A 57,671-nucleotide genomic window follows, 5' to 3' on the forward strand; every position below is an offset into this window, starting at 1 on the left:
CAGGGTCTGCCTCAGTGGCGACAGCTTTTAAATATTCAATCATTGCCAGGAGATACGTATATCCCTTGGCAGTGGCCAAACGCTGATGCCCATGACTTATTTGGTAAGAGAACTGTGAGAGTCGGCTCCCTTTGGGGTGAAGCTTATTTGATATGACTGTGTTGGGGTGCAGGTATCGAATTTGTATTCGAATTTCATTGATGATGTTATCGGTGCCGTTCTTCAGTAAAAATGCTGCTCATGCCATAATATGAAAAGTGTAAGTCATCAAGCAGTTTTCCTTTGTGTGTTGGGATGTTCGGCGCATGTCATGGGCCCTAGATAAGCTGATTGATAACACCAGAATGGATAACAGTCTGGTTGGTGTAAGTGGCAAACATGCCGTCCTTGTTGGCACAGGAGATAGTAGAAAGTGATTCCTGAAGTGAGAGAAGATCAGCGCGCGGAGCTGCATAAAACAATCTGGCGTATCGCTAACGACCTGCGAGGTAGCGTTGACGGGTGGGACTTCAAGTCTTACGTGTTGGGAATGCTTTTCTATCGTTTTATTTCCGAAAATCTGACCGAGTACCTGAACAAGCTTGAGCGCGAAGCTGGCACCCCAGACTTTGATTATGTTGTTCTCCCGGATGAGCAAGCTGAGTTCGGTCGAGAAACTACCGTCGCGGAGAAGGGCTTCTTCATTCGCCCCTCAGAGCTGTTTGTTAACGTGCGCCGCAATGCCAAGAAGAATGAGAATCTCAACGAAACTCTCGAGGCTGTCTTCAAGAGTATCGAGGGTTCGGCTGTCGGAACGGATAGCGAGGATGACCTCAAGGGACTCTTCGATGATTTGGATGTCAACAGTAATCGACTCGGCAATACGGTCATGAAGCGCAACCAGGCTCTGGTTAAGCTGCTCGACGCCATTGGTGACCTTCCTCTGGGGGACTTTGCCGACAATACAATCGACATTTTCGGCGATGCCTATGAGTACTTGATGGGTATGTACGCGTCCTCAGCGGGCAAATCAGGTGGTGAGTATTACACGCCACAGGAGGTCTCTGAGCTGCTTGCTCGCATTACAGTGGTGGGCAAGAAACAAGTAAACAAGGTCTATGACCCTGCGGTTGGCTCGGGTTCGCTGCTGTTGAAGTTTGAGAAAGTGTTGGGCAAGGGCGGAGTCCGGCAGGGATACTTCGGGCAGGAGATCAACCTGACGACGTACAACCTGGCGCGCATCAACATGTTCCTACACAACATCAACTACGAGAAGTTTGATATTGCGCTCGGCGATACGCTGACTGACCCAGCACACTGGGACGATGAACCGTTCGAGGCGATCGTCTCTAACCCTCCGTATTCAATTAAGTGGGAGGGGGATGCGAATCCAGTGCTCATCAATGATCCTCGCTACTCTCCTGCGGGAGTGTTGGCGCCGAAGTCGAAGGCCGACCTGGCCTTCATGATGCATATCCTGTCGTGGTTGGCGGTTAACGGTACTGCAGCGATCGTCTCTTTTCCTGGTGTGCTGTACCGAGGAGGGGCTGAGAAAAAGATCCGCAAGTATCTCATCGACAATAACTATATTGATGCCATCATTCAGCTACCGCCGGACCTGTTCTTCGGAACCACCATCGGAACCTGCATCATGGTGCTGAAAAAGTCGAAGAAGGACAACTCTGTCCTGTTTATAGATGCCTCGGCAGAGTTCAAGCGGGCCGGGAACAAGAACAAGCTTACGGGCGATAACCAGGACAAAATCCTGGAAACCTACACCCAGCGAAGCGGTGTCGAACATTTCGCCGAGCTGGTGGCTAACGAAGATATCGCAGCGAACGACTACAACGTCGCTGTGTCGTCTTACGTGGAGAAGGAGGATATCCGCGAGGTAGTTGACATCGTGGAGCTCAATGCGGAGATCGAGAAGATCGTGGAACGTCAGGCCCGGTTGCGGATGTCCATCGATGCGATTGTGGCGGAGCTGGAGGAGGTGAAATGAGTCGGATTGACGAGTTGATCAAGGATCTGTGTCCAGACGGTGTCGAGTACCTTGCAGTCTCGGAGCTATTTGACCTTCGGAACGGATATACGCCTTCAAAGTCTAATTCGACTTTTTGGGAGGATGGTTCCGTCCCGTGGTTTCGGATGGAGGATATCCGCGAGAACGGACGAATCCTAGACAATTCTCTTCAGAAGATATCTGATTCCGCAGTAAAAGGTGGAAAACTATTTCCTGCAAACTCTATATTGGTCGCGACCTCCGCGACTATTGGTGAGCATGCCTTGATAACTGTGCCGCATCTCTCCAATCAGAGATTTACCTCATTGTCACTAAAACCAGCGTTTTCTAGCCGGTTGACTATGAAGTTTGCTTACTACTATGGATTTGTTCTTGGTGAGTGGTGTCGAAAAAATACCACAACGTCTAGTTTTGCTTCAGTCGATATGGTCGGGTTCAAAAGATTCAAGTTCCCCGTTCCTCCTCTCGAAGTTCAGCGTGTCATCGTCGATATTCTCGATCAGTTTGTTAAGCTGGAAGCAGAGCTGGAAGCAGAGCTGGAAGCACGAAAACAGCAGTATGAGTACTATCGGGGGCAGATACTTAGCTTCGTTGATTCGGCGGAGTGGCAGACGATAGGTGAATGTCTGGACCTTAAGGCCGGAAGATCGATCAAAGCTGCAGAGATTTCTCCCATCGCTAGTGCAGAGAGAGGGGTTCGATGCTTTGGTGGAAATGGCGTTCGTGGGTTCGTTGCGATTGGCAGTCATCATGGATCGTATCCACTAATTGGTCGGCAGGGTGCGTTGTGCGGGAACGTTAACTGGGTCGAGGGTGAGTTCTACGCGACGGAACATGCAGTCGTCGCAGTGCCGAAGGCCGGAATAGACTCTCGATGGGTTTATCACATGCTGACGGAAATGAATCTTAATCAATATGCGACAAAATCTGCTCAGCCTGGACTCTCTGTGTCTCGATTGAACCAGGTGCGTATTCCTGTTCCCAGCCTTATGGAACAGCAAGAGGCAGCTTCACTGCTTGATGCCTTCGATGCCCTTGTCAACGACCTTTCTTCTGGCCTACCGGCCGAAATTGCCGCACGCCGAAAGCAATACGAGTATTACCGTGACAAGCTTCTTACCTTTAAGGAGCTGGCTTCATGAGCGATCTGACACCCCGTAAATACGACCCGATTGCTGTTAGCAACGAGAGCACGGTAGTGGCAGAGTATGAGGCCGATCCGGCAAGTGAGTCTGCCTATCAATCAGAGTCTCAGCTCGAACAAGAACTCATCCGACTGTTGGAGTCGCAGGCCTACGACTATCTCCCGATTACCACCCAATCCCAACTGGAAGACAATCTCCGTAAACAGCTGGAGATTGTCAACCGGATGGAGTTTTCGGATGCGGAGTGGAAGCAGTTTTTCTCCGAGCGTATCGCCGGCGCTAACGATGGCATCGTCGAGAAGACCATCCGCATCCACGAGGATCATATCCAGCTGCTTCGTCGAGACGATGGTTCGACAAAGAACATCACATTGCTAGACAAGACGAATATCCACAACAATCGCCTGCAAGTAATCAACCAGTACGAGATCGGAGCGGGGGAGGGCGGCGCTAAGCATGCTAACCGCTACGATGTCACCATCCTGGTTAACGGTCTACCAATGGTGCACGTTGAGCTCAAGCGCCGCGGCGTGGATATTCGCGAGGCGTTTAATCAGATCAATCGGTACCAGCGAGAGAGCTTCTGGTCAGGTTCTGGTCTATTTGAGTATGTTCAATTGTTCGTGATCAGCAATGGCACGCTGACAAAGTACTACTCCAACACGACTCGCCAACTTCATCTGGCAGAATCAGCCGGCAGATCGCGTGGAAAGAAGACCTCGAATAGCTTCGAGTTCACGTCGTGGTGGGCGGATGCACAGAACAAGCCGATTTATGAACTTACGGCTTTTACCAAGACATTCTTTGCCAAGCATTCTCTGCTAAATATTCTGACCAAATATTGTGTTCTGACTTCGGATCGCACCCTGATGGTGATGCGTCCATACCAGATCGTTGCTACCGAGCGGATCCTGCAGCGCATCGAGGTGGCAGACAACTATAAACTTCTGGGCACCATTGGAGCAGGTGGTTACGTCTGGCATACCACCGGATCTGGAAAGACCTTGACTTCATTCAAGACGGCTCAGCTGGCTTCGAAGTTACCTAGCGTGGACAAGGTGTTGTTCGTCGTAGACCGTAAGGATCTCGACTACCAGACCATGCGCGAGTACGATCGTTTCGAGAAAGGTGCGGCCAACTCCAACACGTCAACTGCCGTGCTCAAGAAACAGCTTGAAGACCCGAACGCTCGGATCATCATTACTACGATCCAGAAACTCTCTACGTTCATCTCCGGCAACAAGGACCATGCTATCTATGATGGCCATGTGGTCATTGTGTTTGATGAGTGCCATCGCTCGCAGTTTGGTGACATGCATCAGGCAATCACGAAGGCGTTTAAAAAGTACAACCTGTTCGGCTTTACAGGCACACCGATCTTCGCTGAGAATGCCGGTACCAGTGGCAAACCGCATCTGCGAACTACTGAGCAGGTCTTTGGTGAGAAGCTGCATACCTACACCATCGTAGATGCGATCACTGACAAGAACGTACTGCCGTTTCGCATCGACTACGTCAATACCGTTCGGATTGGTGAAGTCGATGACAAGCAGGTTTCCGCTATCGATACAGAGAAGGCGCTGCTCTCAGCTAAACGCATTGGCGAGGTTGTCAAGTACACTCTCGAGCACTTTGATCAGAAGACCCGGCGTTCAAGTAGCTACCAGCATTCCATTATTGCCAATGTTGCCCAGGTGGCCGGCGGCAGAAACAAGATTATTGCGGAGAAAAGCCGTAGCCGGGTCCGCGGTTTTAATTCGATCTTTGCTACGGCGTCCATTGGTGCTGCTAAACGCTATTATTCTGAATTCGTCGAGCAACAAAAACATCTGCCCTCTGATCAGCGGCTCAAGATCGGACTGATCTACTCCTATGCTGCTAACGAGGTTGAGAGTGAGGATTATCTCGACGAGGAAGGTTTCGATACTAGTGGCTTGGGTGCCTCGTCTCGTGACTTCCTGGAATCAGCAATTGGTGATTATAACCAGATGTTTGGAACTAGTTATGACACTTCGTCGGATAAGTTCCAGAACTATTACAAGGATCTTTCGCTTAGGTTGAAGAATCGTGAGTTAGACATGGTCATTGTGGTAAACATGTTCCTCACCGGTTTTGACGCAACCACCCTCAATACTTTGTGGGTAGATAAGAACCTAAAATCGCATGGTTTGATCCAGGCGTATTCGCGTACCAACCGGATCCTGAACTCGGTCAAGACTTACGGCAATATCGTCAGCTTCCGGGACCTTGAGGAGCAGACCAACGACGCAATTGCGCTGTTCGGTAATAAAGACGCTAGGGGAGTGGTGCTGCTCAAGCCTTACCGCGAGTACTACGACGAGTACGCCCAGAAGGTCGGAGACCTCTTGGACGAGTTTCCACTCGGAACGCAAATTGTCGGGGAGGTGAAACAGAAAGAGTTCATCGCTTTATACGGTGCTGTACTTCGCCTTCAGAACATCCTGACCTCCTTTGACGATTTCCAAGGTAACGCCATCCTGTCTGATCGCCAGGATCAGGATTACCGCAGCATTTACCTCAACTTTTACGCGGAGTACCGACAGGAGAAAGAGGCAGAGAAAGAAGAAATCAATGATGATGTGGTCTTTGAGATCGAACTGGTCAAGCAGATCGAAATCAATGTCGATTACGTCCTCATGTTGGTGCAGAAGTATCGCGAGCAGCGTGGAGATGGTGATGACAAGGAGATCCGCGCTGAGATCTCTCGCGCGGTCGATGCCAGCCCGAGCCTGCGCAACAAGAAGGATCTGGTCGAGGCTTTCGTTGATTCGGTTTCTACCAGTGGCGCAATTGATGAAGAGTGGCAAGCATTTATTGCCGAGCGGAAGAAAGTAGAGCTCTCCCGGATTATCGAAGAAGAAAACTTGAGTGCGGTGGAAACAAACGTATTCGTCGAGATGGCCTTTCGCGATGGTGGGATCCAGTCCTCAGGTACAGCTATAACGAGGATTTTGCCGCCGGTTTCTCGTTTTGCTCCGACTGGCGGGCACGGTGAAAAGAAGAGCCGAGTTTTGAAGAAGCTCGGTGAGTTCTTTGAACGATTCTTTGGGCTTACTAGTCAGGAGAGAATTGATTAATTATGCAGGATCTTGCTGAACGGTTAGTTGGGTGGGCAGACAAACAGAGTGATTGGCAGCGAGATCTGCTCCGCCGGATTTGTGAAGGTGAAGTTCTCGATTTCGACTCCCTGGAGAATTATGCCAACATCGTGATTAGTGATGAATGCTCCAAAAACGAGGATTGGATTTCTGTTCCAGCGCCGATTTCCAATGTCGTGCTCGAGCCTCTGTTGACCTCCCATCTGACTAAGACTGATTCAGAGAGTGCGCCAGTCGAGTTGCGCAGCATAGAGCATATTGCTAATGCCAACCACTTGGCTCCAGGTGCCCGCCTGGATTTCGAAAGTAATGGACTGAACATTGTTGCGGGTAGCAATGGAAGTGGCAAGTCTGGATATACGCGAATTATCAAGCAGGTGGCAGTTAGTCGGGCGCCAAGTTTAGTTCTTTCGAACGTTTATGAGGAGTCCGGTAATCCGTCAGCCGTGATTAGCTTTAAAATGGGCGAGGCCGGCGAGAAGGCGTTTACATGGATGGCAGCCTCTGACAGCTCGCGCGAAGAGCTTCGCCGAATTAGGGTCTTTGATGCGCTGTCGGCGAGAATGCACCTTCAAGCGGCGGCTGAGGTGGCTTACGTGCCACCAGAGCTTCAAGCACTGTCAAGATATGCAGCAGCGCTTGAGAAAATCTCTAATGCAGTCGAATCGAAGCGAACTGAAACTTCCTCAAAAGAGCCGAATCTTTCAGAGCTAAACCGGGGCGCCGGTGTCCGGATTGTTGCGGCACTGGGCCAAAAGTCTGCCATTAGTTTGCTTGAAGGGCTCAAAGGCCTGACTCCGGAGGAGGAGAAACGAGTCAAGCAACTTCCAGGACTCATCTCAAACCTCACTCAAAACAGCCCGGCCAAGCTTGTGTCACAAGCTACGGATAGAATGCACAGGATTGCATCCCTCCGGGGCAAAATTGAAGCTTTGCAGAAGGGACTGGACGCTAATTCCTCCCGTGAAATGCCGGAGCTGTTGAAGCAGAGAGACGCAGCTCTCAAAGCTGTGGAGGATGCGGCCGGAATGTTGGCCCGTGATCCGAACATCGCTCCTGGAACCGGTAATGCTACCTGGCAGCGGCTCTGGAGTGCTGCGTGCGCGCATTCCCTTGACCCAGAAAATCGGGACGAGAGAATGTCTGATTTACAATCTTGCCCATTGTGCCAGCAGGATCTTGAGGACGACGCTCGAAAACTATTTGAGAAGTTCGAGACTTTTGTAGCAGACGAAGCCAGGAAGGTCTTGGATCGGGCTAATGCGAACTTGAAAAATGAAACAGATCGCTTGACAGCCTTGATGATCCCGAATGCGGAGGATCACATCGAACTTGTTTCTTCTTACGATCCTGACCTATCAAAGAAAATCGAGTCAGTGCTCATGAGTTTCCGAGATGCTAGGCAATCTCTCCTGGACAGGGAGGCGATCGCGGAGGCCAGTTATGAGCTCTCCAAGCCATTAAACTGGGCAGATCTTTCTCGGAGTGCGCGGGAGGCATCTAAGCAACTCGAACAACTTGAAGCGCAAGAAAAGTCCAAGATCGACGAATTTCGAACTGCGGACAGCGCTGCCGAAGCCGTGGGAAAGTTACACGAAGAATTTGATCGACTGAGCATTCAAAAGCGGCTTTTCGATAACGCTGAGACCCTGCGTAACGAGCATGATCGCCAGGTGTTGTTGCAAGCAATCAAAAAGGCGAAGTCTGCCTGCTCGACGAGCAGTGCGACGCGTCAAAACAAGGTGCTTTCGAAAGAATATGTGGATAAAGTTTGCGAACAGTTCAAGCAAGAAACCAAAGTGCTTGGAATTGATCGGGTTCCAGTAGCGCTGAATTTTCGGAAAGCTTCGCGAGGAATCAACTATATCCAGGTGATACTCGAAGACGCTCGGGACGAGCCGGTCGCTGATGTACTGAGCGAAGGAGAGCATAGGATGACCGCCATTGCGGGATTCTTTGCTGATTTGACTGAGTCGGGTGACGGATCAGTACTTGTGTTCGATGACCCAGTCTCCAGCCTGGACCAGGACTATCGGCGATACGTAGCAAGACGGCTAGTGATTGAATCAGCGCACCGACAAGTCATAGTTTTCTCCCATGACGTTATTTTTGTTCGAGAGTTATATGAAGAGCATGAACGTTTCAATAAGGAACGAACTGCTTCCGGCGATTCTGAGATTCCAGCGCTCTGCTATCAACATATTAACCGAACCGTGGATGGTACTGGGGTCCTGACAGAAAAAGGACATTGGAATAGCGTTAAGTTGAAAAGCAAAATCGGATCCGTTCGTGCGAGAATCCAAGATGCTGGACCTATTTATCGTGCCGGGGATAACGAGGCTTACGAGCGAGAGTCTCGGGATATCTCCGGCGCCATTCGTGAGTGCTGGGAGATTTTTGTTGAGCAAGAGCTCTTGGGTGGAGTCGTGACTAGATTCAAGAGAAGCGTTGAAACACAGCGGCTTAGGTACGTGACCGGTATAAGCAATGAGGACATAGCACGTGTCGATCTTGGAATGTCGAAGCACTCCAAGGAGTTTCGAGGGCATGCAGCACCCGAGGGTGATCTGTCCACTCCTCTAACCCCAGACGAACTTAGAAAGGAGATCGACGAGCTCGATAGTTTTCGCAAGGAGATCGAACAGAGGCGGAAGAAAAAGTAAGCTCAATGGGACAATTCACTGTTTCGAACGCACAAGTTCAAGTCGAGTGAGTTGGAATAAATCTTCAACGGAAAGTTGAATGAGCCTTGCCAGCTGGGTATCCCAGCTGGAAGGACACCCACCAGTGCGCACTAGGCCAACCGCCCAATCCCTGGCCGGCTCGCTTTGTTTTGAAATGCGAGCCCTTGGGTGGTATAAAACCCCAGGTCAAACTGATATAATATCGCTGTATGATTCTCTTTGAAGTGGGCCAGGACTCGGCCAAGCAGGTTAAGCCCATGATTACCGTCAACGGGAAGAAGGTTCTGGAGCGAGACATCCAGAAAATCTTCGAGGGCAGTCTGCACGAGATCCTTGGCGTCCGCTTTTTGGCTAGTGAGTACTCCACCAGCTTTGGCGGCCGGATGGATACCCTTGGCATCGATGATGACGGTAATCCGTGCATCATCGAGTACAAGAAGGGTCAGAACGAGAATGTCATTAATCAGGGACTTTCATACCTGCGTTGGTTGCTCGACCACAAAGACTCGTTCCACGTCCTTTGCCAAGAAAAGGGCGTCGAGCAAGAGGTCCAGTGGGATGCTCCACGGGTGATTTGTGTAGCCGAGAGCTACAGCAAGTTTGATACCGATACCGCAGATCTGCTTCCGATCAAGATTGAGCTGATGCGCTATCAGTTGTTCGAGAACAACATGCTCACCTTGGACACGGAAAGTTACCAGAAGGTGAAGCTCCAGGGAGTCCCTAAACTGGGCACCAGCGTCGAGAAGAAGCCTGAGCCGCTGCAGGTCACTTATACGCTGGATGATCACCTTGCGAAGTCAGGGCCGGCCAGCCGAAAGCTCTTCGAAGAACTCAAGGAGCGACTCCTCGGCCTCGATCAAGAGATGGAACTCGAGCCCAAGAAACTCTATGTAGCGTTCAAGATGACTCGCAACGTGGTCGACGTCGTTGTTCAGAAGACCAAGCTCTGGGTGTTTATCAATGTCAAGAGCAGTACTCTTGAAGATCCACGAGGAATAGCGGAAAACTTGGCTGATCCGGTGAAGATTGGACACTGGGGAAACGGTGAATACCGCGTCGAGGTCACTCCGAAGACTGATCTGGACTACCTCATGATGCTCCTCGAACAGAGCTATAGCATCAATCAGTAGTCTGTGCTGATACGTAGTTTCTCACTCCGACGATTGACGGCAGTACGGTTCCATTCCGAGAGTATTCGGCCGTCACTGGGGCCGCGACAAAGTATTCCTTCTGCAATAACTCATAGGAAAGCTCACCATACTTTGTAAATATTCAATTGTTTATTAGAGTATTAAGGCGTTATTACGAATCTAGCTTCATAGATTCATGATTGGCGCGTAATGCTCGACAATATTTGGCCATAACCAAGGAGACCTCACCATGGCAACCGCTCCAGCTGGCAAACGGATCATGCTGCTAGGCGTATACGGAATGGAAGCTGTGGAAGTGGGAGGCGCGCTTCTTAAAAACGCGAATAGGGGCGGCCAGTCGAGCGCCGCAATTATGTTGTGCGGTGAGGAGATGCGCCCAGGGGTCACCGCGGCGTGTGAAAAACTTAAAATTTCGGTTGATTATCTTGGCTTTGCACTGGGCGAAATACAAAATGATGTGGCCCATAAGGCTGAGATCGTTAAGGCGATACGAGCAGCGGCCCCTGAAGTGCTGATTACGCAGGATCCCGAGCACTCCGTTGAGGATTTTGACCCGGATCGTCGTGAAGCAATGAACTTGATTCTGGACTCGATTGCGCTGTCAGCTCGCCAATGGCGGGTCGAACTCGGTGATCCTGTGGCGCTGCCTGAGGTCTACTTTATGAGTCCTGATTCACCCAACACCATCGTGTCTATTTCAGATGTGTGGGAGGAAAAGCAGGGGGCGCTTGACCTTTTAGAATCTCAGCTGGAATTCTCTGCGCAGCACTATGATCGCTACCACGGTTCGGAGACCATGGAAAAAATTGTTCCGGGCTGGGCCACGATGGATAACCTTGAGCGGGGCAAGAAATCCCTGCGCGAGTTCAATAGGGCCCTTTACTTGAACAACGGTTCTTTGGGGCATGGTCACTTTGCGTTTGCTGAGGCATATCGCAAGGTAGGCATGTTCCACGTCGATCACCTATAGCGCATGCAGATCGTCCAGTCCCTGCGCCCACACCGCCATTCGCGAGCCTGAAAAGCCACCGTCGATGCATCGAAATCGAAGCGCATACTTCTACGCACTCGTGTTTATCGCGTTGCTCATCGTGAATTTTGCCCTGCCCCGGTTTATGCCTGGCTCTCCGCTCAAGCACGTCGCGGGTGATGCCGTGGGCGAATTAACCGCAGCAGACCGGATGAACCTTCTATCGGCATACGGGCTGGACAAGCCATTGTGGCAACAGTTTTTCTTCTACATCCGCGATTTTTTCACGCTCAATTGGGGAACGTCTTTTGCCAAAAAAGAGTCTATAACCGCGATCCTGTTACGTGCGGCACCGTGGACGCTGCTCCTAGCCAGCGCAAACTTGCTTCTCTCCACCTTCATCGGTGCGTGGCTGGGACGTCGTTCCGCGCTTAAGCGAGGCGAGGGCAAAGACCGCCGCTATGTTGTCGGGGCAGCTTTGATGAGTTCGATTCCTATTTTCTGGGTATGCATTGTGTTGCTTTCGCTGTTTGCTGCCACGTGGCGCCTGTTCCCGCTAGGAGGGGCAGTAGACCTGTGGCACAAACACTCGGGAATCGCATGGGTCGTGGATGTTGCCCACCACCTAACGCTCCCACTCCTAGCGATGGTGTTTGGCACGATTACTACGTATTTCATTGCAATGCGCCAGGGGACATTACGCGTTATCAACAACAGCTATGTTGAGCTTGCGCGACTACGCAATATCAGCGAGGACCGCGTGCGTCGGTGGTATATCACGCGCAATGCTTTAACCCAGGTATTTACTATCTTCATGATCGACGTGGGCTATCTCTTTTCCGGCTCGCTTGTTGTGGAATCGGTCTTCTCGTACCCCGGCCTCGGCCAGGTTATGACTGAGGCAGTGTTTAACAGGGACTATCCGCTCATACAGTCGAGTTTCCTTGCAATCTCGCTTTTGGTGTTGGCTAGCAGCTACCTATCGGATCGTTTGTATTCCCGAGTCAACATCGGGGCGGAGATATAACCATGAAATTTCTCAGATCTTGGTGGCCCCTCGTTATTATTGCGATTCTTGTAATCGTTGCGATCTTCGCGCCAGCCTTTGCGCCTTATGACCCCTCCGTGCAGCAAGGCCGCCCTTTTAGCGCGCCGAGCGCCAAGCATTGGCTCGGCTTGAACCACCTGGGAGAAGACATCCTGTCGGAGCTCATTATGGGAACCCGGCACTCACTAGCTATCGCGACTGTGGCCAGTCTGATCACGCTCACGATCGCTTTTGTAGGAGGGGCGATTGCGGGGCTTCGCGGAGGCGCTACTGATTGTGCGATCATGCGGGTAGCTGAGTTCTTCATGGCTGTCCCTGCGCTTCCGGCGATACTGCTCCTTGCTGCGATCATGCAAGGAGGTTTTTGGTCGATGGTCTTTGTCCTCACGGTCATGAGCTGGCCTTATCTTCTCCGTCTTGTGCGTGGTGAAGTCGTTGACATTAAGCGGCGCGGATACATCCGAACAATCCGCGCGATGGGGGCATCTGACCTCTATATAGTGCGAGTTCACGTTCTACAAGAACTCGCCCCCATGCTCGTCTATCGCTATGTCTTGAGGTTTAAGTCGACTATTTTGACAGAATCCACGCTCGCTTTTCTGGGAATCGGTGCTCTCACCACCACATCGTGGGGAACAATCCTGCATCATGCCCAAGCCCGGCACGCTTTCACCACTGGTACCTGGGTTTATTGGGCACTACCTGCGGTCATGTGCATCATCGTGGTGAGTTTTTCACTCATGATGTTGGCCTACAAGATTGAAGAACGCTCAGACGCGAGGTTGTCTCATGCCATTGCTTGATGTCAGTAGCCTCTCAGTCACGTATCCGGGAGCGGTAAAACCGGTGGTCAAAGACTTTGACCTCAAGGTAAGAGAAGGCGAGTTCGTGGGCCTGATGGGAAGTTCCGGAAGCGGAAAAACAACGATCATTCGCTCAATCTTTGGCAACCTCCCAGCCGGAACGAGCGTCGAGGGGACAATCCTGTTTTCTGGCACGCCGATGGGCGCGCACCGGTGGTGGCGTGATATTTCGCTTGTACCTCAGTCTTCAATGTCATCGTTGAATCCGTCGTTTCGCATCGGAACCACCATTGAAGAAACCTGCAAAGCAAACAACGTAGATTTTTCGCACCGACGTATCTGCGAGCTTCTCGACGTCGTCGAGCTTGCTCCAAACGTTGCGGCACAGTTTCCTCACGAACTTTCAGGAGGGATGCGGCAACGCGTCTGTATCGCACTCGCCCTGGCCTGCAACCCCCGGATGGTCGTGCTTGATGAGGCAACGACAGGTCTCGACGTACTGGTGGAAGCACATATCGTGGCTCTCCTGGACAGGCTGAGAAAACATCTGGGATTATCAGCGATCCTCGTTTCTCACGATCCGCGGATTATGAGTGCTCTGGCGGATTCTGTCGTCTCCCTCGAGGAGGGCCAATGAGTACCTGCCCGATCCGCGTTGAGCGGATTACCAAGCGCTATGGGAAGACGGTCGGTGTTTCGGACGTATCTCTCGATTTCCCCACGGGTCATGTTGTCTGCATCGTGGGTGAAAGCGGAAGCGGCAAAACAACTCTGATCAACGTGTTGTTGGGCCTGATCAAGCCCACCTCAGGGCGCGTCTTTCCTGCACAGCAGGCGGCGCTTGTTCTGCAGGACCCGTATACGTCTTTAAGCCCTCTGCTCACCATAGAGCAGAGCATGGCGGAACCATTCAAGTTTGCGAAAAAACGCATCGACGCTCACCGTATCGACTCGGTTTTTTCTCGCCTAGGACTGAATTTTTCAGCTTTAGCGCAGCGTCGGCCCCACGAGTTATCAGGAGGACAACTACAACGTATCAACATCGCACGCGCCGTTCTTATACAACCAGATCTCATCGTGATGGACGAGCCGACATCGATGGTGGACCCCATAAACACCCAAAGAATCGGCGAAATAATTGCGGAGATGAAGCACGACGCTGCGGTTGTGGTGGTCACGCATGACCTTGCCTTTGCACAAGGGATAGCAGATTCAACCGTTGTGATGCGTCAGGGGAAGATGATCGAACACATCACGGCCAACAACGATTTAACAACTAGTCAACTACCGTACGTTCGGGAGATGGATTGTGCGGCGAATGATCTTGCCGCCTATGTACGTCACCTCAATATGTCCAGGTAGCGGGCATTTTTGAAAGGAAAATTCATGCGGAGAGTCTTCTCCCTTCTATGTGCGGCAGTGATGGCTTTGAGCTTCGCCGCTTGTACCACTCAAGGGTCGTCACCCTCGACTAACACAGCGTCGGGGCGTAAGGTCGCAAGCGCGGTGATCCCTATTCACCGAGATGAAAACTCACTTAATCCCTACAGCTACGTCACGGGAAGCCCCGGACTTACCGCCCTGCGTCTAGTGTATGACGCGCTCTTTAGCGTCGATAAGGATGCACAAGTTCAACCGCATCTAGCAAAGTCATATGAAGTCAATGGTGACTACACCAAGTACACCATCGAGGTCCGCGATAACGTGCGCTGGCATGACGGGAAGAAACTAACGCCTGAAGACGTAGCATTCACCTTCAACTACGCCAAAGGCAGTGACAGAGCTCGCTGGAAGAACATTGCGAACCGGATTTCCTCTATGGATGTCGACGGAAACCACGTGACCTTCACTCTGGCCGACTCAAATCCTTACTTTGTTGAGGAAGTACTGACGGATATGCCGATCATTGCCAAGCATGTCTTTGAAGATAAAAAGGCCAATGAAGTCACCGAACACGTGGGCACCGGCATCTACTCACTGACCGAATATGTCCCAGGACAGAAGTACGTGCTTACCGCTAATGACGAATTCTTCCTAGGGAAACCTGCAATCGGCACGCTGAATATGCCGATCATCACCGATTCAGCCGCTATCCACCAGGGGCTAAAATCGGGAGAGTATTTGACAGCATTCTCCGCCCTCGCGCCAGAGCTCGCCGAAACTTTTGAGAAAGAGAAAAGCCTCAAAGTAACCAGCGGGCCAGGGTTTGGAAATGACATGATCTACATGAATACAAGCGTGGGACCTTTTAAAGACGTGGAATTCCGCCAGGCCATCAGCCTTGCCATCGACGAGGACGCTCTTATCGAGCGGGTTTATCTGGGGCATGCCGACCATCCCACCGCAGGCTTTTATTCACCACATTCGCCGTGGGCAGATACGTCGCTCAAGTATGAGTTTGATACCGCCAAGGCAGAAAAGATGCTCGACAAACTTGGATATAAGCGTGAGGGCGATTTCCGCACAAACAAAGACGGCAAGCCTTTTAACATCGAGCTTCTTTCTTCAGAATCTGCCTTGCGGCTCGCCGCAGCACAAACCATTGCGCAGCAACTGGCAAAAATCGGTCTCGATGTCCGCGTAAAATCCATGGACTCAGACACCCTTGACGAGCATGTGTGGCCTGGCTTTGACGTCTCCCAGGAGCCTAACTACCAAATGACGATCTTTGGGTGGTCGGGGCCAACGCAATTGAGAGCATCGACGATCGTCCAGATGGGTGCATCAGACCCAACGCTGGGAGACTTTAACCTTGGCAAGTATAAGAATCCCACGTTTGACCAACGTGCTGATGCTTACGTGAAGTCCGGGTCAAAAGAAGAAAAGGAAAGCCTGGTCAAGGAGCTAGAGAAGATATACGCAGAGACCATCATTGCGCGGCCTTATGCGTACGGACAACTGATTACCGTGCATAATCCCACTATTTATGATGGCTTTGTCTTCCAAAAAGGTGAAGGCATTATCAACGTTTCCTCGTTCTTAGAGAAGTAATCGCATCCCTTATAGGCCTAAGAATCAGAGAAAGCCGGTGCTCCTTAACAAAGGGGCACCGGCTTTCTTGCTCAAACCGCGTGATTTTGAGAGGCGGGTAGGAAGTAATTGTCGTTTTTGAGAACGCTAGAATTTGCTTCTTGGGTTTTGCAGCGCTTGTAGCTGCTAGCGTTCTCAAAACGACATACTGGTCATCCCTGACCTACAGGCAAAACACATGGTGTGATCTGATACCCAGCCTCTGCCAATAGGGCCAGTACACCAGTTGAATAAGGTAAGTGTGCTGCTCCGATGATGATAAAAGCCGATTGGCGTTGTAAGTGGGGGATGAGCCTTTGAACCATTGTTTTATTTCGCTGGATCATTGCATGTTGGAAAAATTCTTTAGTATTTAATAGTCGTAAATCTTGCTGCGCGTATCGAGCGTAAACATCTGGCATGTCAGCGTCATAGGAATCAATTGCCGTTTTGAGTTCCTCGATTTGCTTCGAGAGATCGTTGGAGGTCAAAGCCGCTTGTAATTGTTCTTCCACGGTCTCAAGTTCAATTATCGGTTTCTTCGCTTTGCGAGCGCGCTGGATATAACGACTCTCAATTTGCAGATTCGGTGTCCCGTATAGCTTGGACTTCATTTCCTTTTGTGCTGAAACCAGTAGAGCCATAACCTCCGGCGATACTGATTCGATCGGGGCAGAAGCAAGCAAGGAATCTGGTTGTTCCTTACAGATATGCAGAAGTTTTTCCAGATAGGGTTTATTTAGCAGCTGGGAATAATCAAAGTACGCATTTTCCGACGCCAGGAGGTTTTTCGAGTATCCATCTTCTATACGCTCGGTATCTACTTCCACGATGAGTGTGTCGGTTGTATTCATCAGGTCATCTAGCGCTGGAAGCGGCAAGACGATCTTAGACGTATCAATGTGATGCAAAGAACCCCAGAGGAAGGACACAGCAGAGTGCTTGCTTTTAATGGACCAAAATAATGATCCATTAAAAATTGGGTCTGAATGCGCTGGTTGCTTCAGCGATTTTTCGTTGATGTCAATCACCTAACTTGTTTAATGCCGACTTTGGCTATATGCACTGTAAGCGTACTTCAGCCCCTTAGTTTTGATATGGAAAACAAGAGGAGCAAAAGGCGAAGAAAACTGCTGGTATGGAGAGTGTCTAATCTGCCTTAATCGTCATGATCCAGCGCCACATCAAACCCCAGCTCCTTGACCAGCGCCAAGTCGCTGGCAATGGTAGAGCCAGTAGTGGTGAGCATGTCGCCGCTGATGGCCGAGTTGGCGCCGGAGGTAAAGCAGGCTTCGCCGTGGTCGCCAAGTAATTCGCGTCCGCCGGCGAGCCGGATTGCGGCGTCAGGGCAGAGGAACCGGAAGATGGCTACTGCGCGGCGTACTTCTTCTGGTGCCACGGGGACCATCCCTTGGAGCGGGGTTCCTTCGATGGCTACCAGGACGTTGACCGGTATGGATTTTACGCCGAGTTCCCGGGCGGAGATGACCATATCGATGCGGTCTTCAAAGGTCTCGCCTAAGCCTAGAATGCCGCCGGAGCAGAGACTCATCCCGGCGCGCTTGGCGGCTTCTAGCGTCTCTATTTTGTCTTCAAAGGTGTGGGATGTGCAGATGTTGGGGAAGTTGTTGCGTGATGTTTCTAAGTTGCAGTGAACGCGGCTTACCCCTGCGTTATGTAGCAAGGTGAATTGTTCTTCGGTGAGAAGGCCTGCGGAAATGCAGACTTCGATGCCTATTTCTGCGCGGATTCGGCGCACGCCTTCGCAGATGCGCTCTACTTCGTCGCGTCGTAATTTCCGCCCTGATGTGACGATAGAGAAGCGGAGTACGCCTTTTTCTTTGTTCTCTTTGGCCTGTGTAAGCAGCTCGTCGACGGTGATGAGCGGGTATTTGTCTATTTCAATGTTGGGAAAGCGGATGCTCTGGGCGCAGAAGGTGCAATTTTCTGGGCATCGTCCGCTTTTGGCGTTGATGATGGAACACATGTCAAAGCCGTTGCCGCAGAAGTGTTGACGGATGTCATCGGCGGCTTGGGCAAGCTCATCGAGGGGTGCGTCGAGAAGCGCGAGGGCGGTGTCGCGGTCGATGATTTCACCTGCGAGTACGCGTTCTTTTAAGTTTTGAACATCGTTCAATATGGTGGTCATGAATGTGATTTAACCACTGTTGGCTGTGCTCGGTAGGGCAAATTGACTGTGGCATAGAGCGCTTTGGATGCCCTTGCTGCCGTTAGGATGGAAGCATGACACACGCACAATTAGCCCTTTCTCCGCGCCTCCTCAATGCGATAAACATCGCTGCGGTGGCCCACAGGAATCAGTACCGCAAAGGAACTTCTATCCCGTACGTTTCTCATGTTTTTGCGGTGATGAATATCGCCAGCGCCATGACAGACGATGAGGACATCCTTATAGCTTGCTTGCTTCACGACGTCCTCGAAGATGCGCCGGACGAGTTCTCAGCAGAGCAGATCGAGGAGACTTTTGGCCCACGAGTCTTGGAAATCGTGGGGGAAGTGACCAAGGACGAGTCGCTGTCTTCCTGGCAGGAGCGTAGCGACGCCTACCTGCAGCATCTTCGCTCCGCTTCCGAAGCAGCTCTATGCGTATGCGCTGCGGATAAGTCTCATAACCTTGCCTCCATACTGCAAGATTATGATGATCTAGGGGATGCTCTGTGGGAGCGCTTTAATGCAGGGAAAGAACGTCAGCAATGGTGGTATGCAAGTGTGTATGGCGTGCTTGCTGACCGCTTAGGGGAAGATAATCCTGTGCTGCGGCAGATGGGGATTATGGTGGAAAAGCTCGGAGCTTTATAGAGATTCTGATAGTCGTTGGGCCGCGAGGGTAAGGTCGCGCGCCCAGAGTGTTGATGGTGCGGGGCGTAGCCGTTCGGTGGGGCCGGAAATTGATAGTGCCGCGATAAACAGGCCCTCGCTATCAAAGACTGGGGCGGAGATGCTGGCCAGGCCGACTTCGCGTTCGCTGATCGACTCGGCCCAGCCGTTGCTGCGGGCTTCTTCGAGGTCTTCTGCGGTAAATTGCGCTCCCGCGTCTAGCATGGCCTCACGTAGTGTGGGGGAGGAATACGCTAGGAAGACTTTCGCTGCGGAACCCGCGGTCAGGGGGAGTCGTGTTCCTACCGGGACGGTGTTTTGGAGTCCGATAGCGGGTTCTTGCGCAGCGATGCATACGCGGGTTGCTCCGGCGAGTTGGTAGAGCTGTACCGATTCGCCTGTGACGTTCATGAGGTGCGCCATGATGGGGGTGGCGACGTCGATAAGCTTGGTGGAGCTTCCTGCCCCAAGGGAGGTGAGCACGGCGCCGATTGTCCATTTTCCGTCGGAAGTGCGCGTGAGGATATTGTGCGTTTCCAGCGCGGTGGCTAAACGGTGGGCGGTGGCGCGGGGGAGATCGGTGGCCTCGCACAGCTCTGTCAGAGAGAGGGGGTGCTCTGCGACGGTCAGCATTATGGTTACTGCGCGGTCGAGAACCTTAATACCGCTTGTGGCGGCTGGATCTATGTTAATCTTTCCCATGACACGATACTAGCATTCCATTTTATGGGATTCATCCTTAAGTATGGAATTGATTATGTAAAGAGGTGATTCGATCCATGACCAGCCCCGTGGCATCGAAAGAAGAGAAGTTAACCCTTGCAGAAAAAGTGTGGCGTGACCATGTGATCTCACGCGGCGAGGGCGACCAGCCTGATCTTATCTTCATTGACCTGCAACTCCTACACGAGGTCACCTCACCCCAAGCCTTTGACGGCCTACGCATGGCTGGGCGCACAATGCGGCACCCTGAGCTACACCTTGCCACCGAGGACCACAACGTTCCCACGGAAGGCATTGCGGCAGGATCATTGCTAGAAATCAATGACCTGGTTTCTCGCACACAGGTGGAAACACTGCGCAAGAATTGTGCGGAATTCGGTGTTCGTCTTCATGCTATGGGGGACGCGCAACAAGGTATCGTCCACCAGGTGGGACCCCAGCTGGGGGCGACTCAACCCGGAATGACTATCGTCTGCGGCGATTCCCACACCTCCACGCACGGCGCTTTTGGTGCTATGGCCTTTGGCATTGGCACCTCAGAGGTGGAGCACGTGATGGCCACCCAAACGCTTTCCCTCAAACCCTTTAAAACCATGGCGATCAATGTCTCTGGAGAACTGCAGCCCGGGGTTTCTGCCAAGGACCTCATCTTGGCGATCATCGCCAAGATTGGGACGGGCGGGGGACAAGGCCACGTTATTGAATATCGCGGTGAGGCCATCGAGAAGCTGTCTATGGAAGCGCGCATGACAATGTGCAATATGTCCATTGAGGCTGGCGCGCGTGCAGGCATGATTGCACCCGACCAGACCACTTTTGATTACATCAAAGGCCGAGAGCTTGCCCCGCAAGGACAAGACTGGGATCAAGCGGTGGAGTATTGGAAGACGTTGCCTACAGACGAGGGTGCTGTTTTTGACACCGTGGTGGACATCGATGGCTCGGCAATCACCCCCTTTATCACCTGGGGAACAAACCCAGGCCAGGGGCTTCCGCTCAGTGAAAACGTCCCGTCGCCTGAAGACTTTGCTGGCGATAATGAGAAAGCCGCCGCACACAAAGCGCTGGATTATATGGGGCTGACCCCAGGGACACCGTTAAGAGATATTGCGATCGACACAGTATTTCTTGGTTCCTGCACCAATGCACGCATGGAAGACCTGCGCACAGCCGCAGAAATTCTTGCTGGTCGCACCATCGCGGATTCAGTACGGATGCTCGTGGTTCCTTCCTCAACCATGATTAAGCAACAGGCAGAAGCAGAAGGACTAGACAAGATCTTTATCGCTGCCGGTGCTGAGTGGCGCTCAGCAGGGTGTTCCATGTGCCTAGGAATGAACCCGGATCAACTGGCGCCTGGCGAACGCTCTGCCTCTACCTCTAACCGGAACTTTGAGGGCCGTCAAGGTCCTAAGGGGAGAACGCATCTAGTATCACCAGCAGTCGCAGCAGCAACAGCTATTAAAGGGACATTGGCTAGCCCAGCGGACTTGGACGAGGAGTGAACAATTATGGATAAATTCACAACCCATACGGGCATTGGAGTACCACTGACCCGCTCGAATGTGGACACAGACCAGATTATCCCGGCAGTCTACTTAAAACGGGTCACACGCACGGGCTTTGACGACGGCCTCTTTAACAATTGGCGCACCAATGACCCCAACTTTGTGCTCAACCAGCCTTCCTATTCCAGGGGCTCAGTGCTCGTTGCCGGGCCAGACTTTGGTACAGGCTCCTCCCGCGAGCATGCGGTGTGGGCACTGATGGACTATGGATTCCGGGTGGTGCTGTCTTCTCGATTCGCGGATATTTTCCGGGGGAACGCAGGGAAATCTGGGCTCTTAGCCGCGAAAATGGAACAGTCCGATATTGAGCTCCTGTGGAAGCAGCTAGAGCAACAGCCGGGTCTAGAGGTAACGGTGAACCTAGAAACCCGAACTGTGGAATGCGATGGTTCCGTTTACACCTTCGACGTAGACGACTACACGCGGTGGCGTCTGCTCGAAGGCCTCGACGACATTGGGCTTACGCTTAGGCAGGAATCAGAGATCGCTCGTTACGAGCAATCCCGACCATCGTTTAAACCCGTCACCCAGTAGAAGCTGCACTATTTTGCCGGAAGCGGGCTGGCAAGATAATCGGCTCCTGTCAGCTCGCCGTTGGTAAAGGATAGAACCCAGACACTGGCTTTCTTTGCCGGTATTTCTTCCAAGGGGAGTCTGCCGGAGGCTGATAGCCAGGCGATCGTGTCAGGGATGACCATGCCTTGTGCGACGACCACGGACACTCCGCCTTGATCGATAATCCGAGAGAACGCTGCTTGGGAGTCGGTCATGGTGGATAACCAGCCTTCGTCGCCAAGCTTTGCGTCTACGGAAACCTCAAGGCCCAGGGCCTTAGCTAACGGGGCAGCGGTCTGCTGGCATCTGTCAGGCAGGGCAGAATAAATGGATGTGGGGCGAAACGCCTCCAACAAAGGGGCGAGCAGCTGCGCCTGTCTGCGTCCCTTTTTGTCCAAGGGGCGCAGATTATCGTTGCCTGCCCAGTTGCTGCGTCGGAAAGCTCGTGCATGCCGGACATACAGGATGCGGGTAGTCGCTGGAACCTCAAAGCGCTTGCGGGCTTTATCCATGATGTTTTTGTCCACGTCGTAGCTGAGAAGCTCGCGGGCCTGGTGAAAATCGAGCCAGCGGATCTCATCCACCTCATTATTAGGGGTAAAGGTTCCGTCTAGGACCTCGGCAGTCCAGTAGTAGACCACTTTGGTGCGGTCGCCGATGGGATACGTGACCTTGCCTAGTAGCTTTCCCAGTCTCACGCGGAATCCAGTTTCCTCGACAATCTCGCGCGCTGCCGTGACCGGCAAAGATTCACCTGGATCGACTTTTCCCTTAGCCAGCGACCAGTCGTCATAATGCGGTCGGTGAATCACTGCGTATTGGATGGAATCAGGATCGGTATGGTCGCCACGCCACAAGACCGCTCCTGCTGCAAGAGTAGAGCGTCTGTATTCCTGCGCAGGCTCGGCCACGATGCTTTGGAATCTTCCCGTAATAGCAAGTGAAGATTGCTGGTCCTTAGTCGCTTCGGTGTGACTGGTTTTATGCATCGCTGTAGCTTTCTCTAGTCTGTGGCGGTCTGTGGCGAATGATGACGGGGTGGTGGAAGTGTGGATATATCTAGCCTAGCTACTTGACCAACGTCTTTGGGTGGGCGCGCATAACTCGTCGGACAGCGTTAGCGTGGGCTGCTCATGAGCACAAACACTACACCGAGGCTACGCAGATACAGGGAATAACTGTTGCTCATGAGTCCTAACTATTTCTCGGACATATGGCAGGGACGAGGCACAACAGAGAGCCTAAAGCCAACAAAGTTGCTATATCCATGTACATTGACGTGAGTGAAGTAAAACAGAGCGCACGCATCGTGGCGGCAGCTCTGAAGTGTCCAATAGTGCAACCAGAGGAGTATGCGGTGAAAGTTGCGGTAATGGGAGCCGGATCGTGGGGAACAACCCTGGCTAAGGTCTTTGCAGATGCAGGGTGTGATGTTCGCCTATGGGCACGACGTTCTGAAGTCGCAGCTGAGATCAACCAGCAGCACACCAACAACCGATACCTTTCTGGCATAGTTCTTCCGGAAGCCTTGCGTGCCACGGATAACCCTGCGCAGGCGCTTGAGGATTCTGACATTGTGGTGCTGGGCGTGCCTAGCCAAACATTAAGAGACAACTTATCCGAGTGGGCCGCTGCGATTCCACAGACCGCGATCCTTGTGAGCCTGGCTAAAGGCATAGAAAAAGATACTTTCGAGCGGATGAGCCAAGTAATCGCTGAAGTCGCTGGGACTCCCGATACTCAGATTGCCGTTCTCTCCGGGCCAAACCTAGCCCGCGAGATCGCTGAGGAACAGCCAGCTGCAACAGTAATTGCCTGTACCGACGAGGCGAACGCCCAAAAAGTTCAAGCTGCACTCTCCGCCCCGTACTTCCGCCCGTATACCAATACAGACGTTATTGGTTGTGAAATCGGTGGAGCCTGCAAAAACGTTATTGCATTAGCGTGCGGCATGGCCGCTGGTAGAGGACTCGGGGAAAACACAGTGGCCACCGTGATCACTCGCGGCTTGGCAGAGATTACCCGGTTGGGTACCGCAATGGGTGCTGATCCGCGTACCTTCGCCGGACTTGCCGGATTAGGTGACCTGGTGGCTACGTGTTCCTCACCGTTGTCTCGTAACCGTACTTTTGGCGCGCGACTAGGAGAAGGAAAGACGCTAGAAGACGCAAAGGCCGCTACCAACGGGCAAGTGGCAGAAGGCGTTATCTCTTCGATGTCTATCTCCCGTCTGGCAGAAATCCATGAAGTAGATATGCCTATTACTCGTGCTGTCTACGGTGTGTGCCATATGGGCGCAAGTGTTCATGACATGGTTGCGGCGTTGATGGGGCGTACAAAGAAATCCGAGTAGCACACAAGGTAAAGTTTGTGGTTGTGACTCAGAATCCTTCCGAAAATCCCCGTGTCAGGGTTGCCGTAGTTTATGGCGGCCAAAGCTCAGAGCATTCCGTTTCCTGCGTTTCTGCCGGGGCGATTATGTCTCACCTCGACCCAGAAAAATACGAGGTCTTTCCCGTAGGCATCACCCGTGATGGCGTGTGGACCGTGGGGGAGACCGACGCCACCAAGCTGCGGACTGTGGATCGCGTTATGCCAGAGGTGGAGTTTGTCCGTGAAGTAAAGCTTTCCGTGAACCCTCGTTCTGCCGGTGAGTTCCGGTATGAGGACGGAACGCTGTACGCACATGCTGATGTGATTTTCCCGGCTCTGCATGGACGATTCGGCGAGGACGGAACCATTCAAGGAATGTTCGAGCTTTCTGGCATTCCTTATGTGGGCACCGGAGTATTGAGTTCTGCCTGCGGCATGGACAAGGAGTACACCAAGAAACTTCTTGCGGCGGAAGGCCTGCCCGTGGGCAAAGAAGTGATCCTGCGTGGGGACGAAACCCTCACAGATGCCGATAAGCACATGCTGGGTCTCCCTGTGTTTGTTAAGCCCGCACGAGGCGGATCATCCATCGGAATTTCCCGCGTAGCCGAGTGGGATGACTTCGATGCTGCCCTCACCCTAGCCCGAGAGCATGACACCAAAGTGATCGTGGAAGCGGAGATTAAAGGCGTAGAAGTAGAGTGCGGCGTGCTTGAGCGTGCCGACGGCTCCCTGATTGCTTCAGTGCCTGCACAGCTAGAAGACGTTGATGAAGGCGAAGAAGGCTTCTATGGTTTTGATACCAAATACCTAGACAACGTAGTCACAGCCACCATCCCAGCGCCCTTTGATGAGGCAACAACCAAGCTCATCCAATCGCTGTCGCTAGAAGCCTTCCAAGCACTTAACTGCCGAGGCCTTTCTCGCGTGGACTTTTTTATCACCGCCCAGGGGCCAGTCCTCAATGAGGTGAACACGATGCCGGGCTTTACCCCGATCTCCATGTATCCGCAGGTGTTTGAAGCCACCGGGATAGGTTATGCAGAGCTGCTTTCTCACCTGATCGATCAGGCACTGGCTCAATAAAAAACCAAAGCATTAAAAATAAAGGGGTAGGCAACACAAGACCTGTTGCCTACCCCTTTGCTTTGGGACTAATTAGCGCGTGACAGATGACTCCGCTGTGTGTTTTTCTATGGCTTTGGTCAACTCCACGAGCGCTGCATTGCCAGAGTTCTGCGGCACGCTAACTGCCACAATCACGTCACGGCCGAGCGCATACCAGGTTGACGCCGTGGTTCCGTTACCTAAGGTCGTATCCTCAAACCACGCAACGGAATCTATCTGTTGGATACGTGCCCCAGCCTCATATGCCGCTGGGAAGGCAACGCCGCAACGCACCATAACAGGCTCGTAGCCTGATGCACTCCACGCTGCTGAACCAGCTGGAAGTCCTGGCACATCACGACGAGAATACTGCGGAGAGTCCCCAAAACGTTCCGGCACATCTGACATCAACTCGGTACAACGATCCGAATGAGCGTTTGTGCGAGGATCCGCATCTTGCTGCAACGACTGAAGAGGAAGCGGGTTGGGCTGTGCCGTTTCCTTGCGTAAAGAAGCGACTGCTGTGGAGAGCTCTGGGATGGGCGATGTCGCTTCTCCAAGCCCCGCGTCGTCAGCCGTCAGTGCTACCACAGGAAAACGGTCTACCGCATACCACGTGCGAAACGTCGATCCCGGCGTGGTATCCCTGACTTCTAGCCATGATGTTTCGTCGATAAGCGAAAGCTCCGAAAGCTGCGTGTACTGCAACGGAAGGTTGACTCCGCACCGCAAAGTTACTCGGTGGGTGGAATCTGACTGCCATGCTGCCGCACCAGCGGGGGCGGGATCGGCAAGCTCGGCACGCTTGTGCCCGAGAACCTTATGTGGAAGCGCACCAATAAGAGATGCGCACTCGGGGCTTTCCGCCTCAGGGGAATTTGCAGAAGTCATTGCTACCGGACGGTGGGCTACCCGATCGTAAACCAGCTTCGCTCCTCCAAGCACCCCCACGACCAATACAATGGCTAATGCCAACGCGAGTGCGATGGGCCCTCGTTTGAAAGAAGCTTCATTCTGCATAAGGAATAATCATAGTTTCTGCGATGAACAAGATCGGGTCGCACCGCCGATTGCATCGTGTACTGCTGCACACTGTAGAAATAAGGTCATAACATACGCGACGGAGGAGAACACTAGTGAAAGAACATCTGAATCCGACGCTTGCCGAGGTAGGAGAGCGCGCCGCGATCAACGTGATCATCGCGCATGCGCCCAGCTCCCGAAACGGCGACGACGCCGCAGTACTTGGACATGCCTCCGCGAATTCCCGGGCAGTGGTCACCACAGACATGTTGGTCCAAGACCGACACTTCCGCCTCGACTGGTCAACCCCTGCAGAGATAGGCCGCAAAGCAATCACCCAAAACTTTGCCGATATCGAGGCAATGGGAGCGCGCCCCGTGGCAGCCCTCCTAGCGATCTCAGCGCCGGCCTACACCCGACTTAACTTTGTTTCTGAACTCGCCAGGGGCATTTCCTCCCGGGTAAAAGACTATTCCGCAGAACTCGTCGGCGGAGACATCACAGACGGCGAAGCTATCGTGATCGCAGTAACCGCCGTGGGACAACTAGGCGGTTCACTCCCAGAGCTTTCCCTTGACCGCGCACGACCAGGACACACAATCATCGCCTCGGGAGGAATCGGCGAATCTGCCGCCGGATACGCGCTCCTTAAGCGTTTTGGACGCACAGACATCCCAGAAAAATTCCTACCACTGGTAACCGCACACTGCGCGACCATCGTGCCAGAAGGCCGCGGCTTTGTCGCGCGTTCAGCAGGCGTAAGCTCCCTGACCGATAACTCGGATGGACTCATCGTGGACTTAAGAACCATGGCCAAAAAATCCGGCGTATCCATGGACCTAGACCCAGAAGCCATCGCCCCAACACCATTGATGCTGGAAGCCGCAGAGCTTCTCGACGCCGACCCCTGGCAATGGGTCCTTGGAGGGGGCGAAGACCACACACTCATGGGTACCACTGCCGGCGCACCTCCCACAGGATTCCGAGCCATAGGAACCGTAGGAAAACGACTCTTCCACGTAGGCCACGACCATGGACAAGTACTCGTCGGCGGAAAATCACCCGCTTATGACGACGGCTGGGTCAGCTTTTAAGCATCACTGAACAACCGCAGTAAAACACAGCACATACATACGAGGAACACGAATGACCGACACTGCATCGAACAACGGTGCCCCACATAATTCTGCACCCCAACGACAGCGCCAACCCCTACCAGTCCACCCATCGTGGCTAGAGCCGCTGGCCCCTGTAGAAGAACAGATCCACGCGATGGGAGATTTTCTCCGGGAAGAAATAAAAGCAGGTAGGGGATACTTACCCGCAGGTGCAGACGTACTGCGTGCGTTTAGCTACCCCTTTGATGAGATCAAAGTCCTCATCGTCGGGCAAGACCCCTATCCCACCCCAGGTCACGCGATGGGATTGTCCTTTTCCACCCAACCAGGCGTGCGCCCACTACCTAGGAGTCTTAGCAATATCTTCAAAGAACTATCGCAAGACCTAGGCATCCCCGCACCCCACGACGGCGATCTGACCCCTTGGTCGCGTCAAGGAGTCGCACTCTTTAACCGGGTACTTAGCGTCCAACCAGGTAAAGCCGGCTCCCACCGCGGACGCGGCTGGGAAGAAGTCACCGAGGTAGCCATCAGAGCCCTCGCTGCACGCAACACCCCCTTAGTCGCTATCCTATGGGGACGAGACGCACAAGCAACCAAAGCATTCCTGGGGAACACCCCCTGCATTATGTCCCCGCACCCATCACCGCTATCCGCATCGAGAGGATTCTTTGGTTCTCGCCCCTTTAGCAGGACAAACAGCTTGCTTCAAGACCTCGGAGTCTCCGGCATCGATTGGCGATTGTAAACTTTTCTACCATGCCCGACATCACGTTTCTTAGCGGACGCAGCCTCCTACACTGGGCGGAATGCGCAACAGATGAGCTCGTCGCGCGCCGGGCAGAGATCAACAGCCTGAATGTGTTTCCGGTACCAGACGCGGATACCGGCTCAAATATGGCGCATACCATGCACGCTGCAGTAGAAGCCGTCCACCAGCTGATCGCCAGCGCCGGGGGAGAAACCCAGCACGGTGAGCCCCAAGAACTGAGCGCTTCCGACGTCGCCACAGCACTGGCCTCCGGTGCTGTACGCGGGGCACGGGGAAACTCGGGCGTTGTCTTAAGCCAAGTACTACGTGGCATCGCGCAGGCCGCAAACTCGGGTGTTATTGATGCTTCCTGCATACGGAGATCACTTCTCAACGCACTTGATTTTGTGGCCGCAGCGATTACCGACCCCGTTGAAGGCACCGTGATCACTGTGCTGCGTGCTGCCGCGTTTTCTGCTCGATCCTGCGACACCGACAACCTCTATGAGGTTGTCACAGTGGCTGCGGAGGCAGCGCGAGTAGCCCTGCATAACACCCCCTCACAGCTTGCCGTGTTAAGAGAAGCAGGTGTTGTTGATGCCGGAGGCCAAGGACTAGTAATCCTTCTGGACGCCCTTGTCGATGCCGTGCTCACAGACCCCATGAATGCGGCTCACTGCGGTCAAGACTTTCAAGGGGAGGCCGCGGGCCACGATTCTCATCACTCGGCAGAACTTTCGTACAGGCCACACTCCCGCAGCTTTTCTCAACACGGGCATGAAGCTTTCCTGGAAGTAATGTTCTACATCGAGGACGTTGACCTAGATGCACTACGCGGCGAACTCCTCGCATTAGGAGACAGCCTTGTGATCGCGGGCATTGGCGAAAAAGCTGGGACAATTCATATCCACACATTTGACGCCGGACGAGTCATCGAACAGGCATATGCCATGGGAAAGGTCAGCGACCTTAGGATTGAGGTACTACCGTCCCTCGGCGGCACAGACCACCCAACACGAATCGTGCTAGCACTTGCCCCGGAAGGAACACTGGCCCAGCTCTACAATGCAGCTGGTGCACTTGTGGTAGTCCGAAAAGGCAAACAGTTTGCCATCGTCGGCTCGACCGACCTCGGCCAGGAACCCACCCCGCTGACAGACGGCGTGGCAATAGTCAACGAGCTCATTTCTCGTTCGCATGAAAGCGGAGCGACCGAAGTGATCTTGCTTCCCAACGGCATGCTCACCAGAGGAGAGATGGCGTCAGTGGAACGCTCGACGCGGTCGTTTAAGCAATCAATCACCATCTTGCCCACAGGCAGCCTCGTCCGTGGGTTAGCAGCACTATCAATGCACGATTCCAGCCAAGCACTCGCCGTCGATACCTATGCCATGACTGAAGCCATCACTGGCATGCGTACGGCCAAAATCCGCCCCACCTCAAAAGCCGCCCTCACCGCTGCTGGTGCCTGCGCCAAAGACGACTACGTTGCCACAATGGGGTCTGAGACGATTGCAGTAGATGAAGACATCTATGCTTGTGCTCAACAAGCCGTGCGCAGAATGCTGGACGGCGGCGGAGAACGCATCACGATCATAGCGTTAGAATCACTTGGGCTTAACGAGTCCGAGATAGCCGCAATGCTACCTCCCAACTCGGAACTTGATCTCACCATCTACCTAGCTGACCACGTGGACAGCCTCGTGGAAATCGGAGTGGAGTAACCCATGCTGGGCTGGCACGACACGCGACCACTCACGCAACTCTTGCCTGAAAAAGAAGCCAAGGCCTTTGCCAAACACTTTGGATATCGTTGCGCCGAAGACCTCCTCATGCACCTACCCAGAGCCTATGCCGCCCACGGGTCAGGCCTGAGCGCAGGCCATGCACAAGAAGGCGACATCATCACATGCATAGGGGAGATTGTCTCCACCACCGAGCGAAGAGACCGCAACGGAAACCTCATCTACACCATCGCAATCTCCGACGGTACAGTCACCACCAGTGCAACGTTTTTCCGCGCTAACTGGATCTCCAAAGTCCTCACCACAGGCGCACGCGGCATGTTCACCGGAAAACTCAAATTTTTCCGAGACAAACCACAACTACAGCATCCAGACTTTTTCCTTTTTCCCGATCCCGGTGCCAAAACCCGTGGTTCGGGAGGCTTACAAGCACTATCCACTACAGGAGAGCTTGACGACGTCACCCACATCATCAACTCGCTCACATACATACCGGTATATCCAGCCAAAAAAGCCATGCCCACATGGCGGATACTAGGAGCAATACACGAGATATTGGGTAAAACCCCTCCTATCGTGGACCCACTAGGAGACTTCGTACCCGATGACATGCCTACGCTCGACCAAGCACTACGGGGTGTCCACGAGACAGACTGCGAGAGAGCCGAACCCTACCTCAACAGACTGAAATACGACGAAGCACTCAGCATCGCTCTAGTGATGGCGCTGCGACGCGCAGACATGAAACGTCGTCAAGCCTTCCCCATGCCCACCTCCCACACCGGCCTTCGCGCCACGCTACTCAAAGCCCTGCCTTTTACACTCACAGAAGGCCAACAACAGGTAGCACAAGAAATCGCAGAAGACCTAGGGAAGAACACTCCCATGTCGCGCCTGCTACAAGGAGAAGTCGGATCCGGAAAAACCATCGTCTCGCTCATCGCGATGCTCCAGGCCGTCGATGCCCACAAACAATGCGCCCTTCTCGCCCCAACCGAAGTCCTTGCAACCCAACACGCACACAGCATCCGAGCCACGCTGGCCGCCGCAGGCATCCAACTCACCGTCGTACTACTCACCGGATCACTACCCACAGCTGAACGCAAAAAAGCACTCCTAGACATCATGTCCGGCGACGCCGACATCATCATCGGAACCCACGCCCTTATCCAAGACACCGTCAACTTCTACGACCTCGGGCTCTGCGTCGTCGACGAACAACACAGATTCGGGGTGGAACAGCGCGACTACTTAAGAGCAAAAGGAAACACAGAACTCACACCACACCTCCTCGTCATGACGGCCACGCCCATCCCAAGAACAATCGCCATGACCGCATTTGGCGATCTCAGCGTCTCCACACTCCGCCAACTCCCCGGCGGACGCCGACCAATCAAGACCTTTGTAGTCAGCTCCGACAACCCCACATGGGGCGAACGCATGTGGAAACGCATCAGAGAAGAAGTAGAACGAGGCCAACAGATCTACGTGGTATGCCCTCGAGTGAAAAACCACGGCGGGGTAGAAGAAACCACCACAGCCCTACAACACGGAATCTTCAACGACCTGCGAGTAGAAATGCTCCACGGAAGCATGCACCCCGAAGACAAAGAAACCATAATGGCAGCCTTCGCCGCAGGAACGATTGACATCCTCGTAGCCACGACCGTCATAGAAGTCGGCATAGACGTACCCAACGCCACCGTCATGCTTATCCGAGAAGCCGAAAACTTCGGAGTCTCCCAACTCCACCAATTACGCGGACGCGTCGGACGAGGCGGCAAAGAATCAATCTGCTTCCTCCACACCACCGCAGAACCCGATACCCCTGCGCGCGAACGCATCCACAAAGTTGCCGCCACTACAGACGGCTTTACCCTCGCAGAAATAGACCTCGAATACCGGCAAGAAGGAGACATCCTAGGCGCCCAACAATCAGGAGCCTCCCAAAAACGCATCAGCTTTATCAAAGACAAAGCACTGATCCAACGCGCCAACCACGACGCCGCCACCATAGTCCAACACAACCCAGAAGCAGCCCGATCCATGGTGAGCGACATCGACGACCGCTCGCAAGACTATCTGGATAAAACATAAACAGATCAACGCACTACCAGAGCAATCCCACCCCACCTAAGCTCAAAAGGCTCACAAACCGTACGCTATGGTTAAAAGCATGAAAATCTGTGCCCCATTCGCCGGCATAGTCCACTACAAAGTAGGACTTGGCGATACCGTCGATACCGGTCAAGAGCTCGCATCAGTCGAAGCTATCAAGCTTGAGGCCCCCATCATCGCGCCGGGGCCAGGGATTGTAGCAACTTTGGCTAAAGACAACTTTGACGATGTCATGGGCGGGGACGTGCTACTTATCGTGGAGGAAGCATAGATGACTCGAATTATTTCTGGTGAAGCCCGAGGCCGCACAATTAAAGTACCTGAGCAAGGAACGCGGCCTACATCAGATCGTGCTCGCGAAGGACTTTTTTCTTCTCTTCAGGTGCGCTTTGGCTTTGTCGGTGCGAAGGTGCTAGATCTTTTTGCCGGATCCGGGGCGCTTGGCCTTGAGGCGGCGAGCCGCGGCGCGGATGAAGTGGTATTGGTAGAAAACAACCCCAAGGCCGTGCAGATTATTCGCCACAATATGCAGGTTGTTGGGCATCCTAACGTTACGGTTGCGGAAATGAAGGCCTCCACGTATGTGGCGAGCGCCCCCAAAGAATACTTTGACATGGTGCTCGCAGACCCTCCTTATGATCTACCTGATTCGGACGTTGAGGAGATGCTTGTGGCCCTGATTCCTACGCTTGTCGACGGCGCAGCGGTCGTCGTAGAGCGTCATCGCGAGTCGCCGGAGACCGCATGGCCTGCATGCTTTGTCCCCACCACGCAGAAGCTGAAAAAGCGGACTTTTGGAATCGCGCGCATGGACATGGCCGTATATCACCAAGAACTTGTTTCAGACTGAGTTACTACAGCACTGTGCACGCTACGTTTAACAATAAGGATGCTTGATGTCCATACATGCTGTTTGCCCCGGTTCTTTTGATCCTGTAACAAAAGGCCATATTGACATTATCGGCCGTGCCGCCGAAATGTATGACCACGTGACCGTACTGGTTACTGCGAATCCGAATAAACCCTCCGGAATGTTCAACGTTGAAGAGCGCAAAGATCTTATTCGGGCGGCAGTACGAGAGGTCGGGGGGCTGGACAACGTCTCTGTGGACCATTGGGGCGGGCTTTTAGTCGATTACACAAACGCTCATGACGTGAGTGTTCTGGTGAAAGGACTGCGCACGGCCCTTGACTATGAGTACGAGCTTCCGATGGCACAGATGAACAGGAAGCTATCAGGGATTGACACGGCATTCCTGATGACTGATCCGGCTTATGGTTATATCTCCTCAACTTTGTGCAAAGAGGTTGTTAAATACGGGGGAAACGTTGATGACATGCTCCCGGCTGCAGTTTCTGCGGCAATGAAACAAAAACTCGGCTAGCGATTAAACAGTGTCCCGAATATGGGGGACGCGTCAACATGTGTGTGCGATTCTGGTAATTTGAGTCACACTCAAATCTTTTGGATGCTAGGAGCAGTATGGGTCTCGCGCTGTTGGTTTTTGCGATCGTGGCTGTCGGATCGTTATTACAGCGAGTATCCGGCATGGGGTTGGGGCTAGTTGCTGGTTCGATTCTGAGCATCGTCATGGGGCCGATAGAAGGAATATTGGTGGTCAACCTCCTAGCGGCTATCAACGCAACTATGACCACTGTGATCGTGCGCAAGAGCATCGATTGGAAAAAGTTTTGGCTTATTGCTCCGGTACTCGTGCTTGGCGCGATTCCTGGTGCATGGCTCATCAGGGTCGTGTCAGGACCAACGCTGCAGGTTGTGGTGGGAACTTTGCTACTGGGCGCACTCGCCACAGTGACCTTTGGAGTTCAACGTATTCCCCACGCTCAAGGAAGAGCACCCGCTGTTGTAGCAGGTATTATCGCCGGTTTTATGAATACCCTTGCAGGAATCGCAGGACCAGCTATTACCGTCTACGCGCAGGTGGCTAGGTGGCCGCAAGTACCTTTTGCGGCGACGCTGCAACCAATCTTCATAGTCTCAGGTCTGGTTTCCTTGACAGTAAAAGTAGCGTCGGGTGCGGGAACGGTGGCATCGGTGACTCCCTGGGTATGGATTTTTGGGATACTCGGCATGATTGCCGGAATTTTTATTGGTGCGAGAGCCTCCCAAAAGATTCCTCGTTCTACGGCAAGAAAGATTTCTCTGAGCGTGGCAACGCTAGGAGGCGTTATGGTTTTGCTCCGAGGCTTGGTAGGGCTCTTCTGACCTTAAGGCACATATAGTTAACTCATGCGTGTTTCCTACGTTGATGTTTTCTCCACCGGACCTCTAAGCGGTAACCCCGTGGCGGTAGTCCATGATGCCGACCAGTTATCGCAACGCCAGATGCAGCGTTTTGCAGCATGGACACATTTATCGGAAACTACTTTTCTCCTTGAGCCAACCACTCCCAACGCAGACTATAGAGTCAGAATTTTTAGCCCCACCAAAGAATTTCCCTTTGCCGGACACCCCACCTTGGGCTCTGCGGCCGCGTGGCTTGCCGCTGGCGGAGTGATGCAGGGAGCGCATATTATCCAGGAATGTTCCGGGGGCTTAATCCCGATACAGATCGATAAAGACGTGTTGTCTTTTCAGGCGCCTGCTCTGTTGGATACTGCGCCGCTTCCTCCGGAACAGATCCAACGCATTCCGCAGGCCTTGAGCATAACCTTTGATGACATCGTGAAGATTCAGCGAATTGACAACGGAACAGGCTGGATCGGCGTTCTGCTTAGCCCAGGAGTCGACATACGAGGCATTAATCCACACTATGCCTTGATGGGACGGCTCAAGCTTGGAGTGGTTAGCCTCCTGGATCCCAGCGACGGTGATGCCATGGAAGTGCGCGCCTTCAACCCAGACATAGGGGAGGACCCGGTTACAGGGAGCCTGAATGCGGGGCTAGCCCAATGGCTTATCGGTGAGGAGATAGTCCCTTCCTCCTACTCAGCGCGTCAGGGGGCCGTACTAGGGCGGGCCGGAAAAATCTTTGTCTCGCAGCGTGCCGACGCCCTGTGGGTAGGCGGACAATGCAGGCTTACTATCAGCGGAACCGTGAACATATAGCTACAACAATGCCCGAGGCGCTGTGTTCTCAGAGCCTCGGGCATAAAATTAAAGCGTTTTAGAGCAAGCTGGAGAGGAACGTCTTGGTGCGTTCGTGCTGAGGGTTATCAATAACCTGACGAGCATCACCGATTTCAACGATCACACCGCCATCCATGAAGGCGACTGTATCTGCGACTTCACGGGCAAAGCCCATCTCATGCGTGACTACCAACATGGTCATGCCGCCTTCTGCAAGGTCGCGCATCACTCGCAGAACTTCTCCTACCAACTCTGGGTCGAGGGCGGAGGTGGGCTCGTCGAAAAGCATAAGTTTGGGTTCCATGGCTACTGCACGCGCGATGGCTACGCGCTGCTGCTGACCGCCAGAAAGCTGAGCCGGATAAGCGTCCGCCTTATGCTGCAAACCGACTTGCGCGAGTAACTCCATGGCTTTGGCGCGAGCCTCGGACTCCGGCACACCTTTGACGTGAATGGGAGCCTCTATGATGTTTTCGATTGCGGTTCTGTGCGGGAACAAGTTGAAGCCTTGGAACACCATGCCGATATCGGCGCGCTGACGTGCGGCTTCTTTCTCGGAAATTTCGTAGAGAATCCCGTCGCGCTCTTTATAACCGATCAGCTCACCATCCACGTACAAGCGGCCAGCGTTGATCTTTTCCAGGTGGTTAACACACCGCAAAAGTGTGGATTTACCGGAACCCGAGGGTCCAATGAGACAGGTCACAGATCCCTGAGGAACTTCAAGATCGATGCCCTTGAGGACCTCAATCTGGCCGAAGTTTTTGCACAACTGTTGCGCACTAATCATGAGATTTTCAGCCATTATCAAGCGCCTTTCTGCGGGTTATGTGGGTGTCGGTGCTGCCGCGTAGGAGGCTCGGCGACGATATTGACGTTTTTGGGGAGGGTGCCTTCTGCGTCGGCAAGCGCTGCAAGCTGGCGAGCAGTCAGCTCACGTGTTGCGCCTCGGTCGAAGTACTTTTCCAAGTAACTTTGCGCGACCATCAACAGCGAGGTAATTGCCAGATACCATGTTGCTGCCACAAGAAGCAGGGGTACCGGATCAAACAGTGCTGCGGCGATATCGGTGGCGCGTCCGTAAAGCTCAGCGGTGTAAGGGATTGCTACGACCAGGGACGTGGTCTTGAGCAAAGAGATAAACTCGTTGCCCGTAGGAGGGACAATAATGCGCATCGCTTGGGGGAGGACCGTACGGCGAATGGTCATCCACCAGCTCATGCCCAAGGCCTTGGAAGCTTCAGTCTGGCCTTCGGGAACCGCCTGCAATCCAGAACGGACGATTTCTGCCATATATGCGGCCTCGTTGAGTCCGAGTCCCAAAACTGCGAGTAGGAACATATTGGAGAGGGCATTTTCCAAGGATATTTCTGTAAAACCAAGGTTGACTGTTTGATACAGCGAACCGAGGAGACCCCAGAAGACGAGCTGGACGTAAACCGGAGTTCCACGGAATATCCACAGATAGAACCACGAGACAGTGCGCAGGACTGGATTAGGTGACATGCGCATGACGGCCACGGCACAGCCTAAGACAACGCCCAGGATCATGGACAAGACCGTGATGGCCAGAGTGTGGCCTGCTGCTAAGGCGATACGAGTATCAAAGAGATATTGAATATACGTATCCCAACCATATGCTTCATTGGTGGCCGCGCTGATGATAAACCAGAGGAACACCAGAAGAATAAGGATGGCGGCAACCCAACGGCCGGGGTGACGCAGCGGCTTCGCTTGGATGGGTTTTGGTTGTGGGGAAGTCATGTAGTTTCCTTGTGTTTTTAGGGATGGCGGTTATGAGAGGGGTGCTTATTGAGCGATAGGTACTTCGTTGATCATCGCTGAGGAAACAAGACCCTCATCAATTCCCCACATTTTGAGGATTCGTTGATAATCACCAGTTTTAATGAGGTGCTGCAGCGCAGCGGCTAGTGCCGTACCGAGTTGAGATCCCTTAGGTACTGCAAAGCCGTAGGGCGCGGCATCGCTGATGGATCCCACTGTTTCTAGCTTCCCTTCAGACCTAGAAATTGCCCAGGCCAGCACCGGCGAATCTGCGACAAAAGCATCGGCACGGCCAAGGACAAGCGCGGTCGCGGCCTGATCACTGGTCTCGTAGGCCAGGACCTCGATAGGCTTTTTGCCCTGAGCTACGCAATCATCGCTCATAGGACGCACGATATCTGTGTCAGCGACTGTTGTACGTTGCACGGCGATGGATAGACCGCACGCATTATTTGGGTCGATAGGTGAACCGACTTGTTGCCCCCACTGAACTCCCGCATAGAGGAAATCAACAAAGTCATAATTTTTCCGCCGCTCCTCATTGTCCGTAAAACCAGAGGCGCCTACATCGATGGTTCCGGCGCTGAGAGAGGGGAGAATGAGGGAGAAATCCTGCTCGATTGGTTGATACTTAAGCCCCATAACCGATGACGCTGCCCTCATAAGATCCATTTCCATCCCGATGATCTCATGACGAGAATTCTTGAATTCAAATGGTGCGAATGGCGGGTTTGAGCTTGCTACCAATGTTCCCTTTTCTGCAAGAGGCTGGGGGACTAGAGCAGCGATGTCGGGTACTGCGGGCGGCGAGACCTCTTCCCAGCCGTCGGGGTGACCTTGTTCTTCATTGGTCACACACGCGCTGAGCGAGACGGCAAGTGTAATCGCAGTACACAAAGCCAAGACACGGGTGCGGGATTTCATGGAGGAAATAATACCGCTTCCTACATATTATGTTTAATCGACAGGCTAAAAGCCATGGAAATCGATGCAACCTCGCAATATCTTGCACGAGGGGAGCTATCGCATCCATGGCTTTGCTCAATCGAACGCGGTGGAGTTTAAGGGAAAGCCTTAGACTAAGCGTTTTCTGATTCGGTGTTGGTCTTGGTATTAAAACGACGTTCTACCAGCATGATCGCTGCCACAATTCCGCCTCCGACAAGGATCAAAAGAATAGTCATGCCGATGTTTCCGGAAGGTGCCGCAGGGGAGCCGGAAATATCTTGCCAAGGCCACAATGCACGTAGCGAACCAAGCATTAACCCCGCCATGGTAGCCAGCGTGATTGTTCGGTGAACGGTAATCAGGTAATCCAGAATCTTGATAAAGCATGCAATTCCGGTCAATGCGCCGAGCGCAAACACGGCCATGACCGTGAGGTTACGGTCGCTGACCGCTCCGATGACTGGAGCGTAGAGGCCCAAAGACAAGAGGATGAAAGAGCCAGAAATACCAGGCAAAACCAGGGCGCATACGGCTATCGCAGCAGCGAAGAAGATCACGACTAACGACGGATCAGTTTTTTCCTCGGACGTAAAACCTGTGCCGATAAAAGTAAGGATCGCCGCGATGATGAAAGCTGCAATGATGGCGACGCGTTTTTGTGAATAGTCTTTTCGGGAAATCATGAGCAATGGCACTGTAATAGAAACAGCCACCATGCCCAAGAAGAGGGCGCGAGCAGATTGTCCATGATTTTCCACGAAATTATGCATCACAGAAGAAAGCAAAAGAACCGTGGCCACCATGCCAAATCCGACGCATGCGAGGAAGAGCCATTCCACGCGTCGTGCTGCTTCCTTTAACCCGGATGGGTTAGTAAACATGGTGCGAACTAAATGGAGTAGGGAATGGCCATTGTGGATAGCTCGTTCATAAATACCTACGACGAGCGCAACAGTGCCGCCGGAAACGCCGGGAACCATCTCAGCAAGACCAATAAGTCCGCCTGCGATGACGTGCACAATGGAACCGGAGAAGGATGAGGACCTGGTAGTCGCTTGGGGTGTGGCTGCCATGAACCGCTTTCTTCTAGGTGGCCGTTGCAAGAAAGCGGCCACTGTAGTTGTTAAAAATGTACAGCTTGACACCTTAGACGGTTTTTTAAAGAAAGTCCTGATGGCTCACAAACCTGCGCGGCATTGTGAAGAAGAAAAGCTGTGACGGGGAGTGGAGGAGATCGGTGGGAAATCGATAAGAAATGTCGTTTTTGAGAACGCTAGCGAGTGTGCCGTTAGTAAAATCCCAGGACAAGATTTCTAGCGTTCTCAAAAACGACATTTTGGCTTCCTAGAACCAAAGCAGCAGGGCGCAACAAGTGAAAAGCAAAAGTGCGCTTGAAGGCTGCCTTGCCAACAAACGCACTTTCAGCTGTTGTATCTACCGCCTAGTGGGCTGCCACTTCCCAGTTAGGGCCGCTACCTGCTGAAACCTCAAGTGGCACACGCAAAGAAATGGCCGCATCCATTTCCTTTTCCACTATCTCACGCACCTGTTCCAACTCATTTGGTGCAATTTCCACCACGAGTTCGTCATGAACCTGCAGCAGCACGCGAGATGCAACCCCAGCCTTTCTCAGCTCATGGTCAACACGGATCATTGCAACCTTGATAATGTCTGCGGCTGTTCCTTGGATGGGGGCATTAAGCGCAGCACGTTCTGCGTTTTCGCGAGCCACTCGGTTATCTGAACCAAGCTCAGGAAGGTACCGACGCCTACCGAACAACGTGGAGGTAAACCCATCTTTTCGAGCCTGCTCCACCACGTTATCCAGATACTGTTTTACTCCACCAAACCGCTCAAAATAGCTCGTCATAATCTGCTTAGCTTCACCAGCAGGAATATTCAGCTGCTGCCCGAGACCAAAGGCCGATAACCCATAGACCAAGCCATAGCTCATCGCCTTTACTCGACGACGCAACTCTGGCGTCACCTGATCCACCGGGACCTCGAAAACTTTAGAGCCTACGTAATTATGGAGATCTTCGCCTTTACGATACGCCTCAATAAGACCCGGATCTTCCGAAAGGTGGGCCATCACACGCATTTCAATCTGGGAATAATCCGCGGTGAGCAGTGTTTCATACCCTTCGCCCACAACAAATGCTGATCGGATTTTCCTGCCGTCTTGCGTACGCACTGGGATATTTTGCAGATTGGGTTCTGTCGAGCTTAAACGCCCCGTAGAGGCAACAGTCTGATTAAAGGTGGTGTGAATACGTCCATCTGATCCGACTGCTTTAATGAGTCCCTCTAGCGTTGTTTTCAGCTTCTGATTCTCACGGTGCGCAAGAAGATGATCGAGGAAAGGGTCTGGATGTTTAACAGCCAACGCTTCAATCTCTTTAGCGGCTGTGGAATATCCCGTCTTTGTCTTTTTAGTTTTAGGCAGGCCCAGAGTCTCAAAGAGAACAACTTGGAGCTGTTTTGGACTCGAAAGGTTTAAGGATGGATCACCCGCGATATGTCGAGCAGCCTCTTCATGCTCCTGAACTCGCTCGATAAAAACTTTTAGCTGATCTTCCAGGGTTTCCACGTCAACTGCAATACCAACGGCTTCCATCCGTGCCAGGATCAAGGCGAGTGGTAATTCAAGATCGCGGTATAGCTCGAACGAATCAATAGCTTCTAGTTGCTTGGTCAGCTCCTCGGAAAGCTCAAGAATCGCAATGGCAGAATCGATGAGTTCTTCTGAGCCGGGAGCGTCGAGAAGCGAAAGCTGCCCCTGAGATTCTTCTCCAGAGAGCTGGCGCTGCAGATGGCGCTGATAAACATCTTTCAAATCATACGTTCGTTGACCCGGCCTTAGTAGATATGCGGCGATGGCTGTATCATGCGCAATTCCGTTGAGATCAAAACCACGGCCGGAGAGCATATGGAAAGCCGCTTTTGCTTCGTGCAAATACTTGGGGGTTTCACTGCTCAGCCACTGTGCCAGAGCCTTTTCATCTTTCGGGTCAATATCTGAAAGATCGATGGCGATTACACGACGTTGTTTATCTGCAATCGCTAAAGCCTCAGCATCTCCGGTTGCCGGAGTACCTCGTCCACGCACATATACAGCAAGGCCTTCGCCTTCACGTTGCGCTAGCCACTCACTAAGAGCTGTCTGCTCCACGGTGACTTCAGCACGCTCTTCCGTAATTGCCGTAGTTGCATCAGCCCCCACCGCTCCCATCACGCGCTCGCGCAGGTTGGTGCCAAATTCAAGCTCATCAAATTTTTCAGCCACGCCCGCAACCTGAGCCGGTTTGAGACCCAGTTCGTCGGGAGAATACGGCAGCTCAAGATCTTTCACCATCTCCGTCAGCGTTCGGTTCATCCGAACCTGCTCTAAACGCTCGCGGAAGCTCGTACCAGCTTTGCCTTTGATGTCATCAGCGTGCTCCAGCAGCTGATCGAGGCTGCCGTACTCCACAATCCATTTGGTGGCCGTTTTGGGGCCCACGCCGGGAATGTTGGGCAGGTTATCTGAGGGGTCTCCTCGCAATGCAGCAAAGTCTGGATATTGCGCAGGTGTGAGACCATATTTTTCTTCCACGGCTTCAGGGGTAAAGCGATGGAGCACTGAGACCCCGCGCATCGGGTAAAGAACGGTCGTGGTCTCGTTGACAAGCTGGAATGAATCACGGTCACCCGTAACAATGAGCGTCTCAAATCCCAGTGGCTGCGCGGCGGTTGCCAGCGTAGCGATGACGTCATCTGCCTCGTAGTTCTCTTTTTCCAGGGTGGTGATCCCCAAAACTTCAAGAACCTCTTTAATGAGCTCGACCTGGCCTTTGAACTCTGGCGGCGTGGCTTCACGCTGAGCTTTATACTCAGGGAACATATCCGTGCGGAAAGTCTTCCGGCCAATATCAAAAGCCACCGCCACGTGAGACGGCTTCTCCTCATTCAAAAGAGAAGAGAGCATCGATAGGAATCCATAGACAGCGTTGGTCGCTTGTCCACCTGATGTGGAAAAGTTTTCGGCCGGCAGCGCATAAAACGCGCGGAACGCCATCGAGTGGCCGTCGATAAGCATTAAACGGTTGCTAGTTGAAGTCACGTGGTTAGTCTAGTTATTTTTTGTTTCGCTCACCTCCCCGCCATCACTAGGCCCAAGTTTTACGATAAAAATCCCAACTTTTCCCCATCTACGAGCGGATTAGCCTTTTTACGCTCACGTCCGCTAATATTTTTTTGCAGCGCCCCTGTATCCCAATTGGCAGAGGAAACGGATTCAAAACCCGTGCAGTGTGAGTTCGAGTCTCACCAGGGGCACCACTTATAAGCGCCATTTACTAGCTTCGTACTGGTAGGTGGCGCTTTTTCGTGGTGTGGTGTTCCGGAGGTAAAAAACGAAAAAAGGAGACGTGGACGTTTTTGAACACCCTCCCTAGATTCATTTGTTGTGGCCTGCCGCCTTGGCGCTAGGAAGCCAAAAATGTCGTTTTTGAGAACGCTAGCGGGCGTGTGTTTGCAAAACACCAGGACGGAATTTCTAGCGTTCTCAAAAAACGACAAAGAAGGGGCCAAATCCTAGGCCTTATGAGCCACAAATATGGCAGTGCCGGGGAAGATTTTTCCTCGAAGCGGTGACCATTGACCCCAGGAACGAGTGAGATCGTGGGGCCATTCCGGCTCGATGATGTCCTGGAGGATAAAGCCCGCTTGGGTGAGCGCACGTACCCAATCGCCGATTGTTCTCTGGAACTCTACGTATGTAGGCCGGCCTTCCTCGTCTTCTTCGACGTAACTGCGCTGAAAATACGGGATGGAAGCTATTAGTCCGGCTTGGCCTGGATCATCAGGGAAAATCCAGCGCATGGGGTGGTTGACGGAAAACACTAGACGGCCGTCGGTGGTGAGGACTCGGGAGACGTCGAAAAGTGTTGCGGTGATGTCGGGGATAAAAGGAAAAGCACCAAAAGCTGAAAACGCTATGTCAAAGGATGCGTCTTTGAAGGGGAGTGATTGTGCATCAGCGTTGACCAGCGGGAGCGGGGTAGAGTCTTGATCTGCGTGCCGCAGCATCGCGAGTGATAGGTCAAAGCCAGTGATAAAGCCAACGCCGTTGCGAGCGAGCCACTGTGAGCATGGAGCAGAGCCGCAGCCTATTTCTAATACCCGCTTATTGCGGACGTCTCCCAGTAGGTGAGCGTCTTCCTCGGCGAGCATTTCAGGACACCAATAAAAGCCGGATAGGTATTCCTGGTGTTCGTCGTGATAGCGCTGTGCATCGCTGTCCCACCATGCTTGGCTCGCGTGGGCGGCCTCGCGGGTGGAAACGGTGATCGCATCTGGGATGCAGGGGTCTAAACTGCTCATAGTCTTGAAGACTAACCCGTGCCAACAATGGGGGAAGAAACACGGAGTGTCAATCTTGATCTAGCAGGGAAAATGCACTATCCTTGAGCGAGCGTGTCTGTGCTTAAGTCATATGTTAGTCCCAAGTAGGAGGATGGCGTACGGCTCTAGCGGGATCAAAATCGCAGCTTAAGTAGTGATTTTTTGAGAGATACGTTCCTGTCCATCAACTATTCCTACCTAATTCGGAGCACTTAACATATGCCCACCAACAACGTCCCTCAGGTAGCCATCAACGATATTGGCTCCGCTGAGGATTTCCTCGCAGCTGTCGACGCAACCATCAAGTACTTCAACGATGGTGACATCGTCGAGGGCACCGTGGTTAAGGTTGACCACGACGAGGTTTTGCTCGACATCGGATACAAGACTGAAGGTGTTATCCCTTCACGCGAGCTTTCCATCAAGCACGATGTCGACCCGGACGAGGTCGTCGAGGTCGGCGACCAGATCGACGCTCTTGTTCTTACCAAGGAAGACAAAGAAGGCCGTCTGATCCTGTCCAAGAAGCGCGCACAGTACGAGCGTGCATGGGGCGCCATCGAGGAGCTCAAGGAGAAGGACGAGCCGGTTACCGGTACCGTCATCGAGGTTGTCAAGGGCGGCCTCATCCTGGACATCGGACTCCGTGGCTTCCTGCCTGCATCTCTCGTTGAGATGCGCCGTGTTCGCGATCTGGATCCATACATCGGACAGCAGATCGAAGCTAAGATCATCGAGCTGGACAAGCAGCGCAACAACGTTGTTCTGTCTCGTCGTGCATGGCTCGAGCAGACCCAGTCTGAGGTCCGCTCTGAGTTCCTTCACCAGCTGCAGAAGGGTCAGGTCCGCAAGGGCGTTGTCTCCTCGATCGTCAACTTCGGTGCGTTCGTCGACCTCGGCGGCGTGGACGGACTCGTCCACGTTTCCGAGCTCTCCTGGAAGCACATCGATCACCCATCTGAGGTCGTCGCTGTCGGCGATGAGGTTACCGTTGAGGTTCTCGACGTTGATCTCGACCGTGAGCGCGTCTCCCTGTCCCTGAAGGCTACTCAGGAAGACCCATGGCGCGTCTTCGCTCGCACTCACGCTGTGGGCCAGATCGTTCCGGGCAAGGTCACCAAGCTTGTTCCATTCGGTGCGTTTGTTCGCGTCGAAGAGGGCATCGAGGGCTTGGTCCACATCTCCGAGTTGGCACAGCGCCACGTCGAGGTTCCGGACCAGGTTGTCAACGTCGGCGACGAGGCTATGGTCAAGGTCATCGACATCGATCTCGAGCGTCGTCGTATCTCCCTCTCCCTCAAGCAGGCTGACGAGGATTACACCGAAGAGTTCGACCCATCCAAGTACGGTATGGCTGACTCTTACGACGAGCAGGGCAACTACATCTTCCCTGAGGGCTTCGATCCGGAGACCAACGAGTGGATGGAAGGCTTCGACGAGCAGCGTCAGGCATGGGAGGCTCGCTACGCAGAGTCCGAGCGTCGCTTCCAGCTGCACACTGTTCAGATTGAGAAGAACCGCGTAGCTGCAGCTGCAGAGGCAGCAGCAGCTGGCGAGGAAGCTAACTACTCCTCTGAGACCGCTGAGGCAGCTCCGGCCGAAGCAGCTTCTGAGGCTGAGGGTGGCTCCCTGGCTTCTGACGAGCAGCTCGCTGCTCTTCGCGAGAAGCTCGCCGGTAACTAATCTTGAATTAGTACTTCAATAAAGAGAGCGTCTAAGGAATATTCCTTAGACGCTCTCTTTATGTCCTTAGGTCTTTTGCACAATGCTGATTAAGCGGCGTGCCGTTGCACAGATGCTGCGCCACAATTTTTCGAGCTAATTCTTCATCAACGTATTCGTACCAAATACCCTCGGGATAAACCGCTATCACCGGGCCTAGCGAACAAGGGAAAAGACAGCCTGTCTGAGTGATAAGTGCGTCGTCGTCGGTCAAACCGAGTCGTGTGTGCTCTGCAGATAGCGCGTGTGCGGCGGCATCAGCTCCCAACGCAGAACACCTAGGGCCTCGGCAGACAAGAACATGATGCGTAAAATCGGGGATCTGTTCCCACGCCGGGCTTAGTAGGGGAGCCGCTGTGGTGACACCGCGCATCTCCCCGCTATCTGCGTTTTCGATGGCATTCATGAGAGCGGATTCTTGAACCGCAGAGGCACACACCGCAACATCTGGGGGATCTTCTTGCTGCGAGTGCCAATGTTTGGCAATTCTGCGAATCCATGAGATACGGGTGCGATCGCTATCATGCTCTGGTGCGATAATTCGTATCTCTTGCACTCCTTGAGCATGAAGACTGCTCAGAGCCTGGCCTAAAGTGCTTCCTGGACCGCTGAGTGCACAAACGTCGATAATAGCCCCCGAATTGCGAGTGCGATAACGCTCAGCGACGGCACGATACGTATCGGTCTTGCTCTTGTCTTGGCCTGTGGCGTGGACTATCAATATTCCGGTCGAGGTATGAGTCATGATCGCGGTGTAACTCCGGTTTGAATTATCAAGGGACGTCCGTCGACAGGATGCTTATCGACGTAAACCGTAATGCCGTATGTTTCTCTTAAAATTTTGGGCGTAAGAGTTTCCTCGGGGGTTCCGTAGGCATGAATTTCTCCGTTTCTCATCACCACGATGACATCGCAGAATCGAGCTGCCAAATTCAGATCATGGAAGGCTCCAACAACAGACACACCGCGTTTGGTGATTGCCTCCATAATCTCCCAAGCTGCGCCTGGGTCGAGGTGGTTAGTCGGTTCGTCTATAAAGAGGACCTCCGGGTTTTGGGTGAAAACTCGGGCGAGCTGAACTCGTTGACGTTCTCCGCCGGACAACGTAGACCAGAGCCTTCCACGAAGATGCGCAATCCCCGCAGCGGCTAGCGATTCCGCAAGAGCCTCTTGGTTAACGTGAGCAGGACTTGCCCAGCCTCGTTGATGGGGTATTTTCCCTAGAGCAACAATGTCCTCCACTTTTAAGTCCACGTGGGCTTGTGAATGCTGTGCTAGTAACGCAGTTAGTTGGGCTAAGCGTCTCGACGATAGGGAATGGGGAACTAAACCATTAACCCGGATCTCGCCCGAATCTGGGCTGAGGAGAGCAAGTGCGGCCTTGATGAGGGTAGATTTTCCGCATCCATTGGGGCCAATAATTCCAGTGACCTTTCCTGCAGGTGCAGAAAAAGTTACATCGTTAAGGATTGTCGTTTTACCAGCGCTCCACGATAGATGGGAAACGCTCAGTGCGTGGGGAGTGCTGCCGGAGTTACTCATACGTGCGCCTGCCGTTGCCGATGAAGAACAAAGAGGAATGCCGGCACACCGATAGTTGCGGTAATCAGTCCTAATGGGAGCTCGCGGGGGCTAAACGCCACACGACAAGCTATATCTGTCCATACTAGAAATACTGAGCCGACGAGAGCCGACAGAGGAATGACATAGCCATGCAACGGGCCAACGATCATCCGGACAAAATGCGGGACGATGAGTCCCACAAAACCGATAATCCCGGCTTGTGCCACGAGCGTAGCCGTGGATAAAGAGACAGCTATGTAGAGAGTCCAGCGGATAACATTGACGTTTACCCCAAGCGTTTGTGCGGCATCGGAGCCAAAAGAAAAACCATCAAGGGCGCGGCAACAGTACAAGGCGGCAAAAAGAAGAACGCCGACTATCGTTCCGCTTATCGGAAGACCAGACCATTGAGAACCGGCTAGAGAACCTAAAGACCATGCTTGGATACGTTGGGCGGCATCTCTATCGCCGAAATAGATAAGTGCACTGGCCCCGGCGGAGGCTAATTGACCTATCGCAATACCGGCCAGGATCATGCGTTGTGGTTCAAGTACCCCGGAGCGTGTCGTCGATAAGCTAAAGACCGCAAGCAGTGAAAGGATACCGCCTGCAAAAGCAGCTATTGTGATGGCGCTAAAAGCACCCATGGAAGCGAGCGACACCCCTCCTGTGATCACCAAAGCTGCCCCTAGGAAAGATCCGCCTGAAATTCCTAAGATATAGGGGTCTGCGAGTGGATTTTGCGTAAGTGTCTGCAAAATGGCTCCGCAGAGTGCCAGGCCTGCGCCCGCCACAACCGCAGACAATACCCGGGGAAGTCTGCGGCTTACCACGATGTGATAAGTAATCGGGTCAGGCGCACTACCTGTGAGCGTGCGAAAAACGGTTGCCGGGCTAAGCTCCGCCACTCCAGAGGCAACGCCAAAAATAATTCCTAGGAGTAGCAGCAGGATAAGAACAGCCGAAAGGATGCTCGTAACTTTAAGTGACATGCTTGTTATGACTTAGCAAAGCCCTCTTCTAGGCGCTTGATGGCCTTATACGTCCGGGTGTTGGGGGTGCTTTCGGAGAACGGGATGGTGATAAAACGATCATTCTTAACGGCATCGAGTTCTTTCAGCGCGGGATCGTTCTTTGCATAAGCAATTTTTTCCTTAGCAGTATCCCAGCTGGCATCGGCGACCACAATATAGTCAGGGTTTGCCGTGAGTACGGCTTCCCATGAGGCTTCGGCCCAGTTGCCCTCCAGGTTTTCAAAGATGTTTTTGGCTCCCACGGTGTTTAGAAGCATCTGCGGGCCACCCTGACCTGCGCCCGCAAAAGGAGTATCGGTTTTGGAATCCCACCAGAAGACCTTCTTACCTTGCGCGACCTTTGCGGACTCTGCGTGAGATACAGCTTCCATAATGGTTGATTTCAAGGACTCTGCCTTGTCTTTGTGTCCGGATATCTCTCCGAGTTCCATGATGGAGGTAGTGATTGACTCCCAGGAAGCCTTAGCGCGCTTTGTCTTATCTGGGCACGCAAATGGGTCCAAATAGGTAGAAATTCCGAGCTTGGCCAGCTCTTCTCGGGAACCAGCCGCTTTTTCCCCGAAGGCAGAAGCATAAGAAGCAACGAGAAGGTCTGGGCGCTTTTCCACGATAGCTTCGTGCGATGGGTATTTATCAGAGAGGACAGGGATCTTCTTATATGCATCCGCAACATCAGGGTCGATCTCGTCGTCGAGGTACGCAGTGCCAACGATTGTGTCTTGAGAATCGAGAGCTAAAAGAGATTCCGTGGCGCCTTGGTTAAGTGTGATAATGCGCTGTGGCTGCGTAGAAACTGTGACGTCTACTCCGCAGTTGTTAATAGTAACTGGGGAGAAATCGGCGGATTGGGTAGTTGTCTCCTTGGCGGTCTCTGGGGCGGAGGTGCCACATGCGCTGAGCGTTGCAGCCATGCCTATGGCAACGAGGGTGGTTGAAGTCTTAATTGGCGTAATTTTCACGGTATATATCCTTTGACTCTTCTGCCTCATGGGATATAGGCATATCAAGGGACAAATAGACCTATATGATTCGGCGGGGATGTAGAGGGATAGAGGTGGGGATTAGCGTGCCCCGAAAGAGGAGATTACCAATAAGAGTTGAAATTGGTGTTGGTTTTCATGTCAATAAAATGTGATGCTGAAAACAGTAAAAATAAAAGAGTGACATATGGCGCTTGGGTGAATAGGGAGTACAGGGGGAGTGGTGCTGCCTGTAATGGCTCTCGGACTGGGGAAAGTTAAAGAGGGGGGCTGAGCGGGGGGAATGGGGAAAAGGAGGAGTTTCTGAACTTGTTGTTTCTGTGTTGTATCCGGCCCGTTTTCTTACTAGGATTGTGATTGTTTTCCGGTTTTTGTTCCGACTGTGACCATTTGAACAGGTGTCGACGTTGGGAACAGAACAAACACAACGTTTGAAAGGTAGGCTCATGGCGTCTACAAAGCAGACATCTGAGTTCATTTTGGACAAGGTTGGTGGCGTGGATAACGTGGCATCGCTCACGCACTGCGCTACGCGTCTTCGCTTCCAGCTTCATGATCAGTCCAAGGCAGACCAAACGGCTCTGGACTCTAATAGTGATGTTCTTGGTGTCGTTCCTCAGGGATCTAGCGGACTCCAGGTAGTGATGGGCGGCGGTGTTGCTAATTACTACCAGGACATCGTTCGTCTGCCGGGTATGTCTTCTAAGGCTGCCGGTGACTCCGACGGTGGAAATGCTTCTACCAAGAAGCAGTACGGTGGAGTGCGTGGCAAGTACTCCTGGGTGGACTATTCCTTTGAGTTCCTCTCGGATACTTTCCGTCCCATTTTGTGGGCCTTGCTGGGTGCTTCGCTGATTATCACCATGCTGGTGCTTGCAGACACCTTTGGATGGCAAGATTTCCGTGCCCCCATTGAGGAACAGCCTGCTGGTTATCAGCTACTCCACGCTATGTGGCGCTCTGTCTTCTACTTCTTGCCTGTGATGATCGGCGCAACTGCAGCGAAGAAGCTTGGTGCTAATGAGTGGGTTGGTGCAGCCATCCCCGCTGCTTTGCTTACTCCTGAGTTTTTGGCGATGGGTAAAGCAGGCGACACCGTTGAAATCTTTGGCATGCCACTGGTTTTGAATGACTACTCGGGCCAGGTCTTCCCACCGTTGCTCGCTGCTATCGGCCTATTCTTTGTGGAAAAGGGACTGAAGAAGATCATCCCAAGCGCTGTCCAGATGGTGTTCGTACCGTTCTTCTCCCTGCTGATTATGGTTCCCGCGGCCGCATTCCTGCTCGGTCCTTTCGGTATCGGAATCGGTAACCTCATCTCCAACTTCCTCTACGCGGTTAATGACTTCTCGCCATTCGTGCTGGCAATCATTATTCCGCTGCTGTACCCATTCCTGGTTCCGCTGGGTCTGCACTGGCCGCTTAACGCAATCATGGTTTCCAACCTTGCAACCCTTGGCTATGACTTCATCCAGGGCCCCATGGGTACATGGAACTTTGCTTGCTTTGGTCTTGTCGCTGGTGTTCTGGTTCTCTCCATCAAGGAGCGCAACGTACAGATGCGTCAGGTCTCGCTGGGTGGCGTGATGGCCGGTCTCTTGGGTGGCATCTCTGAGCCTTCGCTCTACGGTGTGGTTCTGCGCTTTAAGAAGTGCTACCCACGCTTGCTCGCCGGTTGTTTTGTCGGTGGCGTTGTTGCCGGCATCTTTGACATCAAGGCTTCTGCCTTCGTCTTCACCTCGCTGCTCACAATCCCTGCAATGGATCCCATTGGCGGCTACGCTATCGCCATCGCTGCGGCCTTCTTCACCTCGTTCTTCCTGGTTATCTTCTTCGATTACCGCGGTAAGGAAGAAAAGGCTGAAATTCTTGCAAACCTTGCTGCTAATCGTGCCGCTGAGAACAATGAGGTCGCACCTGCGCCTGCACCCGCTGCAGCTCCTGTCGCTGGTGGCGCAGCCGTTGCAACGGCCGTGGCAACCAAGACGGCTCTGGAAGCCGGCGCTGTTACCTTGCTGAGCAGCCCACTTGAAGGTGAAGCTGTTGCATTGTCTGAGGTTCCAGACCCGATTTTCTCTGCAGAAAAGCTGGGTAAAGGTATCGCTATCGTTCCTTCTGGTGCGGATGTTGTTGCGCCTGAAGATGCGACGGTCCTGACTGTTCAAAAGTCCGGACATGCCGTTGGGCTGCGCCTAGACAACGGTGTAGAGCTCTTGATCCACGTTGGTATTGATACCGTTCAGCTGGGTGGAGAAGGTTTTACCGTGCATGTGGAAAAGAAACAGCATGTGACCAAGGGACAGAAGCTTATCAGCTTTGATAAGGACTTCATCACGTCCAAGGGCTACAACATGATCACCCCGGTTTTGGTAACAAATACCGTTAAGTTTGATGAGGTTAACAGTGCTCCAGCACCACACGTTGACTTTGACACCACGGTCATTACCACAAAGGCTTAATTAGAGGGTTCTTTCTCCGCATGGAACCACGCCGCCCCTTTACACAACGTGAAGGGGCGGTTTTCTTATGCAGTACAACGTGGCGGCGCTAGGCTTAATCCATGATCATTGTTGGATTAACTGGAGGAATTGGGAGCGGTAAGTCCACGGTGTCACGGGCGCTGGCGCGCAAAGGCGCATGCATTATCGACGCCGATCAGATTGCTCGCGAGGTTGTGGAACCAGGATCTTCGGTCCTCTTGGAGTTGGCGCAAGCCTTCGGGGAAGACGTGGTAGTGGATGGCGTTCTTGATCGTTCTTTGCTCGCCAGACGGGCATTTGTCGATGAGGAACACACGCAGCTATTGAATGGGATTACGCATCCTGAAATCCGCCGCCGGATTAAGGATCGTCTGGTTCAAACCCGTGAAGAGGGAAATCGTGTTGCGGTGCTTGATCATCCGCTTTTGCTCGAACAGGGCCTTGCTGCAGAGGTGGATCTGATTGTGGTTGTTGATGTCCCGGCTGAGATTCGAGTTCAGCGGCTAGTTGCGTTCCGGGGTATTGAAGAGCAAGACGCGCGGAATCGCATCGCGCGCCAGATGAGTGATGCTGCTCGTCTGGAGAAAGCTGACGTTGTCATTGATAATTCCCGTTCCCTTTCAGAGCTTGAACCTCAGATAGAGAAACTATGGGAGCGGCTATTGAAGGTGTCGCTCTCGCAGGAAAACATGTGATATCAGCGTGTCCATTCTCACTATGTTTTACTCGCGTTCTTCGGATGCCCTTCCTAGAATAACGGCAGAAAAAGTAGGAGGATAGTTTGTAAATAAAGTCATCCAAAAGAATGACTTTCTGTTGTGTTGTTGAAGGGATCCATCCATGGCCGCGTCTCCACTGAAATCGCTGTCCGCCTCACATTCTTCGACGTTATCGGGGAAGTCTGATGCTTTTAAAGCGGTACGACGCGTGCGTGGCGATATAAGCCATAAACCCTTTATTGCGATTTGGGAGGTTACGCGAGCCTGTGGCCTTGTGTGTAAGCATTGCCGTGCGGATGCTCAGCATAACCCTCACCCCGGACAGCTCACCTCGGAGCAAGGCTTTGCACTTCTTCGGGACTTAGCTTCCTATGACAGGCCACGACCGTTAGTGGTTCTTACCGGCGGCGATCCTTTTGAGCGGGAAGACCTGGAAGAACTCGTGGAATACGGGACACAGCAGGGCCTTTCGATGTCATTGTCGCCATCGGTCACCCCGCGTTTGACTGCAGAACGCATTCAGCGACTTCATGATCTCGGCGGCAAAGCAATGTCGATGTCATTGGACGGGGCCACGGCCCAGACGCATGACGCCTTCCGTGGTTTTAGTGGAACTTTTGACGCCACAGTCTCGATGGCGCAGACAATTCTTGATGCGGGTTTCCGGCTGCAAATCAATTCGACCCTGACCAAAAATAATATCCGAGAGGCACCTTTGCTCCTGAAAACCGTGATGGAGATGGGGGCGAAGATGTGGTACGTCTTCTTCCTAGTGCCTACGGGGCGTGGCGCAGCGTTGAATGCGCTGAGCCCGCAAGAACGAGAAGACGCTCTTTATTGGCTTGCCGACGTCGCCAATAGAATCGCCATCAAAACCACCGAAGCCCCGCAATATCGTCGCGTGGTCATCCAGCATAAGCTGCGCGCATCTGGCGAGCTACCACCGTATAAAGGTGGAGAACTTTACGACTATCTCACAGCGGAAACGACAAGGCTCCTGGGTGCCATTCCTGAACGGCCTAGGACTCCTAGGCCTCCCATGGCGGTGAACTCGGGTTCCGGATTTGTCTTCATTGATCATGTTGGGGATGTATATCCGAGCGGTTTCCTGCCATTGCACTGCGGCAATGTGAAGGAAACCTCAATCAAAGATATTTATGCGCATTCGCCGGCCTTTAAGGCGCTTCGTGACCCCAATCATTGGCACGGAAAATGCTCGGTGTGTGAGTATCACGATCTCTGTGGTGGGTCACGATCAACAGCGTATGCACTCACCGGAGACCTAAGGGCATCCGATCCCACGTGTGCGTATATGCCGCAAGCGTGGACGGAAGCCGGACATACATCTGTGGAATTTTAGAATATCGCAGCGTTGGTGCGGTGCTCCCGCGTAGACTCGTCGCTATGGCTTTTGCTGCAGAACATCCTGAATTATCCGTATCAGATTTCCGTCCGGTCGGAGACATTGAGCGCGCACGCGGGACGTTTAATGTTGTATCGGATTATAAGCCGGCGGGTGATCAGCCTGCCGCAATTAAAGAACTCGATGCGCGGCTTACTCGCGGTGAGCGTGACGTCGTATTGCTGGGCGCAACGGGTACGGGCAAGTCTGCGACTGCGGCATGGTTGATTGAGCAGCAACAACGGCCAACGCTGGTTATGGCTCCTAATAAGACCTTGGCAGCTCAGCTGGCCAATGAGCTGCGGCAGCTTCTTCCCAATAATGCGGTGGAATACTTTGTCTCTTATTACGATTATTACCAGCCAGAGGCGTATATCGCGCAGACCGATACGTACATCGAAAAGGATTCATCGATTAACGATGACGTGGAGCGGCTGCGCCACCGCGCAACGAGTTCGCTTTTGTCTCGCAGAGATGTTGTTGTGGTCTCCTCGGTTTCCTGTATTTACGGCCTGGGAACTCCGCAGTCATACCTCGACAGATCGGTCATGCTGAAGGTTGGGGAGGAAGTCGAGCGGGATCGATTCCTGCGGCTCCTCGTTGACATCCAGTATGGCCGAAACGATATTGGGTTTACCCGCGGAGCATTCCGGGTTAAAGGGGACACAGTGGACATCATCCCTGCTTATGAAGAAGTCGCGGTTCGCGTGGAGTTCTTTGGGGATGAGATTGATGCTTTGTACTATATTCATCCGTTGACTGGCGACGTGATCAGGCGGGTAGAGGAAGTTCGCATCTTTCCCGCAACGCACTATGTCGCAGGTCCGGAGCGCATGGCCAAAGCGATCGAGGGGATTAAAGAAGAACTAGCGGATCGTCTTGCCGACTTGGAAAACCGGGGGAAGCTCCTTGAAGCACAGCGACTCCGGATGCGTACCGAGTACGACCTTGAGATGATTGAACAGGTCGGTTTCTGCTCGGGCATTGAGAATTATTCGAGGCATCTTGATGGTCGAGAAGCCGGTTCTGCGCCTGCAACATTGCTTGATTATTTCCCAGAAGACTTTCTCACCATCATTGATGAGTCGCACGTGACCGTTCCTCAGATCGGCGGCATGTTCGAAGGTGATATGTCGCGAAAACGTAATCTCGTTGAATTTGGCTTCCGACTTCCCTCTGCTTTGGATAACCGTCCTCTGCGCTGGGAGGAATTTGAACAACGAGTTGGGCAAACCGTGTATATGTCCGCCACCCCGGGAGACTACGAGCTTGCTGCTGCTGGCGGAGAATACGTTGAACAAGTCATTCGCCCTACCGGATTGCTTGATCCGCAGGTGGATGTTCGTCCTACAAAGGGACAGATTGATGATCTGATTCATGAGATCAGGCAAAGAACGCAGAAAGAAGAACGTGTCTTAGTTACCACGCTGACCAAGAAAATGGCGGAAGACCTCACTGATTATCTTCTGGAGAATAATGTTCGGGTGAGGTATCTCCACTCCGATATTGATACCTTGCAGCGGGTGGAGCTGTTGCGGCAGCTCAGGCTGGGTGAATATGACGTGCTGGTAGGTATTAACCTCCTCAGGGAGGGACTTGACTTGCCGGAGGTTTCGCTTGTGGCGATTCTCGATGCGGATAAAGAAGGCTTCTTAAGGTCTACCAAGTCTCTCATTCAGACAATCGGGCGTGCTGCCAGAAATGTGTCCGGAGCAGTCATTATGTATGCAGATAAAATCACTGACTCGATGCAGCATGCGATTGATGAGACCGAGCGGCGTCGCGAGAAGCAAATCGCTTACAACACAGAGCACGGCATTGATCCGCAGCCGTTGCGAAAGAAAATCGCGGATATCTTGGACCAGGTCCAAGAGGCACGAGGGGAAGCGGCTACCCAGGAGGCCGCTGCTGACGCAGCTATTGCGGAGAAGCGCGATCTTTCTACTATGCCCGCAGACAAAGTAGAGGCGCTCATATCTGAGCTCACCGCACAAATGGGGGAGGCTGCTAGGGATTTGAAGTTCGAGCTTGCGGGTAGGCTGAGAGATGAGATCGTTGAGTTGAAGAAAGAACTTCGAGGCATGCGAGAATTGGGTCTTTAACTTTTTCTTAGCTTTTCTCTTTCTTTATCCGTGCCTGTGAACTGCGCTTTGTGGTTTGTTTTGTATGTGGGTTGGGGTAGAGGTGCCTTGGGAGGTGGCTCTTCTGAGCTGGCTTTATGAGGAAAACTTAAAAGATGCTTTTGCCCCCAAATCGGTAGTGGGTCATGGTACACATTTCTGTTACCCGTGACCCCGGTCATTGTTTTTGTCTTCTGACTGTAAAAGCACACCGCCATGCCTCCTAGCCGAGTAGTACCTGTTGTTAGACTCGGTTTTCGTTGGTCGCCTGGCCGGCTCCCCACATAGCATGGTCGCCCGGGTGTGCCCTGCGCCGTAATTTTCGAGATGAACTATCGGAAGGTTCTCATGAGCGATTACTCAACTATCGTCGTTGGTACTGATGGATCCAAGTCTTCGATGCTTGCTGTCGAGCGCGCCGCCAAGATTGCTGCGGCATTAGACAGCACCCTCGTTATTGGCTGTGCATATTACGAGAGCAAGGAAGAAGCATCCAAGACGCTTCGCCAAGACTCCGTGGCTGTCCTTGGCACCGATCCTGCTCAGAAAAACCTGGATGCTGCAGCAGAGCATGCGAAGGGCTTTGGCGTTGGAAAAGTGGAGACGAAAGTTCGCCCCGGAACCCCTGTAGAAGCTCTCATGGATATCGTGCGAGAGAGCAATGCGGAACTATTGGTCGTGGGTAATCGTGGTATTAACTCATTGACAGGGCGCCTTTTGGGCTCTGTGCCTGCCGACGTAGCCCGGCAATCCGATTGTGATGTGATGATCGTCCATACGGTGAACTAAGCAAAACGGTCATTGAAATAAAAGCCCAGTGCCTTGTGGTAGCAGCACTGGGCTTTAGCCATGTTAAATAGGAAGTTCTCCAATAACGGTCAAGGATTGTGTTGCACGGGTAAGCGAAACAAACAGGTCTTGCCATCCTTGCGGGGAAGCTTCAATAATGTGGTGAGGATCCTCGACGATCACGTGATCAAATTCGAGACCTTTAATGTCGCTTACTCCCAGTACGCCCTCACGGGTAGCGTCATCTGCTGCAATGATCGCGGTAAGGCGCTCTGGATCAGACTCCTGCAAGGAGCGTGCAATGGCGATCGAGTCGCTCCCTAAAGGAAGAAAATGAACGGGATTTCCTGATTCCCTAAGCGCTGTACTTGGCTCAGATTCGGGAGAGTAGCAGGCGAGAACTCGGTTAGCCACGTCCATGATCTCTCGGGGAGTGCGATAGTTAACGGTGAGATGATGCGTGCGAAAACGATGTTTCACAAAAGGACTCAAGGTGTCTGCCCAAGAATCAACGCCAGCGGGAGAACCTGTTTGTGAGGTGTCTCCCACGAGCGTCATCCACCTCGATGGACTCCGCCTCATAACCATGCGCCATTCCATAGGGGTGAGCTCTTGGGCCTCGTCTATGATCACATGACCATAAGCCCACAGATGATCTTCTTGGGCGCGCTGTGCTGTGGTACGCACATCCCGAACTTCCTGTCGCTTTGCAAGCGTCTCTGCGTCGATGACGTCATGGGCAGAAAGGATTTCGGCATCGGATTCGTCATCCAAGTCGGTGTTCGATGAGCCCGTCAAAATCTCCAAAGCATCCTGAGCCTCTTCAATCTGAGCGCGCCATTGGGCGTCTTCTTCCGCGCGCTGGGTTTCTGGATCTGGAATGCCAAGGAGAACGGCGAGCTCGTCGAGAAGCGCGGCGTCTGAGGAAGCCCAGGGGCTATGCGCAGGACGCAGAAGCGCTGCTTGTGTTTCCTCGTCGTAGTCGAAAGCCGACTGGGCAATAACCATGGGATCTTCAAGTAGCGCGGTGAGCACCTGCTCTGGTTCAAGCGCAGGCCAGTAGGTATGCACGAGCTTTTCGACGCTCGGGTCATCGAGGAGATCGTCGTGAAGCTGCGCACGGTCTGCTGCAGAGAGAAGATTCACGCCGCCGAGGGGATCCGCGCCTATTTTCTGTGCAAGGACTGCGGTGAGCTGTTCTACGAGCGCTTCTTTGAACAGTGGTTGTGCCTCATTGTGGGGTCGGCGTGTTCTTCTGGCACGAGTGCGTGCTGCTTTGATAAGGCTAGGGCGGACAGTGAGCTCAATGTTGCCATCTATGATGATCTCTTGGGAATCCTGAGGGACCGTCTGATAATTTTTCACAGTCCTGCTCAAAATGGTGACCATTTCTTCACTACCTTTGATTTCCCGAGTCAAGATCGGCTCAGAGGCATGACCAGAAACTGTTGGGTAGAGATCCCCAACAGTAGAAAGCACTACTCCAGTTTCTCCCAATTCAGGGAGCACACGAGAAATGTAGTCCAGAAAAGTACGGTTGGGGCCGATGATAAGTACGCCAGTTTTAGCCAGGTGGTCTCGCCAGGTGTACAGAAGATAAGCAATCCGGTGAAGCGCAACCGCAGTTTTTCCAGTGCCGGGGCCTCCTTCTACGACCATCACTCCACGTGTCTCATCGCGGATGATCTGGTCTTGTTCCCGTTGAATCGTCTCCACGATGGAGGTCATGTGGCCAGTACGAGCCTCGTGCATAGCTCGATAGAGTGCGGCCTCGCTGACAACATTGCTCGCTGCGGTCGC

At 53.0% G+C, this 57,671-nt stretch carries 48 protein-coding genes and 1 tRNA gene (1 of these 49 only partly in view); 33 read left to right on the forward strand and 16 right to left on the reverse strand.

Going from position 1 to position 57,671, the window contains the following annotated elements; translation table 11 throughout:
- Positions 1-412 precede the first annotated feature (412 nt).
- From CULFRC11_RS04785 to CULFRC11_RS04835, 11 genes are all read left to right on the forward strand, one after another.
- Positions 413-1,981, forward strand: coding sequence for a type I restriction-modification system subunit M (locus CULFRC11_RS04785; protein WP_023635566.1), 1,569 nt, complete (start codon positions 413-415; stop codon positions 1,979-1,981).
- Positions 1,978-3,144, forward strand: a complete 1,167-nt coding sequence (locus CULFRC11_RS04790) for a restriction endonuclease subunit S (protein WP_023635567.1) — start codon at positions 1,978-1,980, stop codon at positions 3,142-3,144. Before CULFRC11_RS04785 ends, CULFRC11_RS04790 begins: the two co-directional genes overlap by 4 nt.
- The gene (locus CULFRC11_RS04795) at positions 3,141-6,245 is read left to right on the forward strand and encodes a type I restriction endonuclease subunit R (RefSeq protein WP_023635568.1); all 3,105 of its coding nucleotides are present in this window, start codon (positions 3,141-3,143) and stop codon (positions 6,243-6,245) included. Before CULFRC11_RS04790 ends, CULFRC11_RS04795 begins: the two co-directional genes overlap by 4 nt.
- Before the next feature lie 2 nt (positions 6,246-6,247).
- Positions 6,248-8,929, forward strand: a complete 2,682-nt coding sequence (locus CULFRC11_RS04800; RefSeq protein WP_023635569.1) for an AAA family ATPase — start codon at positions 6,248-6,250, stop codon at positions 8,927-8,929.
- Between the two features lie 230 nt (positions 8,930-9,159).
- Positions 9,160-10,083 carry a DUF5655 domain-containing protein gene (locus CULFRC11_RS04805; RefSeq protein ID WP_023635570.1) on the forward strand — a complete coding sequence of 308 codons (924 nt, stop codon included), beginning with the start codon at positions 9,160-9,162 and terminating at the stop codon, positions 10,081-10,083.
- Between the two features lie 250 nt (positions 10,084-10,333).
- Positions 10,334-11,074 (forward strand): PIG-L deacetylase family protein, encoded by a 741-nt coding sequence (locus tag CULFRC11_RS04810; protein ID WP_023635571.1) that lies wholly within the window; start codon positions 10,334-10,336, stop codon positions 11,072-11,074.
- 64 nt (positions 11,075-11,138) lie between these two features.
- Positions 11,139-12,101: an ABC transporter permease gene (locus CULFRC11_RS04815; RefSeq protein ID WP_023635572.1), complete on the forward strand. Its 963-nt coding sequence runs from the start codon at positions 11,139-11,141 to the stop codon at positions 12,099-12,101.
- A gap of 2 nt (positions 12,102-12,103) precedes the next feature.
- Positions 12,104-12,925 (forward strand): ABC transporter permease, encoded by an 822-nt coding sequence (locus tag CULFRC11_RS04820; RefSeq protein WP_038620505.1) that lies wholly within the window; start codon positions 12,104-12,106, stop codon positions 12,923-12,925.
- Complete coding sequence (locus CULFRC11_RS04825; RefSeq protein WP_023635574.1) at positions 12,912-13,562, forward strand: ABC transporter ATP-binding protein; 651 nt, start codon at positions 12,912-12,914, stop codon at positions 13,560-13,562. Before CULFRC11_RS04820 ends, CULFRC11_RS04825 begins: the two co-directional genes overlap by 14 nt.
- The gene (locus tag CULFRC11_RS04830; RefSeq protein ID WP_023635575.1) at positions 13,559-14,287 is read left to right on the forward strand and encodes an ABC transporter ATP-binding protein; all 729 of its coding nucleotides are present in this window, start codon (positions 13,559-13,561) and stop codon (positions 14,285-14,287) included. The genes CULFRC11_RS04825 and CULFRC11_RS04830 overlap by 4 nt, the downstream gene beginning before the upstream one ends.
- Positions 14,288-14,311: 24 nt before the next feature.
- Positions 14,312-15,916 carry an ABC transporter substrate-binding protein gene (locus CULFRC11_RS04835; RefSeq protein WP_023635576.1) on the forward strand — a complete coding sequence of 535 codons (1,605 nt, stop codon included), beginning with the start codon at positions 14,312-14,314 and terminating at the stop codon, positions 15,914-15,916.
- A 191-nt stretch (positions 15,917-16,107) separates the two neighbouring features.
- On the opposite strand, the gene CULFRC11_RS04840 is transcribed toward CULFRC11_RS04835, so the two are convergent.
- Entirely contained in the window at positions 16,108-16,965 is an 858-nt protein-coding gene (locus CULFRC11_RS04840) for a TraB/GumN family protein (RefSeq protein ID WP_023635577.1), read from the reverse strand.
- Positions 16,966-17,093: 128 nt separating this feature from the next.
- Entirely contained in the window at positions 17,094-18,083 is a 990-nt protein-coding gene (bioB, locus tag CULFRC11_RS04845) for a biotin synthase BioB (protein ID WP_038620508.1), read from the reverse strand.
- 95 nt (positions 18,084-18,178) lie between these two features.
- On the opposite strand from bioB, the gene CULFRC11_RS04850 reads away from it, so the two are divergent.
- The gene (locus tag CULFRC11_RS04850; protein WP_023635579.1) at positions 18,179-18,754 is read left to right on the forward strand and encodes an HD domain-containing protein; all 576 of its coding nucleotides are present in this window, start codon (positions 18,179-18,181) and stop codon (positions 18,752-18,754) included.
- On the opposite strand, the gene CULFRC11_RS04855 is transcribed toward CULFRC11_RS04850, so the two are convergent.
- Complete coding sequence (locus CULFRC11_RS04855; RefSeq protein ID WP_014836292.1) at positions 18,749-19,474, reverse strand: IclR family transcriptional regulator; 726 nt, start codon at positions 19,472-19,474, stop codon at positions 18,749-18,751. The two genes, CULFRC11_RS04850 and CULFRC11_RS04855, sit on opposite strands and share 6 nt — an antisense overlap.
- Positions 19,475-19,551: 77 nt before the next feature.
- Between CULFRC11_RS04855 and leuC the strand changes: the two genes are divergently transcribed.
- Both leuC and leuD read left to right on the forward strand, forming a co-directional pair.
- Positions 19,552-21,000 (forward strand): 3-isopropylmalate dehydratase large subunit, encoded by a 1,449-nt coding sequence (gene leuC, locus CULFRC11_RS04860; RefSeq protein ID WP_023635580.1) that lies wholly within the window; start codon positions 19,552-19,554, stop codon positions 20,998-21,000.
- A gap of 6 nt (positions 21,001-21,006) precedes the next feature.
- The gene (gene leuD / locus CULFRC11_RS04865) at positions 21,007-21,597 is read left to right on the forward strand and encodes a 3-isopropylmalate dehydratase small subunit (RefSeq protein ID WP_013911349.1); all 591 of its coding nucleotides are present in this window, start codon (positions 21,007-21,009) and stop codon (positions 21,595-21,597) included.
- An 8-nt stretch (positions 21,598-21,605) separates the two neighbouring features.
- On the opposite strand, the gene CULFRC11_RS04870 is transcribed toward leuD, so the two are convergent.
- Entirely contained in the window at positions 21,606-22,607 is a 1,002-nt protein-coding gene (locus CULFRC11_RS04870; RefSeq protein WP_038620512.1) for an NUDIX hydrolase, read from the reverse strand.
- An 83-nt stretch (positions 22,608-22,690) separates the two neighbouring features.
- Here CULFRC11_RS04870 and CULFRC11_RS11430 point away from each other — a divergent pair, with 83 nt between their 5' ends.
- The 3 genes from CULFRC11_RS11430 (at position 22,691) to CULFRC11_RS04880 (ending at position 25,077) form a co-directional block, all read left to right on the forward strand.
- A complete protein-coding gene (locus CULFRC11_RS11430) occupies positions 22,691-22,816 on the forward strand; it encodes a hypothetical protein (protein ID WP_258863415.1) in 126 nt (41 codons plus the stop codon).
- A gap of 159 nt (positions 22,817-22,975) precedes the next feature.
- Positions 22,976-23,971: an NAD(P)H-dependent glycerol-3-phosphate dehydrogenase gene (locus tag CULFRC11_RS04875; RefSeq protein WP_038620961.1), complete on the forward strand. Its 996-nt coding sequence runs from the start codon at positions 22,976-22,978 to the stop codon at positions 23,969-23,971.
- A 23-nt stretch (positions 23,972-23,994) separates the two neighbouring features.
- The gene (locus tag CULFRC11_RS04880) at positions 23,995-25,077 is read left to right on the forward strand and encodes a D-alanine--D-alanine ligase family protein (protein WP_029975347.1); all 1,083 of its coding nucleotides are present in this window, start codon (positions 23,995-23,997) and stop codon (positions 25,075-25,077) included.
- A gap of 72 nt (positions 25,078-25,149) precedes the next feature.
- On the opposite strand, the gene CULFRC11_RS04885 is transcribed toward CULFRC11_RS04880, so the two are convergent.
- Positions 25,150-26,118, reverse strand: a complete 969-nt coding sequence (locus CULFRC11_RS04885; protein ID WP_038620514.1) for a DUF3515 domain-containing protein — start codon at positions 26,116-26,118, stop codon at positions 25,150-25,152.
- A gap of 116 nt (positions 26,119-26,234) precedes the next feature.
- Between CULFRC11_RS04885 and CULFRC11_RS04890 the strand changes: the two genes are divergently transcribed.
- The 9 genes from CULFRC11_RS04890 to CULFRC11_RS04930 all read left to right on the forward strand — a co-directional run bounded on the left by CULFRC11_RS04890 (position 26,235) and on the right by CULFRC11_RS04930 (position 34,923).
- A complete protein-coding gene (locus CULFRC11_RS04890) occupies positions 26,235-27,215 on the forward strand; it encodes a thiamine-phosphate kinase (protein ID WP_023635582.1) in 981 nt (326 codons plus the stop codon).
- Positions 27,216-27,267: 52 nt separating this feature from the next.
- Positions 27,268-27,987, forward strand: a complete 720-nt coding sequence (locus CULFRC11_RS04895) for a uracil-DNA glycosylase (protein ID WP_023635583.1) — start codon at positions 27,268-27,270, stop codon at positions 27,985-27,987.
- 11 nt (positions 27,988-27,998) lie between these two features.
- A complete protein-coding gene (locus tag CULFRC11_RS04900) occupies positions 27,999-29,714 on the forward strand; it encodes a DAK2 domain-containing protein (RefSeq protein ID WP_031270229.1) in 1,716 nt (571 codons plus the stop codon).
- A 3-nt stretch (positions 29,715-29,717) separates the two neighbouring features.
- Entirely contained in the window at positions 29,718-31,832 is a 2,115-nt protein-coding gene (locus CULFRC11_RS04905; RefSeq protein WP_038620517.1) for an ATP-dependent DNA helicase RecG, read from the forward strand.
- Positions 31,833-31,911: 79 nt separating this feature from the next.
- Positions 31,912-32,124 (forward strand): biotin/lipoyl-containing protein, encoded by a 213-nt coding sequence (locus tag CULFRC11_RS04910; protein ID WP_029975349.1) that lies wholly within the window; start codon positions 31,912-31,914, stop codon positions 32,122-32,124.
- Entirely contained in the window at positions 32,125-32,703 is a 579-nt protein-coding gene (gene rsmD / locus CULFRC11_RS04915; protein ID WP_023635585.1) for a 16S rRNA (guanine(966)-N(2))-methyltransferase RsmD, read from the forward strand.
- Between the two features lie 46 nt (positions 32,704-32,749).
- Complete coding sequence (gene coaD, locus CULFRC11_RS04920) at positions 32,750-33,238, forward strand: pantetheine-phosphate adenylyltransferase (RefSeq protein WP_023635586.1); 489 nt, start codon at positions 32,750-32,752, stop codon at positions 33,236-33,238.
- Positions 33,239-33,336: 98 nt separating this feature from the next.
- Entirely contained in the window at positions 33,337-34,080 is a 744-nt protein-coding gene (locus CULFRC11_RS04925; protein WP_023635587.1) for a sulfite exporter TauE/SafE family protein, read from the forward strand.
- A gap of 24 nt (positions 34,081-34,104) precedes the next feature.
- Positions 34,105-34,923, forward strand: coding sequence for a PhzF family protein (locus CULFRC11_RS04930; RefSeq protein WP_023635588.1), 819 nt, complete (start codon positions 34,105-34,107; stop codon positions 34,921-34,923).
- A gap of 58 nt (positions 34,924-34,981) precedes the next feature.
- On the opposite strand, the gene CULFRC11_RS04935 is transcribed toward CULFRC11_RS04930, so the two are convergent.
- From CULFRC11_RS04935 to polA, 5 genes are all read right to left on the reverse strand, one after another.
- Complete coding sequence (locus CULFRC11_RS04935) at positions 34,982-35,749, reverse strand: amino acid ABC transporter ATP-binding protein (RefSeq protein WP_023635589.1); 768 nt, start codon at positions 35,747-35,749, stop codon at positions 34,982-34,984.
- 2 nt (positions 35,750-35,751) lie between these two features.
- Positions 35,752-36,708, reverse strand: a complete 957-nt coding sequence (locus tag CULFRC11_RS04940) for an amino acid ABC transporter permease (protein ID WP_023635590.1) — start codon at positions 36,706-36,708, stop codon at positions 35,752-35,754.
- A 45-nt stretch (positions 36,709-36,753) separates the two neighbouring features.
- Positions 36,754-37,653 carry an ABC transporter substrate-binding protein gene (locus CULFRC11_RS04945; RefSeq protein WP_014525686.1) on the reverse strand — a complete coding sequence of 300 codons (900 nt, stop codon included), beginning with the start codon at positions 37,651-37,653 and terminating at the stop codon, positions 36,754-36,756.
- Positions 37,654-37,808: 155 nt separating this feature from the next.
- Complete coding sequence (locus tag CULFRC11_RS04950) at positions 37,809-38,750, reverse strand: DUF368 domain-containing protein (RefSeq protein ID WP_023635591.1); 942 nt, start codon at positions 38,748-38,750, stop codon at positions 37,809-37,811.
- Between the two features lie 368 nt (positions 38,751-39,118).
- Complete coding sequence (gene polA, locus CULFRC11_RS04955; RefSeq protein ID WP_023635592.1) at positions 39,119-41,779, reverse strand: DNA polymerase I; 2,661 nt, start codon at positions 41,777-41,779, stop codon at positions 39,119-39,121.
- A 141-nt stretch (positions 41,780-41,920) separates the two neighbouring features.
- Between polA and CULFRC11_RS04960 the strand changes: the two genes are divergently transcribed.
- Positions 41,921-41,997 (forward strand) — tRNA-Leu (locus CULFRC11_RS04960).
- A gap of 255 nt (positions 41,998-42,252) precedes the next feature.
- Here the strand turns inward: CULFRC11_RS04960 and CULFRC11_RS04965 are convergent.
- On the reverse strand, positions 42,253-43,041 hold the full coding sequence (locus tag CULFRC11_RS04965) for a class I SAM-dependent methyltransferase (RefSeq protein WP_023635594.1): 789 nt from the start codon (positions 43,039-43,041) through the stop codon (positions 42,253-42,255).
- 240 nt (positions 43,042-43,281) lie between these two features.
- Here CULFRC11_RS04965 and rpsA point away from each other — a divergent pair, with 240 nt between their 5' ends.
- A complete protein-coding gene (gene rpsA, locus CULFRC11_RS04970) occupies positions 43,282-44,745 on the forward strand; it encodes a 30S ribosomal protein S1 (RefSeq protein WP_023635595.1) in 1,464 nt (487 codons plus the stop codon).
- Between the two features lie 58 nt (positions 44,746-44,803).
- Here the strand turns inward: rpsA and CULFRC11_RS04975 are convergent, their stop codons facing one another.
- From CULFRC11_RS04975 to CULFRC11_RS04990, 4 genes are read right to left on the reverse strand one after another with little or no spacing between them, the layout of a single operon-like run.
- The gene (locus tag CULFRC11_RS04975) at positions 44,804-45,529 is read right to left on the reverse strand and encodes a (2Fe-2S) ferredoxin domain-containing protein (protein ID WP_023635596.1); all 726 of its coding nucleotides are present in this window, start codon (positions 45,527-45,529) and stop codon (positions 44,804-44,806) included.
- Positions 45,526-46,326 (reverse strand): ABC transporter ATP-binding protein, encoded by an 801-nt coding sequence (locus CULFRC11_RS04980; protein WP_023635597.1) that lies wholly within the window; start codon positions 46,324-46,326, stop codon positions 45,526-45,528. The genes CULFRC11_RS04975 and CULFRC11_RS04980 overlap by 4 nt, the downstream gene beginning before the upstream one ends.
- Positions 46,323-47,339 (reverse strand): FecCD family ABC transporter permease, encoded by a 1,017-nt coding sequence (locus CULFRC11_RS04985; RefSeq protein ID WP_023635598.1) that lies wholly within the window; start codon positions 47,337-47,339, stop codon positions 46,323-46,325. Before CULFRC11_RS04985 ends, CULFRC11_RS04980 begins: the two co-directional genes overlap by 4 nt.
- A 5-nt stretch (positions 47,340-47,344) precedes the next feature.
- Complete coding sequence (locus tag CULFRC11_RS04990) at positions 47,345-48,340, reverse strand: ABC transporter substrate-binding protein (RefSeq protein ID WP_023635599.1); 996 nt, start codon at positions 48,338-48,340, stop codon at positions 47,345-47,347.
- Between the two features lie 467 nt (positions 48,341-48,807).
- Between CULFRC11_RS04990 and CULFRC11_RS04995 the strand changes: the two genes are divergently transcribed.
- The 5 genes from CULFRC11_RS04995 (at position 48,808) to CULFRC11_RS05020 (ending at position 55,871) form a co-directional block, all read left to right on the forward strand.
- Entirely contained in the window at positions 48,808-50,820 is a 2,013-nt protein-coding gene (locus CULFRC11_RS04995) for a glucose PTS transporter subunit IIA (protein ID WP_023635600.1), read from the forward strand.
- A 101-nt stretch (positions 50,821-50,921) separates the two neighbouring features.
- On the forward strand, positions 50,922-51,536 hold the full coding sequence (coaE, locus tag CULFRC11_RS05000) for a dephospho-CoA kinase (protein WP_023635601.1): 615 nt from the start codon (positions 50,922-50,924) through the stop codon (positions 51,534-51,536).
- Between the two features lie 145 nt (positions 51,537-51,681).
- Positions 51,682-52,920 (forward strand): TIGR04053 family radical SAM/SPASM domain-containing protein, encoded by a 1,239-nt coding sequence (locus CULFRC11_RS05005; protein ID WP_023635602.1) that lies wholly within the window; start codon positions 51,682-51,684, stop codon positions 52,918-52,920.
- 44 nt (positions 52,921-52,964) lie between these two features.
- Positions 52,965-55,064, forward strand: a complete 2,100-nt coding sequence (gene uvrB / locus CULFRC11_RS05010) for an excinuclease ABC subunit UvrB (RefSeq protein ID WP_023635603.1) — start codon at positions 52,965-52,967, stop codon at positions 55,062-55,064.
- 366 nt (positions 55,065-55,430) lie between these two features.
- Positions 55,431-55,871: a universal stress protein gene (locus CULFRC11_RS05020; RefSeq protein WP_013911374.1), complete on the forward strand. Its 441-nt coding sequence runs from the start codon at positions 55,431-55,433 to the stop codon at positions 55,869-55,871.
- A gap of 63 nt (positions 55,872-55,934) precedes the next feature.
- Here the strand turns inward: CULFRC11_RS05020 and CULFRC11_RS05025 are convergent, their stop codons facing one another.
- A protein-coding gene (locus CULFRC11_RS05025; RefSeq protein ID WP_023635604.1) for a HelD family protein crosses the window boundary here: on the reverse strand, positions 55,935-57,671 show its 3' portion. It continues 648 nt past the right edge of the window; the window shows 1,737 of its 2,385 coding nt (coding positions 649-2,385); the start codon falls outside the window, past its right edge — the gene reads right to left on this strand; the stop codon is at positions 55,935-55,937.

Origin of the sequence: Corynebacterium ulcerans (assembly GCF_000767685.1) — a bacterium.
GTDB lineage: Bacteria > Actinomycetota > Actinomycetes > Mycobacteriales > Mycobacteriaceae > Corynebacterium > Corynebacterium ulcerans.

Coding starts and splice junctions, on each gene's coding strand:
- CULFRC11_RS04810 (WP_023635571.1), top strand. CDS start 10,334: ATGGCAACCGCTCCAGCTGGCAAACGGATCATGCTGCTAGGCGTATAC.
- CULFRC11_RS04935 (WP_023635589.1), bottom strand. CDS start 35,749: ATGGCTGAAAATCTCATGATTAGTGCGCAACAGTTGTGCAAAAACTTC.
- CULFRC11_RS04790 (WP_023635567.1), top strand. CDS start 1,978: ATGAGTCGGATTGACGAGTTGATCAAGGATCTGTGTCCAGACGGTGTC.
- CULFRC11_RS04965 (WP_023635594.1), bottom strand. CDS start 43,041: ATGAGCAGTTTAGACCCCTGCATCCCAGATGCGATCACCGTTTCCACC.
- CULFRC11_RS04945 (WP_014525686.1), bottom strand. CDS start 37,653: ATGAAATCCCGCACCCGTGTCTTGGCTTTGTGTACTGCGATTACACTT.
- CULFRC11_RS04905 (WP_038620517.1), top strand. CDS start 29,718: ATGCTGGGCTGGCACGACACGCGACCACTCACGCAACTCTTGCCTGAA.
- CULFRC11_RS04870 (WP_038620512.1), bottom strand. CDS start 22,607: ATGCATAAAACCAGTCACACCGAAGCGACTAAGGACCAGCAATCTTCA.
- CULFRC11_RS04995 (WP_023635600.1), top strand. CDS start 48,808: ATGGCGTCTACAAAGCAGACATCTGAGTTCATTTTGGACAAGGTTGGT.
- coaE (WP_023635601.1), top strand. CDS start 50,922: ATGATCATTGTTGGATTAACTGGAGGAATTGGGAGCGGTAAGTCCACG.
- CULFRC11_RS04930 (WP_023635588.1), top strand. CDS start 34,105: ATGCGTGTTTCCTACGTTGATGTTTTCTCCACCGGACCTCTAAGCGGT.
- CULFRC11_RS04825 (WP_023635574.1), top strand. CDS start 12,912: ATGCCATTGCTTGATGTCAGTAGCCTCTCAGTCACGTATCCGGGAGCG.
- CULFRC11_RS04805 (WP_023635570.1), top strand. CDS start 9,160: ATGATTCTCTTTGAAGTGGGCCAGGACTCGGCCAAGCAGGTTAAGCCC.
- CULFRC11_RS04885 (WP_038620514.1), bottom strand. CDS start 26,118: ATGCAGAATGAAGCTTCTTTCAAACGAGGGCCCATCGCACTCGCGTTG.
- CULFRC11_RS04950 (WP_023635591.1), bottom strand. CDS start 38,750: ATGGCAGCCACACCCCAAGCGACTACCAGGTCCTCATCCTTCTCCGGT.
- CULFRC11_RS04940 (WP_023635590.1), bottom strand. CDS start 36,708: ATGACTTCCCCACAACCAAAACCCATCCAAGCGAAGCCGCTGCGTCAC.
- CULFRC11_RS04980 (WP_023635597.1), bottom strand. CDS start 46,326: ATGAGTAACTCCGGCAGCACTCCCCACGCACTGAGCGTTTCCCATCTA.
- CULFRC11_RS04900 (WP_031270229.1), top strand. CDS start 27,999: ATGCCCGACATCACGTTTCTTAGCGGACGCAGCCTCCTACACTGGGCG.
- CULFRC11_RS04835 (WP_023635576.1), top strand. CDS start 14,312: ATGCGGAGAGTCTTCTCCCTTCTATGTGCGGCAGTGATGGCTTTGAGC.
- CULFRC11_RS04830 (WP_023635575.1), top strand. CDS start 13,559: ATGAGTACCTGCCCGATCCGCGTTGAGCGGATTACCAAGCGCTATGGG.
- rpsA (WP_023635595.1), top strand. CDS start 43,282: ATGCCCACCAACAACGTCCCTCAGGTAGCCATCAACGATATTGGCTCC.
- CULFRC11_RS04985 (WP_023635598.1), bottom strand. CDS start 47,339: ATGTCACTTAAAGTTACGAGCATCCTTTCGGCTGTTCTTATCCTGCTG.
- coaD (WP_023635586.1), top strand. CDS start 32,750: ATGTCCATACATGCTGTTTGCCCCGGTTCTTTTGATCCTGTAACAAAA.
- CULFRC11_RS04925 (WP_023635587.1), top strand. CDS start 33,337: ATGGGTCTCGCGCTGTTGGTTTTTGCGATCGTGGCTGTCGGATCGTTA.
- CULFRC11_RS04910 (WP_029975349.1), top strand. CDS start 31,912: ATGAAAATCTGTGCCCCATTCGCCGGCATAGTCCACTACAAAGTAGGA.
- bioB (WP_038620508.1), bottom strand. CDS start 18,083: ATGACCACCATATTGAACGATGTTCAAAACTTAAAAGAACGCGTACTC.
- CULFRC11_RS04815 (WP_023635572.1), top strand. CDS start 11,139: ATGCATCGAAATCGAAGCGCATACTTCTACGCACTCGTGTTTATCGCG.
- uvrB (WP_023635603.1), top strand. CDS start 52,965: ATGGCTTTTGCTGCAGAACATCCTGAATTATCCGTATCAGATTTCCGT.
- leuC (WP_023635580.1), top strand. CDS start 19,552: ATGACCAGCCCCGTGGCATCGAAAGAAGAGAAGTTAACCCTTGCAGAA.
- CULFRC11_RS05020 (WP_013911374.1), top strand. CDS start 55,431: ATGAGCGATTACTCAACTATCGTCGTTGGTACTGATGGATCCAAGTCT.
- CULFRC11_RS04855 (WP_014836292.1), bottom strand. CDS start 19,474: ATGGGAAAGATTAACATAGATCCAGCCGCCACAAGCGGTATTAAGGTT.
- CULFRC11_RS04975 (WP_023635596.1), bottom strand. CDS start 45,529: ATGACTCATACCTCGACCGGAATATTGATAGTCCACGCCACAGGCCAA.
- leuD (WP_013911349.1), top strand. CDS start 21,007: ATGGATAAATTCACAACCCATACGGGCATTGGAGTACCACTGACCCGC.
- CULFRC11_RS04850 (WP_023635579.1), top strand. CDS start 18,179: ATGACACACGCACAATTAGCCCTTTCTCCGCGCCTCCTCAATGCGATA.
- CULFRC11_RS04800 (WP_023635569.1), top strand. CDS start 6,248: ATGCAGGATCTTGCTGAACGGTTAGTTGGGTGGGCAGACAAACAGAGT.
- CULFRC11_RS04820 (WP_038620505.1), top strand. CDS start 12,104: ATGAAATTTCTCAGATCTTGGTGGCCCCTCGTTATTATTGCGATTCTT.
- CULFRC11_RS04795 (WP_023635568.1), top strand. CDS start 3,141: ATGAGCGATCTGACACCCCGTAAATACGACCCGATTGCTGTTAGCAAC.
- CULFRC11_RS05005 (WP_023635602.1), top strand. CDS start 51,682: ATGGCCGCGTCTCCACTGAAATCGCTGTCCGCCTCACATTCTTCGACG.
- rsmD (WP_023635585.1), top strand. CDS start 32,125: ATGACTCGAATTATTTCTGGTGAAGCCCGAGGCCGCACAATTAAAGTA.
- CULFRC11_RS04895 (WP_023635583.1), top strand. CDS start 27,268: ATGACCGACACTGCATCGAACAACGGTGCCCCACATAATTCTGCACCC.